General features: G+C 67.5%; 48 protein-coding genes and 2 pseudogenes (1 of these 50 running past the window's edge). 29 read left to right on the top strand and 21 right to left on the bottom strand.

The window, feature by feature from the left end; all coding sequences use genetic code 11:
* Both B8W69_RS17605 and B8W69_RS17610 read right to left on the bottom strand, forming a co-directional pair.
* Positions 1–1,093, bottom strand: a 1,093-nt coding sequence (locus B8W69_RS17605; RefSeq protein ID WP_085291095.1) for a PPE family protein, incomplete at its 3' end; no start/stop codon positions are given.
* 94 nt (positions 1,094–1,187) lie between these two features.
* Positions 1,188–2,096, bottom strand: a complete 909-nt coding sequence (locus B8W69_RS17610) for an oxygenase MpaB family protein (protein ID WP_085291096.1) — start codon at positions 2,094–2,096, stop codon at positions 1,188–1,190.
* Between the two features lie 83 nt (positions 2,097–2,179).
* On the opposite strand from B8W69_RS17610, the gene B8W69_RS17615 reads away from it, so the two are divergent.
* Positions 2,180–2,842, top strand: a complete 663-nt coding sequence (locus B8W69_RS17615; RefSeq protein ID WP_085291097.1) for a TetR/AcrR family transcriptional regulator — start codon at positions 2,180–2,182, stop codon at positions 2,840–2,842.
* A gap of 15 nt (positions 2,843–2,857) precedes the next feature.
* Here the strand turns inward: B8W69_RS17615 and B8W69_RS17620 are convergent, their stop codons facing one another.
* From B8W69_RS17620 to B8W69_RS17645, 6 genes and pseudogenes are all read right to left on the bottom strand, one after another.
* The gene (locus B8W69_RS17620; protein WP_085291098.1) at positions 2,858–4,210 is read right to left on the bottom strand and encodes a WS/DGAT/MGAT family O-acyltransferase; all 1,353 of its coding nucleotides are present in this window, start codon (positions 4,208–4,210) and stop codon (positions 2,858–2,860) included.
* 2 nt (positions 4,211–4,212) lie between these two features.
* Positions 4,213–5,688, bottom strand: coding sequence for a condensation domain-containing protein (locus tag B8W69_RS17625; RefSeq protein WP_085291099.1), 1,476 nt, complete (start codon positions 5,686–5,688; stop codon positions 4,213–4,215).
* Positions 5,689–6,072: 384 nt separating this feature from the next.
* Positions 6,073–7,422, bottom strand: coding sequence for a hypothetical protein (locus B8W69_RS17630; RefSeq protein WP_085291100.1), 1,350 nt, complete (start codon positions 7,420–7,422; stop codon positions 6,073–6,075).
* 2 nt (positions 7,423–7,424) lie between these two features.
* A complete protein-coding gene (locus B8W69_RS17635) occupies positions 7,425–8,900 on the bottom strand; it encodes a condensation domain-containing protein (protein WP_085291101.1) in 1,476 nt (491 codons plus the stop codon).
* A gap of 454 nt (positions 8,901–9,354) precedes the next feature.
* Positions 9,355–9,579, bottom strand: a pseudogene (locus B8W69_RS17640) (hypothetical protein); the annotation flags it as partial.
* Positions 9,580–9,669: 90 nt separating this feature from the next.
* Entirely contained in the window at positions 9,670–10,251 is a 582-nt protein-coding gene (locus B8W69_RS17645) for a VOC family protein (protein ID WP_085291103.1), read from the bottom strand.
* A gap of 96 nt (positions 10,252–10,347) precedes the next feature.
* On the opposite strand from B8W69_RS17645, the gene B8W69_RS17650 reads away from it, so the two are divergent.
* The 4 genes from B8W69_RS17650 (at position 10,348) to B8W69_RS17665 (ending at position 15,815) form a co-directional block, all read left to right on the top strand.
* Positions 10,348–10,983 carry a TetR/AcrR family transcriptional regulator gene (locus B8W69_RS17650; RefSeq protein WP_085291104.1) on the top strand — a complete coding sequence of 212 codons (636 nt, stop codon included), beginning with the start codon at positions 10,348–10,350 and terminating at the stop codon, positions 10,981–10,983.
* Between the two features lie 14 nt (positions 10,984–10,997).
* Entirely contained in the window at positions 10,998–12,128 is a 1,131-nt protein-coding gene (locus tag B8W69_RS17655) for an alpha/beta hydrolase (protein WP_110881978.1), read from the top strand.
* A 125-nt stretch (positions 12,129–12,253) separates the two neighbouring features.
* Positions 12,254–14,455 (top strand): acyl-CoA dehydrogenase family protein, encoded by a 2,202-nt coding sequence (locus B8W69_RS17660; protein WP_085291106.1) that lies wholly within the window; start codon positions 12,254–12,256, stop codon positions 14,453–14,455.
* A 997-nt stretch (positions 14,456–15,452) separates the two neighbouring features.
* Positions 15,453–15,815, top strand: a complete 363-nt coding sequence (locus B8W69_RS17665) for an ATPase (RefSeq protein WP_085291107.1) — start codon at positions 15,453–15,455, stop codon at positions 15,813–15,815.
* Between the two features lie 37 nt (positions 15,816–15,852).
* Here the strand turns inward: B8W69_RS17665 and fadD2 are convergent, their stop codons facing one another.
* Entirely contained in the window at positions 15,853–17,532 is a 1,680-nt protein-coding gene (gene fadD2, locus B8W69_RS17670) for a long-chain-fatty-acid--CoA ligase FadD2 (protein WP_085291189.1), read from the bottom strand.
* Between the two features lie 57 nt (positions 17,533–17,589).
* Here fadD2 and B8W69_RS17675 point away from each other — a divergent pair, with 57 nt between their 5' ends.
* From B8W69_RS17675 to B8W69_RS17715, 9 genes are all read left to right on the top strand, one after another.
* Positions 17,590–18,867 (top strand): DNA polymerase domain-containing protein, encoded by a 1,278-nt coding sequence (locus tag B8W69_RS17675; RefSeq protein WP_085291108.1) that lies wholly within the window; start codon positions 17,590–17,592, stop codon positions 18,865–18,867.
* A 267-nt stretch (positions 18,868–19,134) separates the two neighbouring features.
* Entirely contained in the window at positions 19,135–19,719 is a 585-nt protein-coding gene (locus B8W69_RS17680; RefSeq protein ID WP_085291109.1) for an acyl-CoA-like ligand-binding transcription factor, read from the top strand.
* A 57-nt stretch (positions 19,720–19,776) separates the two neighbouring features.
* Positions 19,777–20,781: an ABC transporter substrate-binding protein gene (locus tag B8W69_RS17685; RefSeq protein WP_085291110.1), complete on the top strand. Its 1,005-nt coding sequence runs from the start codon at positions 19,777–19,779 to the stop codon at positions 20,779–20,781.
* A 112-nt stretch (positions 20,782–20,893) separates the two neighbouring features.
* A complete protein-coding gene (locus tag B8W69_RS17690) occupies positions 20,894–21,568 on the top strand; it encodes a 5-oxoprolinase subunit B family protein (RefSeq protein WP_085291111.1) in 675 nt (224 codons plus the stop codon).
* A gap of 31 nt (positions 21,569–21,599) precedes the next feature.
* Positions 21,600–22,511, top strand: a complete 912-nt coding sequence (locus B8W69_RS17695; RefSeq protein ID WP_085291112.1) for a 5-oxoprolinase/urea amidolyase family protein — start codon at positions 21,600–21,602, stop codon at positions 22,509–22,511.
* A 468-nt stretch (positions 22,512–22,979) separates the two neighbouring features.
* Entirely contained in the window at positions 22,980–24,377 is a 1,398-nt protein-coding gene (locus tag B8W69_RS17700; RefSeq protein ID WP_085291113.1) for an MFS transporter, read from the top strand.
* Positions 24,378–24,454: 77 nt separating this feature from the next.
* Positions 24,455–25,618: a uroporphyrinogen-III synthase gene (locus B8W69_RS17705; RefSeq protein ID WP_085291114.1), complete on the top strand. Its 1,164-nt coding sequence runs from the start codon at positions 24,455–24,457 to the stop codon at positions 25,616–25,618.
* Entirely contained in the window at positions 25,609–26,376 is a 768-nt protein-coding gene (locus B8W69_RS17710) for a sirohydrochlorin chelatase (RefSeq protein ID WP_085291115.1), read from the top strand. Before B8W69_RS17705 ends, B8W69_RS17710 begins: the two co-directional genes overlap by 10 nt.
* Positions 26,377–26,454: 78 nt before the next feature.
* The gene (locus B8W69_RS17715) at positions 26,455–26,907 is read left to right on the top strand and encodes a TetR/AcrR family transcriptional regulator (protein ID WP_085291116.1); all 453 of its coding nucleotides are present in this window, start codon (positions 26,455–26,457) and stop codon (positions 26,905–26,907) included.
* 15 nt (positions 26,908–26,922) lie between these two features.
* Here B8W69_RS17715 and nirD read toward each other — a convergent pair whose 3' ends face one another.
* A complete protein-coding gene (gene nirD, locus B8W69_RS17720) occupies positions 26,923–27,291 on the bottom strand; it encodes a nitrite reductase small subunit NirD (protein ID WP_085291117.1) in 369 nt (122 codons plus the stop codon).
* Positions 27,292–27,301: 10 nt separating this feature from the next.
* Positions 27,302–29,884 (bottom strand): nitrite reductase large subunit NirB, encoded by a 2,583-nt coding sequence (gene nirB, locus B8W69_RS17725; protein WP_085291118.1) that lies wholly within the window; start codon positions 29,882–29,884, stop codon positions 27,302–27,304.
* Positions 29,885–30,156: 272 nt separating this feature from the next.
* Between nirB and B8W69_RS17730 the strand changes: the two are divergent.
* Positions 30,157–30,270 (top strand): annotated as a pseudogene (locus B8W69_RS17730) (Hsp20/alpha crystallin family protein); the annotation flags it as partial.
* Between the two features lie 69 nt (positions 30,271–30,339).
* Here the strand turns inward: B8W69_RS17730 and B8W69_RS17735 are convergent.
* Positions 30,340–31,101, bottom strand: a complete 762-nt coding sequence (locus tag B8W69_RS17735; protein WP_085291119.1) for an isocitrate lyase/PEP mutase family protein — start codon at positions 31,099–31,101, stop codon at positions 30,340–30,342.
* A gap of 106 nt (positions 31,102–31,207) precedes the next feature.
* Here B8W69_RS17735 and B8W69_RS17740 point away from each other — a divergent pair, with 106 nt between their 5' ends.
* From B8W69_RS17740 to B8W69_RS30680, 5 genes are all read left to right on the top strand, one after another.
* Positions 31,208–31,513, top strand: a complete 306-nt coding sequence (locus tag B8W69_RS17740) for an Rv0250c family protein (RefSeq protein ID WP_085291120.1) — start codon at positions 31,208–31,210, stop codon at positions 31,511–31,513.
* Between the two features lie 81 nt (positions 31,514–31,594).
* A complete protein-coding gene (gene sdhC, locus B8W69_RS17745) occupies positions 31,595–32,422 on the top strand; it encodes a succinate dehydrogenase subunit SdhC (protein ID WP_085291121.1) in 828 nt (275 codons plus the stop codon).
* Positions 32,423–32,465: 43 nt separating this feature from the next.
* Positions 32,466–34,385, top strand: a complete 1,920-nt coding sequence (locus B8W69_RS17750) for a fumarate reductase/succinate dehydrogenase flavoprotein subunit (RefSeq protein ID WP_085291122.1) — start codon at positions 32,466–32,468, stop codon at positions 34,383–34,385.
* Complete coding sequence (locus B8W69_RS17755; protein ID WP_085291123.1) at positions 34,382–35,128, top strand: succinate dehydrogenase/fumarate reductase iron-sulfur subunit; 747 nt, start codon at positions 34,382–34,384, stop codon at positions 35,126–35,128. Before B8W69_RS17750 ends, B8W69_RS17755 begins: the two co-directional genes overlap by 4 nt.
* A gap of 131 nt (positions 35,129–35,259) precedes the next feature.
* A complete protein-coding gene (locus B8W69_RS30680) occupies positions 35,260–35,424 on the top strand; it encodes a hypothetical protein (protein WP_165762636.1) in 165 nt (54 codons plus the stop codon).
* A 24-nt stretch (positions 35,425–35,448) separates the two neighbouring features.
* Here the strand turns inward: B8W69_RS30680 and B8W69_RS17760 are convergent, their stop codons facing one another.
* Complete coding sequence (locus B8W69_RS17760) at positions 35,449–35,937, bottom strand: flavin reductase family protein (RefSeq protein WP_085291124.1); 489 nt, start codon at positions 35,935–35,937, stop codon at positions 35,449–35,451.
* A gap of 83 nt (positions 35,938–36,020) precedes the next feature.
* On the bottom strand, positions 36,021–37,034 hold the full coding sequence (locus B8W69_RS17765) for an isopenicillin N synthase family dioxygenase (protein ID WP_085291125.1): 1,014 nt from the start codon (positions 37,032–37,034) through the stop codon (positions 36,021–36,023).
* Between the two features lie 200 nt (positions 37,035–37,234).
* On the opposite strand from B8W69_RS17765, the gene B8W69_RS17770 reads away from it, so the two are divergent.
* Complete coding sequence (locus B8W69_RS17770) at positions 37,235–39,070, top strand: acyl-CoA dehydrogenase (protein WP_085291126.1); 1,836 nt, start codon at positions 37,235–37,237, stop codon at positions 39,068–39,070.
* A gap of 323 nt (positions 39,071–39,393) precedes the next feature.
* Here B8W69_RS17770 and B8W69_RS17775 read toward each other — a convergent pair whose 3' ends face one another.
* Entirely contained in the window at positions 39,394–40,728 is a 1,335-nt protein-coding gene (locus tag B8W69_RS17775; protein WP_085291127.1) for an acetyl-CoA C-acetyltransferase, read from the bottom strand.
* A gap of 152 nt (positions 40,729–40,880) precedes the next feature.
* Between B8W69_RS17775 and B8W69_RS17780 the strand changes: the two genes are divergently transcribed.
* Both B8W69_RS17780 and B8W69_RS17785 read left to right on the top strand, forming a co-directional pair.
* Positions 40,881–42,245, top strand: coding sequence for a 3-oxoacyl-ACP reductase (locus B8W69_RS17780; protein WP_085291128.1), 1,365 nt, complete (start codon positions 40,881–40,883; stop codon positions 42,243–42,245).
* A gap of 9 nt (positions 42,246–42,254) precedes the next feature.
* Positions 42,255–43,097, top strand: coding sequence for a MaoC/PaaZ C-terminal domain-containing protein (locus tag B8W69_RS17785; protein WP_085291129.1), 843 nt, complete (start codon positions 42,255–42,257; stop codon positions 43,095–43,097).
* Between the two features lie 17 nt (positions 43,098–43,114).
* Here the strand turns inward: B8W69_RS17785 and B8W69_RS17790 are convergent, their stop codons facing one another.
* From B8W69_RS17790 to B8W69_RS17800, 3 genes are all read right to left on the bottom strand, one after another.
* The gene (locus tag B8W69_RS17790; RefSeq protein ID WP_085291130.1) at positions 43,115–44,368 is read right to left on the bottom strand and encodes a chloride channel protein; all 1,254 of its coding nucleotides are present in this window, start codon (positions 44,366–44,368) and stop codon (positions 43,115–43,117) included.
* Positions 44,369–44,392: 24 nt separating this feature from the next.
* Positions 44,393–45,043, bottom strand: coding sequence for a TetR/AcrR family transcriptional regulator (locus B8W69_RS17795; RefSeq protein ID WP_085291131.1), 651 nt, complete (start codon positions 45,041–45,043; stop codon positions 44,393–44,395).
* Positions 45,044–45,131: 88 nt separating this feature from the next.
* Complete coding sequence (locus tag B8W69_RS17800; protein ID WP_085291132.1) at positions 45,132–46,289, bottom strand: glycoside hydrolase family 3 N-terminal domain-containing protein; 1,158 nt, start codon at positions 46,287–46,289, stop codon at positions 45,132–45,134.
* Positions 46,290–46,423: 134 nt separating this feature from the next.
* Between B8W69_RS17800 and B8W69_RS17805 the strand changes: the two genes are divergently transcribed.
* The 4 genes from B8W69_RS17805 (at position 46,424) to B8W69_RS17820 (ending at position 52,707) form a co-directional block, all read left to right on the top strand.
* Positions 46,424–46,612 (top strand): DUF2613 family protein, encoded by a 189-nt coding sequence (locus B8W69_RS17805; RefSeq protein ID WP_245843288.1) that lies wholly within the window; start codon positions 46,424–46,426, stop codon positions 46,610–46,612.
* 86 nt (positions 46,613–46,698) lie between these two features.
* A complete protein-coding gene (locus tag B8W69_RS17810) occupies positions 46,699–46,872 on the top strand; it encodes a DUF2613 domain-containing protein (protein ID WP_085291133.1) in 174 nt (57 codons plus the stop codon).
* A 106-nt stretch (positions 46,873–46,978) separates the two neighbouring features.
* The gene (locus tag B8W69_RS17815; protein WP_085291134.1) at positions 46,979–51,169 is read left to right on the top strand and encodes a DUF3367 domain-containing protein; all 4,191 of its coding nucleotides are present in this window, start codon (positions 46,979–46,981) and stop codon (positions 51,167–51,169) included.
* Between the two features lie 86 nt (positions 51,170–51,255).
* The gene (locus B8W69_RS17820) at positions 51,256–52,707 is read left to right on the top strand and encodes a lipase maturation factor family protein (protein WP_085291135.1); all 1,452 of its coding nucleotides are present in this window, start codon (positions 51,256–51,258) and stop codon (positions 52,705–52,707) included.
* Between the two features lie 15 nt (positions 52,708–52,722).
* Here B8W69_RS17820 and B8W69_RS17825 read toward each other — a convergent pair whose 3' ends face one another.
* Both B8W69_RS17825 and B8W69_RS17830 read right to left on the bottom strand, forming a co-directional pair.
* Positions 52,723–53,877, bottom strand: a complete 1,155-nt coding sequence (locus tag B8W69_RS17825) for an NAD-dependent formate dehydrogenase (RefSeq protein ID WP_085291136.1) — start codon at positions 53,875–53,877, stop codon at positions 52,723–52,725.
* A 105-nt stretch (positions 53,878–53,982) separates the two neighbouring features.
* Positions 53,983–54,894 carry a LysR family transcriptional regulator gene (locus tag B8W69_RS17830; RefSeq protein ID WP_085291137.1) on the bottom strand — a complete coding sequence of 304 codons (912 nt, stop codon included), beginning with the start codon at positions 54,892–54,894 and terminating at the stop codon, positions 53,983–53,985.
* A 135-nt stretch (positions 54,895–55,029) separates the two neighbouring features.
* Between B8W69_RS17830 and B8W69_RS17835 the strand changes: the two genes are divergently transcribed.
* Positions 55,030–55,560, top strand: a complete 531-nt coding sequence (locus B8W69_RS17835; protein WP_245843289.1) for a DUF4189 domain-containing protein — start codon at positions 55,030–55,032, stop codon at positions 55,558–55,560.
* Between the two features lie 21 nt (positions 55,561–55,581).
* On the opposite strand, the gene B8W69_RS17840 is transcribed toward B8W69_RS17835, so the two are convergent.
* Positions 55,582–57,228, bottom strand: coding sequence for an acetolactate synthase large subunit (locus tag B8W69_RS17840; RefSeq protein WP_085291139.1), 1,647 nt, complete (start codon positions 57,226–57,228; stop codon positions 55,582–55,584).
* A 90-nt stretch (positions 57,229–57,318) separates the two neighbouring features.
* Here B8W69_RS17840 and B8W69_RS17845 point away from each other — a divergent pair, with 90 nt between their 5' ends.
* Positions 57,319–57,671, top strand: partial view of an NADP-dependent succinic semialdehyde dehydrogenase gene (locus tag B8W69_RS17845; RefSeq protein WP_085291140.1) — the start only. The gene runs 1,066 nt beyond the window's last position; 353 of the gene's 1,419 nt are visible here — the first part of the coding sequence; its start codon is at positions 57,319–57,321; its stop codon lies off the right edge, out of view.

Genomic DNA, 57,671 nt, shown 5'->3' on the forward strand with positions numbered 1-57,671 from the left:
CGGGCGCCGGGGCCGAGGCCGGAACCGCGGCTGCGGGTGCGACAGGGGCCGGGGCCGTGGCAACAACCGGCAGGCTCTGGGGCGGAGGTGCAATGGGCGCCGGCACCACTGGAGGCTGCGGCATGCCGGCCAGCCCGGCCAGCCCCGCTAATCCGCCGACAGCTCCGAGAGGGGCCATTGCCACGAGGGCAGGGATGAGCAGCAATTGCGGCGAACTCGACAGCCAGCTTGCGATTTCGGCGATATGGGAGGGCCAGTCCGACGTCTCGAGAGCGACTAGATACTGAAAAGCCAAGGCCGGATTTTGCTGCAGGTACACGCCGTACTGTTCGAAATCCTCGAGAAGTTCCAGTGCTCGAACGACCCAGAACATCAGCTGGCCCGGGTTCGAATAGGCGTCGTAGGGCAGTCCATTGACCGTCCCTTGTCCGGGATTCCAATTGATGCCGAAGAGCCGCAGGATCTGCGCGATGAAATCGTTCAGCGGGTTGTCGACCGTGGGGTCGGGGAAGCCGTTTGTGTTGTCGACCCCAGGGTCAGCGGGCGAGGCATTTGCTTTCATGATCGGCGGCGCCGGATCGGCTTGCGGTGTCGACGCGACCGCCGCGGTGGAGACCGCCTGATAGGTCGTCATCGTCGTTGCGGCCTGGGTCCACATCCGCGCGTAGTCGGCCTCATTGACCGCAATCGGAATCGTGTTGACGCCAAAGAAATTGGTCCCCACCAATGCCCCATGGACGACATGGTTGGTGGTCAGCTCCGGCAACGTCGGCATGGCTGCCAACGCGGCGGTGTATGAAGCGGCGGCAACCTCATGTTGAGCGGCCACTGCCGCGCTGTCGGCGCTGGCCTTCATCAGCCACGCCAGGTACGGAACATGGCCGGCCACATACGATTCCGAACTCGGCCCTTCCCACGCTCCCGCCTGCGCACCTGACAGCAATGCGCTCAATTCTTCTGCGGCAGAAGCGTATTCGGCACTAAGCTGCGACCATACACCGGCCGCCGTCAGCAGCGACGCCGGTCCCGGGCCACTGCTGAGCTGCCCGGAATGCAATTCGGGCGGCGAGGCCATCCAAATGGGCGCCGTCATAGGTACTCCTCAGGCTGGAAGGCTTACCAGACGAAGGAGAGCTTAATGACTATGATTGTCGTTTTCAAATGGACGCGGGTTTCCGCCCCGCGCGCTACACCAGTGGACGGCCCTTCTTGATCCTGCGGTCCAGGTCGTGCAGCAAGACGTTGAAGGGGAACTGACGGATGAACCGCGGCAGATACCGGTTCACCGTGGCCAACGCGGCAATCAGCCGGTCGAAGCGGCGCTGCTTGGTCGCGTCCCAGGGCAGCCGCATCTCGTCGCGGAACCGCTGCGGCAGGAAGCCCGTGGTGATCAGCAGCGCGAAGTTGTCGGAGAGGCGCTGCAGCGGGCGCGGCAGCGTCACGCCCCGGATCCGGTTGGCCGCGATGGGAAACAGGTACTCGCGCACGGCGTCGTCGATGTGCACCTTGGCCAGCGATTCTTCCCAGTAGCGGTCGAACGCCGCGCGGTCGGCGGGCCACATCTTGGGCGGCACCTGCAGGGTGGTGGCCAGCGTCATGCCCTCGCGGTAGTGACGGTCGGCGTCCTCACCGTCAAGTTCACCGATAAACATGCGGTAGATGTCGAGTCCACCCTTGTACAGACAGGCCCCCACCCACAGCTGCAGCGCCGGATCGAAAGCGTTGTAGGACACCGGACTTTCCGGGGTCGAATAGACCTGTGCGTGAGCGCGGTTCACCGCGCGGCGGAAGGCATCCTTCTGGGCGTCGCTGCCGTTGGTCGCGACGGCCAGGTAGGTGAAGGTGGTGCGGGCACGCTTGATCGGGTGCAGGTCGACCCGGCCGCTTTCGACGCGGCTCTCCATCACGCCGTATCCGACGCCGGGCCGGGCCAGTTGCATGATCACGTTCGCCGGACCCGCCAGCAATGCGACGCCCATCAAACCCTCGTCGATGCCCAGCGCCCGTCGTCGCCGGCGCCGCTGCGGGCGGGCCGGATCGCTGGCTCGGCGCTCGACGTGCCCGATGGGCTGGTGCACCGGCTCGTGAATTGCCATTGTCAGGTCCTCCCGCAGCGCTTGTCCGCTAATGTGCGAACGCTTGTTTCCTGATATTGTCGCGGCGGGGCGTTAGTGTCAAGATGGTTGCCATGAGCGAGACGTCCAGCGCGCGGCCGTACCGCGGGGTCGAGGCCGCGGAGCGCCTGGCCACCCGCCGGAACCGGTTGCTTGCCACGGGCCTGGACCTGCTCGGGGCGGAGCAGCAGAACATCTCGGCGGTCACCGTCCGCGGGGTGTGCCGCGGCGCCGGCCTGGCCGCCCGGTACTTCTACGAGAGCTTCGCCGACAAGGACGAGTTCGTCGCGTGCGTATTCGACTGGGTGGTCGCCGAGCTGGCTGCCACAACCCAGGCGGCGGTGGCCGCGGTGCCGGCCGGCGAGCAAACCCGCGCGGGCATGGCCAACATTGTGCGTACCATCACCGAGAACCCCCGCGTGGGGCGCCTGCTGTTCAGCACTCAGCTCGCCGATCCGGTGATCGTGCGCAAACGCGCCGAGTCCAGCGCGCTGTTCGCCATGCTGTCCGGTCAGCACGTCGGAAACGCGCTACAGGTACCGGCGAACGAGCGCATCAAGGCCGCGGCGCATTTCGTGGTCGGCGGCGTCGGGCAGACCATCAGCGCCTGGCTGGCCGGTGACGTCCAACTCGAACCGGACCAGCTCGTCGATCAGCTGGCGGCGCTGCTCGACGAGCTCGCCGAACCGAACCTGTACCGCCTCAGCGAAACACGCGCGGATGCCTAACGCACCAGCACGAGCTCACACCCGGCTGACCGTGCGCCAGCCCGTCGTGGCGGTGAGCGAGAAGTCACTCAAGGTATTCGAAATATGTTGGCTCAACCCGTCATCCGAGTTGTCCCCGCCCGGCTCGTAGGCGAGAACCGAGATGAAGACTTGTCCGTGCGCCCGTCCCGACAACAGCGCCAGCACCCCGTTGGTGCGCTGCATCGTCGCGCTGGTCACACCCGGGTACAGCGACTTCATGGCGAAGTAGTCGGCGTCGCTGCCGTCCGGCCGGTTGGCGGCCGGGTCGAGTGCACCGAGGTTGGACGACACGACGGCGGTTGCGCTGCCGGTGGCCACGCTGATCAGCCGCCGGAAGATCCGCTTGGGTATCAACGGAATCAGCGGCAGCAACGCCCAACGCTCGTCGGGCACGTCCTGATGTCGGACCAGCGCTCGCTTGATTGCGGCGCGGATCTCGCGCAGGTCGATCGCACGCTCGGGCTCGATCGTGATGTCGACATTCGTGACGGCGTTCGCGCGAGTGTCGCCCGGGGTGCGCTCGCTGACCGGCATCCCCACGTTGACCGAACCGTCGGCGGCGACCCGCCCGATCCGTTGGGCGAGACGGGCCGCCATGCCCGCGAGCAGCGCGTTGCTGCTCCCCCCGAGCGCGTGGGCCCGCGCGTCCCATTCGTCGGCGTCGATGAAGAGCGTCGCGGCGGGAAGCGTGATGCTCCGGTCGGGTCCGGCCAACTGCGCGGGCCGCTTTGCCGACGACGGGGCGACGGCTCCGCCACCCGGGCGGCCGGCCCGCGCCAGGCGCGCGGCCGCGACGACCGCGCAACCGATATCGGGTGTGTCACGGGCGGTTTGGCGTGCGTCCTCGCGCAGTGCCCGCCACCGTCGCCGTGACGCGGCGGCGGGCCAGCGCTGCGCCGCGTCGCGTCCGGATGCCGCATCCGCCACCGCCTCGCAGAGCCCCACGCCGTCGCTGACGCAATGGGTGATAACCAAGCTGACCGCCGCGCCGCCGTCGGTGAACGGCAGCACCGCGAGGCGCCATCCGGGTCCGTGCTCGGCGTCCGGCCGCGTACCGGCCTGCTCATTGCACCAGTCGTCGAATTCCTCACGCGGGCGGGGCGTCGCGACGATCTCGAGGCCGGGCTGATCGCCGGGTGACACCCAGCGGTGCCGACCGAACGGCAAGGGCGACCGCTCGATCCGGCGGGCCAACCTCCCCCTGCCCAGGTGGGCATGAAACCTCTTCAGGCCGTCGATGTCGACGGGTCTGTCGTACACCCAGACGCATTGCACCAGGCTGGTGGTGCCCGTCGCGCGCTCCCCCAGAAAGAGGGCCTGGTCGGCCAGATCCAGCACGTTGCTCATGCCTAGGCCGCCTCGGTGTCGTCTTCGTCGGCTACGTCCCGCTGCTCACTCGAATCGCCTTGGGATGCAGCGACATCCGGTGCCGCCGACGCCGTTTTGGCGACATGAGCGCAGGCTTCGGTCAAGGCCGCGATGTAGCGATGCACCGACTCGCGGGCTACCTCGTTGTCCGGGAACGAGATTGTCACCGTGGTCTTTTCGGCGTGTCGGTTGATCCACATGTTGATGCCACCGGCGGACAGGTTGTCACCGTAGGTACCGAAATTCGTCTCGGCCCACAGTCCGGCGAGGGGTATCTTGCGAAAGTCCAAGAAGGACAGCATCATCGGCAGCTGAGTGGGCAGCTTGATCCCCAAGTCATCCGGGGTCGCAAGCTCCAAGAGCCGCTCGAACGGCACATCGGCAAGACCCTTCGCGGCGTCGAAGGACTTCTGCGCCGCACGGGCCGCCTCACCGAACGAGACACCGCCGGTCGGCACGGTGACGGGGATCAGGCTGGCGAACCAGCCGACGGTCATCGTGTCGACGCCCGGCATCCGGGTGTCCCTGGCCGTGAACCCGTGATAGGTGTCGCCGCCGGTCAATTCGTGGTCGGCCAGGGCCGCGGACGCCAGGACTCCCCCGATGAACCGGGCGCCGGCCGCGCGGCAGGCAGCGTCGAAAGATTCGGTCTCAGCCCCGTCCAGCAAGTCCATCGTGACCAAGTCGCCCTTGCTGCTCGTCCAGATATCCCCCAACGGCAGTGGGAAATTCGGCCAGTTGCCGTCGGTGTCGCGGCCGAATGCGATCCAGTCCTTGATCTCGGGCGACGACAGATCCAGGGTCGCAGCCTTCTCGCGCTGTCGCGCGGCGTAGTCGCAATAGCTCCTGACCTCGGGGAGCTGGGGCTGACTCTGATGTGCGCCCTGCGACAGTTCCTGATACGTCAGGTGGATGTCGACAAAGATCAGCCCGGCGGACAATCCGTCGATGTGCAGATGGTCGACACTGGCATAGAAGGTGAAATAGTCGGCGTGTTCGACGACACCGAATGTGAAGCAACCCCATTCGAGCGTGTCCGGAGTGGTCGTCAGTACGTGGGTGCGCACCTGGTCGGCGCTCATCTGCCCGAACGGCACCGGAACCATATCGATGTCGGCGGGGTCGTCGATCGTGCGGCGCACGATTTGCCCGTCCTCGAATTCGAACCAATTGTGGTATGTGTCCTGGCAGCGGACGTGTGCATTGATGGTTGCTGTCATCGCCGGAATGTCACAGGCGCCGGGGATATCCCAGGCCACGACCATCAGGCGGGGTAGCTGCCTGCTCATCGCGTTGCCGATGTGGGCGGCCCAAAGATGTTGATTCTGTTGGTAACTCGGAGCCAGCTCAGCGCGGCGTGTGGTGCGACCCGCGTCGTGCGACGCGGGCGCGAGCGTCCACATCGTGAGCGGACCGTTCGGTGGTTGCCATTCGGTGATGTTGCCGAGTGCGACCATTTGCTTAAGTCGTCCCTCCCCTAGTGCCGACATTTGTTGCGCACCAAGGGAACAGCGAATAGGTCATCAAGCGTTGGTCGATGACCCTTCGCGCAGCATCAATTCCTTGCCAGGAACCTTGACGACATGTCGCGGCAAGTTGGACTGAGTTGCCGCGTTGCTATGTGCCCCCTGTGTCGCGGAAGTTGACGGTAGTCGAATAGGCCACAAACGTGCCCTTCTTGTGATTAGGGTCACAATGCCGGTGGAGCGCTCACAGTGGGCGCTTCACCGCGGAACAGCTCGTCTACCTGCGCAATTCGCCCCGCTCCCGCTCGCTCGCCGAATCAAGGCTTAATGACGTCACCGAAATTATGTGCGGACGCTGGTTTCCCCGCACGGGACTCACACTCGGCTGAACGTGCGCCAGCCTGTGGAGGCGGTCAGCGAAAAATCGCCGAGCGCGCCGGAGATGGCCTGCCGCAAATCCTCATTCGAGTTTCGGCGACCCAACTGATAACCGAGCACCGACACGAAGACCTGGCCGTGCACCCGCCCCGACAACAACGCCAGCGCTCCGTTGGTGCGGTGCATCGTCGCGCTGGTCACGCCCGGGTACACCGACTTCATCGCGAAATAGTCGGCGTCGGTGCCGTCCGGCCGATTCACCGCCGGGTCGATGACACCGAGGTTGGACGACACGACGGTGGTGGCGCCCCCGGTGACCACGCTGATCAGTCGCCGGAAGAGCCGCTTGGGGATCCACGGAACCAGCGGCAGCAACGCCCACCGCTCGTCGGGCGCGTCCTGATGGCGGATCAGCGCGTTTTTGATCACGGCGCGGATCTCGCGCAGGTCCCTGCCGATCGCCGAGGGCTTGAGCGTGACGTCGACGTTCGTGACCGCGTTGGCGCGAGTGTCGCCGGGGATGCGCTCGTTGAGCGGCATCCCGACGTTGACCGAGCCGTCCGCCGCGACCCGTCCCACCCGCTGGGCGAGCCGTGCCGCCAGTCCCGCGAGCAGCGCGTTGCTGGTCCCGCCGAGGGCGCCGGCGCGGCCGTCCCACTCGTCGGCGTCGACGAAGAACGTCGTCATCGGCAGGGTGATGGGGTTGTCCCCCGCGGTGGGCGGCGCGGTTGGCTTCTCGGCCGACGCCGATTGCACGGCGTCGCGGCCCTGCCAGAGCATTCTGACCGCCGCCCCGATGGCCCGGCCGACATCGCCCGTGTCGTGCGCGGTTTGGCGGGCGTCCTCACGCACCGCCCGCCATCGCCGGCGTGCCGCCGCGGCCGGCCAGCGGATCGCGTCGTCGCGCCCGCACGCCGCGTCCGCCAACGCCTCGCACAGCCCGACCCCGTCGGTGAGGCAATGCGTGGTGACCAGGCTGACGGCCGCGCCGCCGTCGGTGAGCGGGAGCACCGCCAGGTGCCAGCCGGGGCCATGCTCGGCGTCCGGCCGTTTGGTGCCTTGCTCAGCCAGCCACGCGTCGATCTCGTCGCGCCGCCGCGGCGTGCCGACGATCTCGAGGGCGCATCGGTCCTTCGGCGCTACCCAGCGATGGCGGCCGAACGGCAAGGGAGACCGTTCGATCCGGCGCGACAGCCGCCCCTTCCCCAGATGGCGATGGAACTCGCGCAGCCCGCCGATGTCGACGGCGTGGCCGTAGACCCACACGCACTGCAGCAGGCTGGTGGCTCCCGTCGCCCGCTCGCCGAGAAAGAGGGTCTGGTCGGCCAGGTCCAGCACGTTGCTCATCTTTAGGCCGCTTCGTTGTCGTCCGCGTCCGGCGCGATCGGGTAGTGTTCTTCCGAGTTCACTTGTGGCGCAACCACAACTGGCTCGTCCGCGGTGGGTTTGGCGACGCGCACGAACGCCTGGGCCAGCGTCGCGATGTAGCACAGCACCGACTCGCGTGCGATTGCGTTGTCCGGGAAGGACATCGTCACCGTGGTGTTCTCGGCCTGGCGGTTGATCCACATATTGACCCCGCCGTGGGAAAGGCTGTCGCCGTATGTGCCGAACTTCGTCTCCGCCCACAACCCGTTGAGGGGAATCTTGCGGAAGTCGAGGAAGGACAGCATCATCGGCAGCTGCGTGGGCAGCTTGATGCCCAATTCGTCCGGTGTGGCCAATTCCAGGACCCGCTCGACCGGGATGTCGGCGAGGCGCTGGGCGTCGTCGAACGACTTCTGCGCGGCCCTGGCCGCCTGGGCGAAAGTCTCGCCGGCGGTCGGCACGGTGATCGGGATCAGGCTGGCGAACCACCCCACGGTCATCGTGTCGACACCGGCGGTCCGGGTGTCCTTGGCCGTGAACCCGTGATAGGTGGCCTTGCCGGTCAATTCGTGCTCGGCGAAACCGGCGCACGCCAGGACTCCCCCGATGAACCGGGCACCGGCCGCGACGCACGCGGCATCGAAGGCCTCGGTGTCGGCGGCGTCCATCAGTTCGACGGTCAGCAGGTCGCCCTTTGTGCTCGCCCAGATATCGCCCAGTGGCAGTGGGAAACTCGGCCAGTCGCCGTCAGTGTCACGCGCGAATGCGATCCAGTCCTTGATCTCGGGCGACGCCAGGTCCAGCGTCGCCGCCTTCTCGCGCTGCCGCGCAACGTAGGCGCGGTAGCTCCGCACCCCGGGGAGCGCGGTGGCCCGGTGCCCACTCTGCGCCAGTTCCTGATACATCAGGTGGATGTCGAGGAAGATGAGGGCGGCGGACAGGCCGTCGATGTGCAGGTGGTCGACACTGGCATAGAACGTGAAGTAGTCGGCGTGCTGAATGATTCCGTAAGTGAAGCAGCCCCATTCCAGGGTCTCCGGAGTCGTGGTCAGGACGTGGGTGCGCACCTGGTCCGGGGTCATCTCGCCGAGCGCCACCGGGACGAAGTCGATGGCTTCGGGATTCTCGATTTCGCGGCGCACGAAGATTCCGTTGTCGAATTCGAACCAGCAGTGATACGTGTCCTGGCGGCGCACATGGGCATTGATCGTCGCGGTCATCGCCTCGATGTCGCAGGCGCCGGGAATGTTCCATGCCACGATCATCAGCCGGGGCAGTTGCCGGTTCAGGTTCTTGCCGTGGTAGGCGGCCCAGAGGTGTTGGTTCTGTTGATAACTCGGAGCTAGATCACTCCGCCGCGCGGCGCGCGCCGCTTCCAGCGCCGTAGGCGCGGCCATCCACATGGTAACCGGGCCGTGGGGCGGTTGCCATTCGTTGATGTTTCCGAGTGCGACCATTCGTCGAGTCCTTGTGCTGTGAGATACCGACATCTGTTGTGCGGACTGGGAGGTGTGAAAGTGCAATTAGCGCTTGGCTTTTGACGCATCTCATGTTGGTTTCACGCTTGGAATTTCGCGACGTACTTTTCGCCTATGTCGGGCCGAACTACCGCGTCGCTTACACCCCCTATGTCGCTGCTGTGGACGCTAGCTGACGGAGGTGAAGATTTGGCGGTTTTGAGAAGACTCGCATTCCCCCGCGCGATCGTCTCCGCGGCGGTAATCTTTTTCGCTTACCGGGCGCACGGCCGGCCCGATGGATGGAGCATGCGTACCAAAAAGTATCCAGCGACGGACGGTTTGCCGCCGATTCGCCTGTCCGCGTCTAGAACTCGGGATAGCATTGCTTGGCCCGTTTGCGGTGCCGGCATGCCCTCGAACCCGAACGGCCTGAGCCAGACCTGCCCCCGCATCACGGGAACAACGGCAGATGCCGCAGCCGCATGCCGGGATGCAGCAGCCACAACCGCAGCATGGTCAGCCGCAAGATGCGGACCGCACTGGTGATCATGAAGATCGCCAGCGGCACCTCGATCAGCAGCGCCGTGATCACCGACAGCCAGATGTCTTTGGGTCCGGCGGTCATCAGGTCGAACCACGCGTCGCAGATCAGCAGGACCCCGGTGGTGAAGGCGGCCCGCCGTTGCTCGGGCGGCAGCGCCGCGATCTGCGCGTCGGTCAGAATGCCGTCGGCCATGGAACCATCCTCCGGCTCGGCCCGGTCGAATCAGTGGGCGGCACCCACCGGGGGCCGCCGGTCCGCCGCTGTCCTGGGCACCGCCTGGACGTCGCCGCTTTCGAATTCCTTCACCCAGCATGCGAATTCAAGGGTGATGCCGTCCGGATCCTGGAAATAGAACGAGCGCACGTAGACGCCGGGATGCACGGTCGCGGACACCTGCATGGGGCTTTCGTCGTGGTTGAGCACCGGCCCGACCCGCACCCCCTTGTTCTTGAGGAGCTGACGGTAGGCGTCGAACTTCTCGGCCGGCACGTGGAAGGCGAGATGGTTCATCGTGCTGACGGCGCTGGTGATGTCGCCGATGCCCGGGATGGCGCCCGGCGACGAGATCCCCGGCACCCGGTCGGGGGCGTCGGCGAACCAGAAAAAGGCGACGCAGTCGCCGTTGCCGGCGTCGAAGAAGAAGTGCTGGCCGGCGCCGCCAGGTAGGTCCAGCGATTTGATCAGCGGCATGCCGAGGATGTTGCTGTAGAAGTCCACTGTTTTTGCCATGTCTGAACACACCAGGGCGACATGGTTGATCCCGCCGAGTTCGAATTCCGTGTTGGTGTTGTGCGGCTTGATCATCTAATGGCTCCCCTCGGTCCCCGGCTTGACGATCCTGGCCAAGATGCAAATCTGAATCTAACATCAGTTTCAGTTTTGGCCCAGGGAGGTGCGCAGATGTCGACCGCGGCGTCCCCTGCCGGCCGGGCCGGCGAGCCCGCCGAACTTCCCACCGTTCGCGGCAGGCGCACGCAGGCCGCCATCGACAGGGCCGCCCGGACCGTCATAGCGCGCAAGGGCGTCCTCGCCACGACCATCGCCGACATCGCCACGGAGGCCGGACGTTCGGCGGCATCGTTCTACAACTACTACGACTCCAAGGAGGCGATGGTGCGCCAGTGGGCGCTGCGCTTCCGCGACGAGGCCAACGAGCGCGCGCTGTCGGTGACCGAACACGGTTTGTCGGATCGGGAGCGGGCTCACGCCGCCGCCGCCGCGCACTGGCATACCTACCGCCACCGGCTCGCCGAGGTGATCAGCGTGTCGCAGCTGGCGATGGTCAACGACGACTTCGCCCAATACTGGGCCGAGATCTGCGAGATACCAATCTCTTTCATCGCAGAATCGGTCCGGCGGGCCCAGGACGAGGGCCATTGCCGCGACGACGATCCCCGGCTGATCGCCGAGGCCATCGTGGCGATGTTCAATCAGTTCTGCTACATCCAGCTCGGTTTGCCGCGTGCGGCGGAACCCGACGATCAAGCCTGCATCCAGACTCTGGCCAACATCTACTACCGGGCCATCTATGCGTAAGGGGGAACGCTGAATTGACTCGTCGTATCGGTGCCGGAGTGATCCGCGAATTCATCGGGGTGCCGTCGCCCACCGCGGGGCGCGCGGGCGCGGGCGGGCACCCGTGCCAGGGGCTGTATCACCGGGGGGTGGGGCGCAAACCCAAAGTGGCGATGATCGCCACGCACTATCAGATCGACTTCTCCGAGCACTATCTCGCCGACTACATGGCCACGCGCGGCGTCGGTTTCTTGGGCTGGAACACCAGGTTTCGCGGCTTCGAAAGCAGCTTCCTGCTCGACCACGCGCTGGTCGACATCGGCGTCGGGGTGCGCTGGCTGCGCGAGGTCCAGGGCGTGGATACCGTGGTGCTGCTGGGCAATTCGGGTGGCGGCTCGTTGATGGCCGCCTACCAGTCGCAGGCGGTCGAACCGAACCTGACTCCCCTGAACGGGATGCGCCCGGCGTCCGGGCTGACCGAATTGCCACCGGCCGACGGCTACGTGGCCACCGCCGCCCATCCCGGGCGCCCGGAGGTGCTCACCGCCTGGATGGATGCCGCCGTCGTCGACGAGAACGATCCGGTGGCCACCGACGCCGACCTCGACCTGTTCAACGAGCGCAACGGCCCGCCGTACCCGCCGGAGTTCCTCGCCCGGTACAGGGGCGCGCAGACCGCGCGCAACCACGCGATCACTGACTGGGCCGAAACCGAGCTCAAACGCGTTCGCGCGGCGGGGTTTTCCGATCGCCCGTTTTCCGTGATGCGGACCTGGGCCGATCCCCGCATGGTCGACCCCGGCATCGAGCCCACCAAGCGGCAACCCAATATGTGCTATGCGGGCGTCCCGGCCAAGGCGAACCGCTCGGCGCACGGGATCGCGGCGGCCTGCACGCTGCGCAACTGGCTGAGCATGTGGAGCCTGCGGGTGGCCCAAACCCGCGCCGAACCGCACCTGGCCCGGATCAGCTGCCCCGCCCTGGTGATCAACGCCGAGGCCGACACCGGGGTGTTTCCCTCTGATGCCCAACGCATTTTCGACGCACTCGCAGGCACCGACAAGACGCAGGCCACCGTCGACACCGACCACTACTTCACCACCCCGGGGGCGCGTGGCGAGCAAGCCGACATCATCACCCAATGGATCGGCAAACGGTGGCGCTGAGAGTGCGCGCCCATCCGGGTATCTGCGACGGACAGCCGCCAGCCCGTGTCGTCAACCAACCGACTGGTTGTTAGCTTGGAAGGCACTGGGCCGAAACGGCCTCCTGCAGCAACGGAAGGCGACCAATGCCGATCGCGATAAATCCCGAGCATCAAGACCTGGCCGATTCCGTGCGATCACTGGTGGCGCGCATCGCGCCGTCCGAGACGCTGCACGCGGCCATGGAGACGCCCGTAGACAACCCTCCGCCCTACTGGCAGGCCGCAGCCGACCAGGGACTGCACGGTGTCCATCTCGCCGAATCCGTCGGCGGGCAGGGCTTCGGCATCCTCGAGTTGGCCATCGTGCTGGCCGAATTCGGTTACGGGGCGGTGCCGGGGCCGTTCGTGCCGTCGGCAATCGCCAGTGCCCTGATCTCCGCGCACGACCCGGACGCGAAGGTGCTCTTCGAGCTGGCGTCGGGCGCCGAAATCGCCTCCTACGGCCTGAATTGCTGTGCGCTGACCGCCACCCGGCAGGGCAATTCGCTGGTGATCCGCGGCGAGGTCCGTGCGGTCCCCGCCGCGGCGCAGGCCACGCTGCTGGTGTTGCCGGTCGCGATCGACAGCGGTGAGGCATGGGTGGTGCTGCGCGCCGACCAGCTCGAGATCGAGCCGGTGAAGAGCCTGGACCCGCTGCGCCCCATCGCCGATGTGCGGGCCAACGCCGTCGAGGTCGGCGAGGACGTCGTGCTGACGAACCTGAGCATGGCGACGGCGCACGCGGTGATGACCACGCTGCTGTCCGCCGAAGCCATCGGTGTCGCGCGCTGGGCGACCGACACGGCCTCGCACTACGCCAAGATCCGTGAGCAGTTCGGCCGCCCGATCGGCCAGTTCCAGGCCATCAAGCACAAGTGCGCCGAGATGATCGCCGACACCGAGCGCGCCACCGCGGCGGTGTGGGATGCCGCCCGCGCGATCGACGAGGCGCGCGAAAACGGTTGGGACACAGCCGGTTCACACGTCGACTTCGCAGCCGCCGTGGCGGCGACGCTGGCGCCGGCGGCCGCCCAGCGCTGCGCCCAGGACTGCATCCAGGTGCACGGCGGGATCGGATTCACCTGGGAGCACGACGCAGGCGTGTACTACCGCCGGGCACTGATGCTGGCCGCCTCCTTCGGCCGCAGTTCGGACTACCCGCAGAAGGTCGTCGACACCGCCACCACCACCGGCATGCGCGCGGTGGACATCGACCTCGACCCCGAAACCGAGCAGCTGCGGGCCGAGATCCGGGGCGAAGTCTCCGCGCTCAAGGAGATGGAGCGTGATCCGCGCAGGGTCGCCATCGCCGAGGGCGGTTGGGTACTGCCGTACCTCCCGAAGCCATGGGGCCGGGCCGCCAGTCCGGTGGAGCAGATCATCATCGCCCAGGAGTTCGCCTCCGGGCGGGTCAAGCGGCCGCAGGTCGGCATCGCCGCGTGGATCATTCCGTCGATCGTCGCGTTCGGGACCGAGGAGCAAAAGCAACGGTTCCTGCCGCCGACCTTCCGCGGCGAGATGATCTGGTGCCAGCTGTTTTCCGAACCCGGCGCCGGATCGGACCTGGCCGGCTTGTCCACCAAGGCCACCCGGACCGACGGTGGCTGGCGCATCACCGGCCAGAAGATCTGGACCACCGCAGCGCAGTACTCGCAGTGGGGTGCACTGCTGGCCAGGACGGATCCCAGCGCCCCGAAACACAATGGCATCACTTACTTCCTGCTGGACATGCGCAGTGAAGGCGTGACGGTCACGCCGCTGCGCGAGCTGACCGGCAACGCGATGTTCAATACCGTCTACATCGACGACGTATTCGTGCCCGAGGACTGCGTGCTCGGTGAGGTCAACCGGGGCTGGGAGGTCAGCCGCAACACGCTGACCGCGGAGCGGGTGTCGATCGGCAGCAGCGACGCGAACTTCCTGGCGACCCTGCCCCAGTTCGTCGAGTTCGTTCGCGACGGCCACTTCGACCAGATCGCCCAGCATCGGGCGGGCCAGTTGATCGCCGAGGGCCATGCGGCCAAGGTGCTCAACCTGCGTTCGACGCTGTTGACGCTGGCCGGCGGCGACGCCATGCCGTCGGCGGCGATCTCCAAGTTGTTGTCCATGCGTACCGGCCAGGGTTACGCCGAATTCGCCGTCTCTTCGTTCGGCACCGATGCCGCGATCGGCGACCCCGACCAATTACCCGGCAAATGGGGCGAATACCTGTTGGCCAGCCGTGCCACCACCATTTACGGCGGCACCTCCGAGGTGCAGCTGAACATCATCGCCGAACGGCTGCTGGGCCTGCCCCGCGACCCGTAAAGCGCCGCGAAAAGGCCCGCAAACAGGGCCATGCCGACCTGACTACGTCAGGCCGGCATGGTTCCCCCCATACGCGGTCGGCCATCGGCGAGGGTTGGCGTGTCGGCGATGGCCCCTACCGCGCGGAGATGGTGATCACCACCACCAGTTCCACCAGTGCTGGGGGCCCCAGTAGCCACCGCCACGGCCCCAGTTGCCGTGCCCCCAATTGCCATTTCCCCGACCATCATGGCCGCCCCATCCGCGACCGCCGGGGCGATCGGAGATGAAGCCCGGTCCGCTATGCGGCCCAGCATTGGCGAAGCTCGTGGTGGCTGCGGGCGCAGGAGCGGCCTGAGCCGTGGGGGCGCCGCCGAAAAGCAGCGCGCCGGCCACAGCCCCGGCACCTAGGACACCTGCGGCCCCGCCGCGTAATGATCGCCCGAGGATCATCAAGTTTTCCTTCCAACCACTTGCCACCGATAACAAAAACGTTAGTTGGACATTTCTGAGCAAACAAGGGAATTCGCTATTTGGCTATTGTGAATTGGATAACAACGGCCCTGAACCCCCGCCAATAGGGGGTGTCATTGATGGTCCGTATTTACGTAAGTCATTTATTTTCAGATACTGACGCTTCGGCCTTCGATAGCTATTATCTCAGCTCAGCCGCCACTTACTGATGTACTGGGCTACGGATCGCGTACCTACTGAAGTCAGACTTTCCGTACTGACAGATATTCTGACTTCCAGACTTTTCGAGCGGAACCAGCCACCCCATTTGCGTGCTCTCAAAAGAAGTATTACGGGCAAACAGCTACTTTTACCTATTTGCGACACGATCTGCGGGGCGAGCCGCCGCGGCGACGCGCATCTGCGTTCCCACCGGTGGGGACAGCCGACCGGCAGTGGGCGGCCCGGCGACGCGACTTACGCTGGCGTCGATGACAGAATCAGTATTGACACCACGGCACCGAGCGCTGATTTACTGATTGGCACTCACGGAGGAAGAACCGAAGTGAACTTCAACAGCAGCCACAGCGGACCCAGCGCCGGAGCCTTTCGCGCCCCCAACTCGGCTGGGCCCTCCGGAGACGCCGCCCCTACCGAACGGCTCACCAGTCTCGGGCAGCAGGGTGGCCCGCGGATAGCCAGCCAGCCGGCGGCCGGCCAGCAGGGACGCACGCAGCGGACACGTCGAACCGTCGACCTGCCGGCGGCCACTCACCGAGCCCTCGACATCTGGCAGCGTGAGGCGGCCGACCGGCTGGGAGTCGCCCGGGTGACCGGGCAGGAGGTCCTCACCGCGCTCATCGACCAGCTTCTGGTCGACCCCAAGCTGACGGCGCAGATCACCCGCGCCATCAAAGACCGCCGCTGACCCCACCCATCAGGCGACGCGCAACGGCCCGTTCGGGCTAGTCGACGTCCATTTCGCGCAGCTCGCGCTTGAGGATCTTGCCCGTGGGGTTGCGCGGCAGCTCGTCGAGGAAGACCACCTCACGCGGCACCTTGTAGCGGGCCAGGTGGTCGCGCACGTAGTGCTTGACCGTGTCCTCGTCGAGGTCGGCGCCGTCCTTCTTCACCACGAAGGCGCGCAGGCGGTGGCCCCATTCCTTGTCTTCGACGCCGATCGCGGTCGCCTCCACGACGTCGGGATGTCCGGTGATCAGGTCTTCGACCTCGGCCGGGAAGACGTTTTCGCCGCCGGAGACGATCATCTCGTCGTCGCGCCCGCTGATGAACAGCAGGCCGTCCTCATCGAAGTAGCCCACGTCGCCCGAGGACAACAGCCCGTCGATGATCTGCTTCTTACCGCCGCCGGTGTAACCCTCGAACGGGAAGGCGTTGCCGACGAAGATGCGTCCGACCTCGCCCTGCGGCAGCTCCTTGCCGTTGTCGTCGTAGATTTTGACCTTCACGCCCTTGACGACCGGCCCGACCGTCGACGAGTTGTGCTCCAGATGCTTGGGCTCGGCGATGGTGGCGAAGGCGATCTCCGTCGAGCCGTACATGTTGTAAATGACCGGGCCCAGGTCCTTCAGGCCCCGTTCCGCCAGGTCGGCGCCCAGCGCCGACCCGGATACGAACACGATTTTCAGGCTGGACAGGTCGGGCTTCTTGTCCATCTTTTCGACCGCGTCGAGGATCCGCGACAACATCACCGGGACGACGACCATCGCGGTCACCTTGTGCTTCTCGATGTCTTCCAGCACCAACGGCGGCTTGAACTTCCGCCGCAGCACCAGAGTCGAGCCCAAAAACATCGCGATCGTGCCGTGCAGGAAACCCAGCGCGTGGAACATCGGTGCGGGCAGCGACGTCACCTCGCCGGCCTTGAACGGCACGTGCGACAGGATGCCGCCGATCGGCGCCAGCGTCGGCGGGGTGCTCCGGTTCGCGCCCTTGGGGGTGCCGGTGGTTCCGCTGGTCAGGATGATGATCGACGAGTGCTTGTTTGCCTTGGGGGCGGGCTTCTTGTCGCTGCGCTCGATCAGGTCGGCCAGCGTGTCGTCCTTGCTGCCCGACTTCTCGTCACTGTCGGGATTGGTCCCCAGCGCGCGTAGTTTGCCCAGCTCCGGCGAGGCTTTGCTGACGGCCTCGGTGTACTCGTCGTCGTAAATGATCAGCTTGGCGCCCTCGCGCTCCGACACCTCCTTGATCTGCGGGCCGGAGAACTCGCTGTTGAGCAGGATGATGCGGGCGCCCGCTCGCGCGGCGCCGAAGTAGGCGATCAGGAACCAGCGCGTGTTGCGGGCCAGGATGGCGATGCCGTCGCCGCCCTTGACGCCCTTCTCGATCAGCCCGTTGGCCACCGCGTGCGCGGCCTCGTCGAGCTCTCGGTAGGAGAATTCGCCATCCTCGTCGATGCACGCCGCGCGGTCGGGATGGCGCCGGGCGTTGAGAGCCGGCAGCATGCCGAACTCGCCCCACTTGTAGATGTCGGCGACCATCGCGGCGTAGTTCTGCGGCGGCTCGATCCGGAACGCGCCCGACTCGAAGATCTTCCGCACGTAGTGCAGTTCAGCGGAGCCGCGTTCGACGTATTGCTGAACTTTCGCGGCGGCCTGACCGGGCAGGCCGAGGAGGTTAGGCATGAAATCCACCTTATGTGACGTCCGTCTCAGTACGGCCAGAATTTCTGGCGAATTAGCATGAACCGCATGACCCGTCCGGTTTCGCTGGAGGTGGCCGGGCGCGAGGTCACCATCACTCATCCGGACAAAGTGGTGTTCCCCCGCGCGGGCGCCCGCGAAACCACCAGCTCTTTTTCGGGCCCCTACACCAAGCTCGACCTGGTCCGCTATTACCTGTCCGTGGCGGACGGCGCGCTGCGCGGTGTGGCGGGACGCCCGATGATCCTGAAGCGCTTCGTCAAAGGCATCACCGAGGAAGCGGTGTTCCAGAAGCGCGCGCCGGCCAAGCGGCCGACCTGGGTGGACGTTGCCGAACTGCATTACGCGCGAGGCACTTCCGCCGCCGAGGCGGTGATCCACGACGCCGCCGGCCTGGCCTGGGCGGTCAACCTGGGCTGCGTCGACCTCAACCCGCATCCGGTGCTGGCCGACGACCTCGATCACCCCGACGAGTTGCGGGTCGACCTGGATCCGATGCCCGGGGTCTCCTGGCGGCGCATCGTGGACGTCGCGCTGGTGGCGCGCGAGGTGCTCGAGGACTACGGCCTGACCGCGTGGCCGAAGACGTCGGGATCGCGCGGCTTTCACATCTACGCCCGCATCGCCCCGCGCTGGGATTTTCGCCAGGTGCGGCTGGCCGCGCAGACGGTGGCCCGCGAGGTCGAGCGGCGGCTGCCCGAGGCGGCGACGAGCCGCTGGTGGAAGGAAGAGCGCGAGGGGGTGTTCGTCGACTTCAACCAGAACGCGAAGGACCGCACCGTCGCATCGGCGTACTCGGTGCGGGCGACCCCGGATGCCCGGGTCTCCACGCCGCTGCAGTGGGACGAGGTCGCCGGCTGCGACCCCGAGGCGTTCACCATCGACACCGTGCCCGCCCGGTTCGCCGAGATCGGTGACCCTTGGGCGGGAATGGACGACGCCGTCGGCGAGCTCGACCGGCTGCTGGTGCTGGCCGAGGAGATGGGGCCGCCGGAACGCGCGCCGAAAGGATCGGGCAAGCGCCCCGACGGCAGACGGCAGTCCTCGATGCCGCTGATCGAGATCGCCCGGACCAAGACCAAGGACGAGGCGATGGCCGCGCTGGACGTCTGGCGCGACCGCTATCCCGCGGTGGCCCGCCGGCTGGAGCCGGTCGACGTCCTGGTCGACGGGATGCGCGGGCCCAGTTCGATCTGGTACCGGATCCGGATCAACCTGCAGCACGTTCCCGAAGACCAGCGGCCGCCCCAGGAAGAGCTGATCGCCGACTACAGCCCCTGGGAGGGTTACGGCGGAAAGCAGAAGCCGTCGAGCTGACCCCCTGGCGCGACTAGATCCCCACCCGCGTTATCGCGTTGTGCTTGCGCAGGCTGAGGGTCTTGGTCATCTGGGTGGGACTCCTGAGTTGAATGAGGCGCGGGCAGTGACCGCTCGACGCTAAAGACGCACTGTTACCGGACCGGGTGTGCACAGTTACGCGGGCATACGCAGAAATCGCAACGGCCCGGTCACGTTTGTCAGAACTCTGCAATGCAACGACGCAGCGAGCCCACGGCGAGCGGTGGATGCGCGACAATCGGCGCCATGCAGGTGACTGAGGCTCCCCTGGGCCTGCGGGAGCGCAAAAAGATCAAGACCCGCCGCGCGATCAGGCGCGAGGCGTTTCGCCTCATCGAGGAGAACGGCTACGCCGCGACCACGGTCGAACAGATCGCCGAGGCGGCCGACGTGTCGCCGAGCACCTTTTTCCGCTATTTCCCGTCCAAGGAATCGCTGCTGCTCGCCGACGACCTGGACCCGCTGATCCTGGACGCGTTGAAGGCCCAGCCGCGCAACCTGTCTCCGGCGCAGGCTTTCCGCGGAGCCTATCAGGCCGTCATCGACCAACTGCCCGACGACCAGCTGGAGTTCGAGAGCACCCGACAGCGCCTGATGTTCTCAATACCCGAGCTCAAGGCGGCGATGTACGACGAGTACTACCGCACCGTGACCGTGGCCGCCGCGGCGATCGCGCACCGGATCGGCCGTGCCGCAGACGATTTCGAAGTCCGGGTGTGTGCGGGGGCGTTGACGGGTGCCATGATGGCCGCCTTCGACAGCGCACCGAAGACCACCGACACGATCTTTCGCGCCCTGGACTTCATGGACGCCGGGATGCCGCTGGGCTGACCGGCCTCCACAGCGCGGCGATGCAGCTGAGCGGGCGGAACGCGATACTCTCACGCGATGCGACAGGGATGGAATCGACGGGGATTCTTGCAGCTCGCGGGGGCTGTCGGGGTTACCGCGATCGGCGGCGCGACCGCGTTCTCTTCGGGTTGCTCGTCACGCAAACCGGCTCCGGGAGCAACCCCGGGTTCGGTGACGGTCACCCACCTGTTCGGTGAGACCGTCATCAAGGAACCACCCAAGCGCGTCGTCAGCGCCGGCTACACCGAGCAGGACGACCTGCTCGCGGTCGGCGTGGTGCCGATCGCCGTGACCAATTGGTTCGGTGACCAGCCCTCCGCCGTCTGGCCATGGGCCGCACCCAAACTCGGCGGCGCGCAGCCGACGGTGTTGAACCTGGACAACGGCATTCCCGTCGACCAGATCGGCGGTCTCAAGCCGGACCTGATCGTGGCCGTCAACGCCGGCCTGGACGCCGACACGTATCAGAAACTGTCCGCGATCGCCCCGACCGTCGCGCAATCGGACGGCGATGCTTTCTTCGAGCCGTGGAAGGAGCAGGCCACCACCGTCGGCCAGGCAGTCTTCCAGGGCGACCAGATGAAGTCCCTGATCGACGGCGTCGACCAGAAGTTCACCGACATCGGCAAAAAGAATCAGCAGTGGACCGGCAAGAAGGCGCTGCTGATGCACGGCGCGCTGTGGCAGGGCACGGTTGTCGCCACCATGGCGGGCTGGCGGACGGACTTCCTGAATCAGATGGGACTAGTCATCTCCGACGCCATCAAGCCGTTCGGCACCGATCAGCGGGCCGTCATCCCCCGCGATCACATCAAATCGGTGCTCGAGTCCGCCGACGTGGTGATCTGGACGACGCAGAACCCCGACGATCAGAAGGCGATACTGGCCGACCCCGAGGTGGCCGGGTCGCTGACCACCGCGCAGAACCGCAACATCTTCACCACGAAGGACCAGGCCGGGGCGATCGCGTTCGCGTCGCCGCTGAGTTACCCCGTCCTCGCCGATCAACTGCCGCCGCTGATCACCAAGATCCTGGGTTAGCCGCGCGGGCATGCCGGGGCTGTTTGAGCGTTTGCTAAGGCAGCTCTGGCAGAGCTCGAAAATCCGTCGGCGACCCTCGCACATGCCCCGATCCCGGGGTTACCGTCGAGTAATGAGCGTGACGGACCTTAGCGGCGACCTGGCCCACCACCTGCCGACCGAGCTGGTCGGCAACACCGTCGTGGACTACGGCGACCGCGCGCTGATGGTGCAATGCGGAAGTACCGCTGAGGTATTGGCGTGGGCGGACGCGCTGCACGCCGCGGCGATACCGGGCGTGGTCGACGTCGTCCCGGCGGCCCGCACGGTGCTGGTGAAGCTGGACGGCCCGCGCCACCAAGGCGTCATCCGCCGGCGGCTGCGCAAGATGGCCGTCGCCGCCACCCCGGACACCGCCTCGGAGCGTCGCGCCGACGTGGTCATCGACGTCGTCTACGACGGTCCGGATCTGGCCGAGGTCGCAGCCCACACCGGACTGACCATCGCGGCGGTGATCGACGCCCACACTTCAACGCTGTGGCGGGTCGGATTCAGTGGATTCGCACCCGGTTTCGCGTATCTGGTCGACGGCGACCCGCGGCTCCGGGTGCCACGCCGCCCCGAGCCGAGGACCTCGGTGCCGGCCGGCTCCGTGGCCCTCGCCGGTGACTTCAGCGCGGTGTACCCGCGTCAGTCCCCCGGTGGCTGGCAACTCATCGGCCGCACCGACGCGGTGCTGTGGGACCTGCAGCGGTCGAACCCCGCCTTGCTGACGCAGGGCATGTGGGTTCAGTTCCGGGCCGTTTAGTCAGCGGCGATCGCGAGCTAAGGAGACAACCGTGGCAATCCTGGATATCCTCCGCACCGGACCGCTCGCCGTCGTCCAAGACCTCGGCCGCCCGGGACTGGCGCATCTGGGGGTGAGCCGGTCCGGGGCCGCCGACCGGTGCGCGCACCGGCTGGCCAACCGGCTGGTGGCAAACCCCGACGACCGCGCCACCGTGGAGGTGACGTTCGGCGGTTTCGCGGCCCGGGTGTCGGGGGGCGACGTCGACATCGCGGTGACGGGCGCCGACGCCGACCCGACCGTCAACGGAATCAAGTTCGGCACCAACAGCATTCATCATGTGCGCGACGGCGAGGTGATCGCGTTGGGCGCCCCACGCGCCGGCCTGCGCAGCTACCTCGCGATCCGCGGTGGCATCTGCGTGGCGCCGGTGCTGGGTTCGCGCAGCTACGACGTGATGTCGGGCATCGGCCCGTCGCCGCTGCAGGCCGGCGACCGGCTGCCGATCGGCGAGCACACCGACGCCTACCCCGAACTGGACCAGGCGCCGGTTGCGGCCATCACCGGAGGCGTCGTCGAGCTGTTCGCGGTGCCCGGGCCGCGCGACGATTGGTTCGTCGAGCCAGACCGCCTGGTGCATACGTATTGGATGGCATCCGATCGCAGCGACCGGGTGGGGACGCGGTTGACCGGCCGGCCCCTGCAGCACCGCTACCCGGACCGGCAGCTACCCAGCGAAGGTGCGACCCGCGGCGCAATCCAGGTGCCGCCCAACGGTTTGCCGGTGATCCTTGGACCCGACCATCCGGTCACCGGTGGCTATCCGGTGATCGGCGTGGTGGTCGATGAGGACGTCGACAAGATCGCCCAGGTGCGGCCCGGCCAGGCAGTGCGGCTGCACTGGGCGCGGCCCAGGGCTTTGGTGGGCGCCCACTCCGGCGCCGCGAGTTGGCCGTTCTCCTAACGCAATCCGTTCGACATGTGTCGGCGCCGGAAGCACGCTGCATGCCAGCTCACACAAGCCGAGGGGTATGTGTGAAATCACTTGATGGCGGCTCTCATTCGGGCTCGATGAACTGCGCGGTCGCGAACTGATTGCCGCTCAGGGATTTACCAGATAACTGGTAATCAACTAACAGGCGATATCGGCCCGTTCCGGTTGACCCGCTCGCGTCGTAAATGTGAGCATCGGACCGTGCGACGGGGCACGCCCCTTCATTCGGGGCGCCCAAAGCGTCGAAAGCCAGCCTCCGAACAGCTTCCCGATACCGGGCTAGCGCGGTGACCCCTGGCGTGGCGGCGGCCGGATGCGGCGGTCCGTGGGCCTGACGAGAGGGAGCTGTATGCACGTCAACCGGTGCGATGTCGTTGGGAAGCAAGGTGTTTCCGCGAAGAGTGGGCGCGCATGAGCGCCACGCCTAAGACGGGCCGGATGCGCCGCGATCACCGCATCGCGGACTGGAACCCGGAAGACACGGCGGCATGGGAGGCCGGCAACAAGTTGGTCGCCCGGCGCAACCTGCTGTGCACCATTGCCGGTGACCACGTGGCGTTTTCGATCTGGACCCTGTGGCCCGTCACGGCACTGTTCATGCCGGGGTCCGTCTACGGCTTCTCCGCCGGCGACAAGCTGCTGCTGGGCGCGGTCGCCACCCTGGTCGGCGGGTGCGCCCGGATTCCGTACACCCTGGGTATCGCCGCCTTCGGCGGCCGCAACTGGACGACGTTCTCGGCCTTCGTGCTGCTGATCCCGACGGCCGGTGTGATCGTGTTGCTGGCCAATCCCGGTCTGCCGCTGTGGCCGTTCATGTTGTGCGCGGCCCTCACCGGGCTGGGCGGCGGCAATTACGCTGCCTCGCTGGCCAACGTCAACGCCTTCTACCCGCCGCGGATCAAGGGCGGCGCGCTGGCCCTCAACGCCGGCGTTGCCAACCTGGGGGTCGCGGTGATCCAGCTGGTCGGCCTGCTGGTGCTGGCCACTGCCGGGCACGAGGCGCCCTACTGGGTGTGCGCGGTGTACCTGGTTTTCCTGGTTGCCGTCGGCATCGCGGCCGCGCTGTGCATGGACAACATCAACCACGGCACCCAGCTGAGCACCATGCGCAAGATCCTGTTCGAGCGCGACACCCATGTGATCTCGCTGCTCTACATCGCCACCTTCGGCTCCTGGATCGGCTTCGCCTTCGCCTTCGGGCAGGTGATGCAGATCAACTTCCTGGACAGCGGGGAAAGTCCGAAACATGCGGCGCTGCATGCCGCGCAGCTGGCCTTCATCGGACCATTGTTGGGCTCGCTGGCGCGCATCTACGGCGGCCGGCTGGCCGACCGCCTCGGCGGCAGCCGCGTCACCCTGGGCGTGCTGGCCGGCATGACGCTCGGCGCCGGGCTCCTGGTCAACGTCAGCACCCTCGACGATCACCACGCCGCGACGCACACCGCCCGCATGATCGGCTACATCATCGGTTTCATGGTGCTGTTCATCCTGTCCGGCATGGGCAACGGCTCGGTATTCAAGCTGATCCCCTCGGTCTACGAGGCGCGCAGCCGCTCGCTGGACACGAGCGAGGACGAGCGGCGTCGTTGGGCCCGCGCGATGTCGGGATCGCTGATCGGCATCTGTTCGGCCGTCGGCGCGTTGGGCGGCGTGGGGATCAACCTGGCGCTGCGCCAGTCCTATCTGAGTACCGGCACGGAAACGTCGGCCTACTGGGCGTTTCTGGCCTCCTACGTCGTGGCTGCGATCATGACATGGATGGTCTACGTGCGCCGTCCCGCGTCGGTCCCGGCCCTGTCCGGGACGGCGCGGGAAACCGAGGCCGCCCGTGTGTGAGTGGACTCGCAACACGGTCAATGCCACAGCAATTGACCGGTAACGCAACCGACACGTCGTAGGCATACACAATTCATATGGCCCCGCAACTAGCCCCATTAGACTCCGCGCCGCTCACCGGCTACCGGATCGCCGTCACGTCAGCGAACCGCGCCGAGGAGCTGTGCGCGTTGCTGCGCCGTAACGGCGCGGAGGTTTCCAGCGCCGCGGCCATCAACATCATCGCGTTGCCCGAAGACGATGAATTGCAGAACCACACCGAAGCGGTGATCGCCCAACCGCCCGATATCTTGGTGGCGCACACCGGCATCGGCTTTCGCGGCTGGGTCGCCGCGGCCGACGGCTGGGGGCTGGCCACCCAACTGCTGGCGTCGCTTGCCAAGTCGCGGATCGTGGCCCGCGGGCCGAAGGCGACCGGCGCGCTGCGCGCCGCCGGGCTGCACGAGGAGTGGTCCCCCAAATCCGAATCGTCGCGCGAAGTCCTGCGCCACCTCCTCGAATCGGACGTCGCCGGTAAGCGGATCGCTGTCCAGCTGCACGGCGCGGCCGACGGGTGGGACCCGTTCCCGGAGTTCATCAACGGATTGCGGGCGGCGGGCGCGCAGGTGGTCCCCATCCACGTATACCGCTGGAAGCCAACGCCGGCCGGCGGCGACTTCGACCAACTCGTCGCCTCGGTCGCGCGGCGGCAATTCGACGCGGTGACCTTCACCTCCGCACCCGCCGGCGCGGCGCTGCTGGAGCGCAGCCGCGAGCTGGGCATCGAAGATCAACTGCTGCAAGCGCTTCGCAGCGACGTGCACGCGATGTGCGTCGGTCCGGTCACCGCACAGCCGTTGGTCCGTGCGGGGATACCGACGTCGTCGCCCGAGCGAATGCGGTTGGGGGCGTTGGCCCGTCACATCGCACAAGAGCTTCCGCCGCTGCGGTCGTGCGCCATCCGCGCGGCCGGTCACGACATCGAGATCCGTGGAACCTGCGTGCTGGTCGACGGTTCGGTGAAGTCGCTGTCCGGATCGGGTATGGCCACCCTGCGCGCGCTGGCCCAGCGCCCCGGCGATGTCGTCGCGCGCAACGACTTGTTACGAGTGCTTCCCGGCAATAGCAATGACCCACACGCCGTCGATACCGCGGTGCTGCGGCTGCGAACGGCGCTGGGCGACAAGAACATCATCGCGACGGTGGTCAAGCGCGGCTACCGGCTCGCGATCGACCATTTGGAAGATTCCCCATGGCACTGATTCTGGTGGCGCACGGCACCCGCAGGCCGGGTGGCGTGACGACGGTCGAAGACCTTGCGGCACAGGTGAGTACGCTGGTGCGCAGCACGGTGGACGTTGCTTTCGTCGACGTGGTGGGCCCCACCCCGAGCGAAGTCCTTGTGCGCGCGAAGGTCTCCGACCGTCCCGCCATCGTAGTGCCCGCGTTCCTGTCGCGCGGATACCACGTCCGAGCCGATCTGCCCGCGCACGTCGAGATCAGCGGGCACCCGAACGTCATCGTCACCCCGGCATTGGGCCCGAGCCGTCACATCGCCCGGATCGTCGGCGATCAGTTGGTGAAATGCGGTTGGCGAAATGGTGATTCGGTGATCCTGGCGGCCGCCGGAACCTCGGACGTCAGGGCGCGCACCGACCTGCACACCACCGCGACGCTGGTGTCGGCGCTGACAGGATCGCGGCCGAGCCTGGCGTTCGCGGCCACCGGTGAGCCGCAGCTGCCCGAGGCGGTGGACCGGGCCCGGGCGCGCCGCGCCGGCGGACGCGTCGTCGTCGCCTCATACCTACTGGCCGATGGCCTGTTCCAGCAACGGCTGCACGCCTGCGGCGCCGACCTGGTCAGTGAGCCGCTGGGCACCCATCCCGGGTTGGCGCGCCTGGTCGCTAACCGGTTCCGGCGGGCGCTGCTGCCCGTCCTCGCGCCCACCGCCCGGCAGTCGTCGCGCCGCTCGAGCCCGCACCAGCTGGCCCACGGCCGCACCGTGCGGTCCGCGCCCTAGCGCAAAACGCCTGCTGGTGAGGCGCGCCGGTGTCCGGCGTTCCTTGATCTTTGACCGCACACGGGTGATCCTGGCATCATGCCCCGCCGCGAAGAGCCATCGCCTGGGATCCTCGACCCGGTCGCAAAGATGCTGCGGTTGCCCTTCGGCACACCGGAATTCATCGACCGGATCGTCACCGGCGGGGTCAACCAGGTGGGCCGGCGGACCTTGCGCACGTTGATCACGACGTGGGACGCCGCGGGCGGCGGCCCTTTCGCGGCCAGCGCCGTCGCGTCGACGGGGATGGCCAAGACCGCCGAAATCGTGCAGGGCATGTTCATCGGTCCGGTCTTCGGCCCGCTGCTGAAAATTCTGGGCGCCGACAAGGTGGCTCAGCGGGCCTCGTTGTGCGCCTCGCAGTTGGTGGGGCTGGGCATCATGCGCTACGGCATCCGCTCCGAGCCGCTGCACTCGATGTCGGTGGACGCGCTCGTCGACGCGATCGGGCCGACGATGCAGCGCTACCTGGTCGGCGACATCACCCGGTGAACCGGGCGGTCGGGCTCAGGCAGCCCGCGGCTGGTAGTCGCGCGCGACCTGAACGTAACCGTCGTCGGTGATCCGCACCGGGTACACGGGCACCGAAACGGCCGGATCGTCCAGACAGGAACCGTCTTCGAGCGAAAACGCCTGCTTCAAGATGGGCGACTGAACCGCGATGCGGCCGTCGCGGTCGCCCACGATTCCGCGGGAGAGCACAGCGGCACCGGAGAACGGGTCGACGTTGCCCACCGCGTACACCGATCCGTCATCGAGCCGGAACAACGCCGCCTGGGAACCGTCGTCCAGCAGCACGCCGACGCCGCGACCCGGAATGAGGTGGTCGTAAGCGCACGCGCTGGTCCACACCTGGATGTCGTTGCGACGTGTCATGATCCCTTCCTCATTCCTCCGGAGTTGTCGCTTCGCGAACCCGCGGCATGCCAATGGACACAGGGATTTTGCGGCCGGCATGCTCGGTGAACGTGACCGTCGAGTCGACGGCGTCCGGGGCGTTGACGAACGACACGAATCGCGACAGCTTGTCCGGGTCGTCCAGCACGCCCTTCCATTCACACTTGTAGTTCTCGACATGCCGCTCCATTGCGGCCTCGAATTCCTCGGCTAGGCCGAGCGAGTCCTCGCACACCACCTCGCGCACGTGGTCGAGCCCGCCGTCCAGCGAGTCGACCCACGGCGCCGTGCGTTGCAGCCGGTCGGCCGTCCGGATGTAGTACATGACGAACCGGTCGACATAGCGGACCAGCGTTTCGGTGTCCAGGTCGCTGGCCAGCAGCTGCGCGTGCTTGGGCGTCATGCCGCCGTTGCCGCCGACGTAGAGGTTCCAGCCCTTTTCGGTGGCGATGACGCCGACGTCCTTGGACCGGGCCTCGGCGCACTCGCGCGCGCAACCCGAGACGCCCATCTTGATCTTGTGCGGCGCCCGCAGTCCGCGGTAGCGCAGTTCCAGATCGATGGCCAGCTGCACCGAATCCTGCTGCCCGTACCGGCACCAGTCGGTGCCCACGCAGCTCTTCACCGTGCGCAGCGCCTTGCCGTACGCGTGGCCGGATTCCATGCCGCCGTCGACCAGGCGCTTCCAGATCTCGGGGAGTTGGTCCACCCGGGCGCCGAACATGTCGATCCGCTGCCCGCCAGTGATCTTGGTGTAAAGCCCGAAGTCCTGGGCGATCTGGCCGATCAGGATCAGATGCTCGGGCTTGATGTCACCACCCGGAACCCGCGGCACCACCGAGTAGCTGCCGTTCTTCTGGATGTTGGCCAGGAAGTGGTCGTTGGAATCCTGCAGCGAGGCCTGCTCGCCTTCGAGGATGTGGTCCGACCCGGTGGACGCCAGGATGGAGGCCACCACCGGTTTGCAGATGTCGCAACCCTTTCCGCGGCCGAAACGCTCCAGCAGGCCCGAGAAGGTCCGGATGTCGGTGGCCGAGATGATCTCGAACAGCTCCGCACGCGACTGGCTGAAGTGCTCGCACAGGGCTTTGGACTGTTCCACGCCCTCGGCTTCCAGCAGCTGCTTGAGCAGCGGGACGCACGACCCGCACGAGGTGCCGGCTGAGGTGCACGCCTTGAGGGCGGGAACGTCGGCGCAGCCGTCGGCGATCGCACACTTCAGATCGCCCTTGGTGACGTTGTTGCACGAGCAGACCTGTGCCGAATCCGGCAGCGCCCCAACGCCCAACGCCGTACCGCCGCCGGACTGCGCCGGCGCGATCAGCGCCAGCGGGTCGCCGGGCAGCTCGCTGCCGACCATGGGCCGCAGCACCCCGTACGACGAGGCGTCGCCGACCAACACGCCGCCGAGCAGCGTCTTTGCGTCGTCGGAGAGCACCAGCTTGGCGTAGGTCCGATTGACCGCATCGTTGATGGCGACCTCGAGGCAGTTCTCGGTCGTCCCCATCGCGTCGCCGAAGCTGGCCACGTCGACGCCGAGCAGTTTCAGCTTCGTCGACAGGTCCGCCTCGCCGAATTCCGCCACGCCGTCCAGCAGCCGGTCGGCCACCACCTCCGCCGAGGTGTAGCCCGGACCCACCAGGCCGTAGCAGCGGCCGCCGATCGCGGCGACCTCACCGATCGCGTAGATGTCGGGATCGCTTGTCTGGCAGGCCAGGTCGGTGAGAACCCCGCCGCGCTCGGCGCGCGTCAGCCCGGCGGTGGTGGCCAGCTCGTCGCGCGGCCGGACGCCGGCCGCGAAGATCACCAGGCCGGCGTCGATGACCTGGCCGTCGGTCAGGCTCACCCGCACCGAGGTGGTGCCGTCCGAATGGTCAACGGCCTCGATCGATTCGGTGCCCATGCCGACGTGCACCGAGATGCCGAGCTCACCGATCATCCTGGCCAGCAGCCCGCCGCCGGCCTCGTCGATCTGCTGGGCCATCAGCCGCGGCATCATCTCGATGACGTGGGTCTGCAATCCGAACTGGCGCAGCGCATTAGCGGCTTCCAGCCCGAGCAGGCCGCCGCCGATCACCACACCCGCTGTGGCGTGCGAGGTTTCGACCGTGCGCTGGGCGTCGGCGCGGATGGCGTCGAGGTCGTCCAGCGTGCGGTACACGTGGCAGGCGGGCAGGTCGTGGCCCGGCACCGGCGGCACGAAGGCGTACGACCCGGTCGCCAGGACCAAGGTGTCGTAGCCGTGCCGCTGGCCGTCGGCGGTGACCACCGTCTTTGCGGCGCGGTCTATTTCGGCAACCCGCTGGTTGAGCACCAGCCGGACCAGCTCATCACCCTCGTATTCGTTGCCGGGCAATGCCAGTAGCTTGCGATCCCAGCTTTCGGTGTAGGAGGTCAGTCCCACGCGGTCATAGGCCGCGTCGGTCTCCTCGGCGAAAACCGTGATGCGCCACGATCCCTCGGTGTCACGGGCCCGCAGCGCCTCGACGAACCGGTGCCCCACCATGCCATGTCCGACTACGATGATGTGACGAGGCGCACAGCTGGCGCGCGAAATCCCGTCTGCAGACATGGCTTTGAGAGTAACGGCCAGAAATTACGTTCTTCTCGCGCAATGTGACGGCCCTATGACGAGGATCTCACAAACTCACAGGAAGGTCTGTGAGTGATCCTTCGCTGGGGGTGAACGACGAGGTGGAACGTCAGCGGGGTCGGGTCATGTTTGTACTATTAGCCGGTCGCACGGAGGCCGGTCACAGGAACCTCACAATGAAGCTCAAGAATGAGAAGGGGAAGCGCCATGAGTACCTCGCATTGTGGTCGCGACCGGCCTGGGACATCGACACCGGCGACGCCATCACGGCGACCTACGACGCCGGCGTGCTGACGGTGCGGGTCGCCGGTGCCTTGAAAGATCCAGCCGGGAACCAGGCGCAGCGCATCGAGCTCACCAGATAGTCTCCGGCCAGTTCGGAGAGAAGTAGCCGAATCCGGCGGAGCCGCAACGACTCCGCCGGATTCAGTGCGTCAGCCCCAGCGGGCCAGCAGCTCCTTGGCCCGGGCCGCCAGCGCGGCCTGCAGGAACGGCCCGAAGCTGATGCGCGCCACGCCCAGCGGCCCGAAAGAGGACGGGTCGTCCTGGTCGGGCAGGGCGATGGCGTTAACGGGCAACTCCAACTCGGCGGTCAAGCGCCGCAACGTGTCGGGGTCGTGGCGACCCACCGGATACAGCACATCGGCGCCGGCGGCCGCCGCCCGATTCAGGCGCGCCACCGCGCGGTCGACGCGATCGGACGCCTCGCCGTCCTGGCGCAGGAACAGATCGGTCCGGGCGTTGATGACGACATGCACCCCGGCCGCGTCGGCGGCCGACCGCAGCGCCCCGACCAACTCCGCGTGTTCGTCGGCGGACCGCAACCGCTTGCCTTCCGAGTGCACGGTGTCCTCGATGTTCAGCCCGACGGCCCCGACGCTCAGCAGGCCCTCGATCAGCCGACCTGCCGGCTGCCCGTAGCCGGATTCGATGTCCACCGACACCGGGACGTCGACCGCGGCGGTGATCTGTGCGACCCGGGTGAGGACATCGTCGAACGACATGCCCTCGTTGTCGGGTTTGCCGATCGAGTCGGCCATCGGGTGACTGCCCACGGTGAGGGCGGCGAATCCGGCGCCGGTGGCCAGCCGCGCCGACCAGGCATCCCACACGGTCGGCAGGATGACCGGGTCGCCCGGCCGGTGCAGTTCCAGCAGCGTGGCGGCGCGCTCGGCGGGTGTGGTGGGTCGCGTCATCGGTGTTTGCTCCCTCGGCATCCGCGCTCAACGGCCTGACGTCTGGCGTGTGCCGTGGATAGTATCGAGGGCGTACTGTGATCCGAAACACTGCCGAGGAGATCCGTTGACGAGCACGACTGGCACGACCGAATTCGCCGAACTGCACGACCTCATCGGCGGGCTGCGGCGATGCGTGAGCTCCCTGCGGGCCCGATACGGTGACAGCCCGGCCATGCGGCGCATCGTCATCGACGCCGACCGCATCATCTCCGACGTCGACCTGCTCGACACCGATGTGTCCGAATTGGACCTGGCGGGCGCCACCGTGCAGCAGTCCGGCGAGAAGATCGTCATCCCAGACACCCAGTACGACAGCGAATTCTGGCGCGACGTCGACGACGAGGGTGTCGGCGGTCACAGCAGGACCTGAACAACCCAAGCCCCCCAGCAGAGGGGGCCTTCTCTCTGTGTACCCTTCGACCTACAGCCCGTTCGAAGAGGAACACACTAAATGAGCGCACCTACGGCGAACCGTCCTGCGTCCGGTGTCTTTTCACCCACGCGCGCCCGTATTCAGCAACGCACCCTACGCACCGACCGGTGGTGGATGTCACCGCTGCGAATCGATCTCGGCTTCGCCGCATTCATTATTTATGCGACAGCGCGGGCTTTCCAGCGGGGTGACTTCTTCGTCCCGCAATACCACTACCTGACGCCGTTCTACTCACCATGTCTTAGCACCGCGTGCGGCGGCGCCAGCGACTTCTGGCCGCAAATCCTGCCGAACGTCTGGTGGCTGCCGTTCGCGGCGCTGACACTGCCGTTCCTGCTGCTGTTCAGGCTGACCTGCTACTACTACCGCGGCGCCTATTACCGCACGGTGTGGCAGTCGCCCACCGCATGCGCGGTGGCCGAGCCCCGCGTGCACTACAGCGGCGAGACCAAATTCCCGCTGATCATTCAGAACTCCCACCGGTACTTCTTCTACATCGCCGGCATCATCTCTGTGATCAACACCTACGACGCGATCGTGGCGTTCCATTCCGATCACGGCCCGGGCGGATTCGGGTTTGGCCTGGGCAACGTGATCATGGTCGGCAACGTCATCATGCTCTGGATCTACACGCTGTCCTGCCATTCGTGCCGGCACATCACCGGCGGGCGGCTCAAGCACTTCTCCAAACACCCTGTGCGGTACTGGATCTGGACCCAGGTCAGCAAGATCAACACCCGGCACAAGCAGTACGCGTGGATAACCCTGGGCACGCTGATGCTCACCGACTTCTACATCGCGCTGGTGGCCAGCGGCGCCATCTCTGACCTGAGATTTGTTGGCTGACAAGCCATTCCGGAATAAACCAGATTTAGCTAGCGAGGGTTTCATGGTTGAAATCGAGCGGCACACCTACGACGTGGTCGTGATCGGTGCCGGCGGCGCCGGGCTGCGTGCGGTTATCGAAGCGCGCGAACGGGGTTTGCGGGTTGCGGTGGTGTGCAAGTCCCTGTTCGGCAAGGCACACACGGTGATGGCCGAGGGTGGCTGCGCGGCGTCCATGGGCAACACCAACCCGAAGGACAACTGGAAGACCCACTTCGCCGACACGATGCGCGGCGGGAAATTCCTCAACAACTGGCGCATGGCCGAACTGCACGCCAAGGAAGCACCGGACCGCGTCTGGGAGCTGGAAACCTATGGCGCGCTGTTCGATCGCCTCAAGGACGGCAAGATCAGCCAGCGCAACTTCGGTGGGCACACCTACCCGCGGCTGGCCCACGTCGGTGACCGCACCGGCCTGGAATTGATCCGCACCATGCAGCAGAAGATCGTCTCGCTGCAGCAGGAGGATTTCGCCGAGCTCGGCGACTACGAGGCCCGGATCCGGGTGTTCGCCGAAACCACGATCACCGAGCTGATCAAGGACGGCGACGCGATCGCCGGGGCGTTCGGCTACATCCGCGAAAGCGGGAACTTCATCTTGTTCGAGGCGCCCGCGGTGATTCTGGCCACCGGCGGGATCGGCAAGTCGTTCAAGGTCACCTCGAACTCGTGGGAGTACACCGGCGACGGCCACGCACTGGCACTGCGGGCGGGCGCGTCGCTGATCAACATGGAGTTCGTCCAGTTCCACCCGACGGGCATGGTGTGGCCGCCCAGCGTGAAGGGGATCCTGGTCACCGAGGGTGTCCGCGGTGACGGCGGCGTGCTGAAGAACTCCGACGACAAGCGGTTCATGTTCGACTACATCCCGTCGGTCTTCAAGGGGCAGTACGCCGAGTCTGAACAAGAAGCCGACCAGTGGCTCAAGGACAACGACTCGGCCCGCCGCACTCCGGACCTGCTGCCGCGCGACGAGGTTGCGCGCGCGATCAACTCGGAGGTCAAGGCCGGCCGGGGCAGCCCACACGGTGGCGTCTTCCTGGACATCGCGTCGCGGCTCACGCCCGCGGAGATCAACCGCCGCCTGCCGTCGATGTACCACCAGTTCAAGGAGCTGGCCGGGGTCGACATCACCAAGGAGCCGATGGAAGTCGGGCCTACCTGCCACTACGTGATGGGCGGCGTCGAGGTGGACGCCGACACCGGAGCGGCCACCGTCCCCGGCCTGTTCGCCGCGGGCGAATGTTCCGGCGGTATGCACGGCTCGAACCGGCTCGGCGGCAACTCGCTGTCGGACCTGCTTGTGTTCGGCCGCCGGGCCGGGCTGGGCGCGGCCGACTACGTGCGGGCCCTGAGCAGCCGCCCGACGATCAGCGACGGCGCCGTCGAGACCGCTGCGAAGCGGGCGCTGTCCCCCTTCGAGGCACCGGCCAGCGGCACACCGGAGAACCCGTACACCCTGCAGCTGGAATTGCAGCAGTCGATGAACGACCTGGTCGGCATCATCCGCAATGCCGACGAAGTCGGGGAGGCCCTGGCGCGGCTCGACAAGCTGCGTGAGCGGTTCAAGAACCTCCACGTGGAGGGCCAGCGCCGGTACAACCCGGGCTGGAACCTGGCCATCGACTTGCGCAACATGCTGCTGGTCAGCGAGTGCGTCGCCAAGGCCGCGCTGCAGCGCACCGAGAGCCGCGGCGGGCACACGCGCGACGACCACCCGGCGATGGACTCGTCGTGGCGCAAGGTGCTGCTGGTGTGCGAGGCGGCCGGCGGCAGCGACGAGGTGATTCCCGACATCACCATCACCAAGAAAGATCAGACCCCGATGCGGCCCGATCTGCTGGAACTGTTTGAAATCGGTGAGCTGGAGAAGTACTACACCGACGAAGAACTCGCCGGGCATCCAGGACGGAGTGGCAAATGACCTACAACGCGACGATGCGGGTGTGGCGCGGCGACGACGCCAACGGTGCGCTGCAGGACTTCACGGTGGAGGTCAACGAGGGCGAGGTCGTCCTCGACATCATCCATCGCCTGCAGCAGACCCAGACGCCAGACCTGGCGGTCCGGTGGAACTGCAAGGCGGGCAAGTGTGGCTCCTGCTCGGCGGAGATCAACGGCAAGCCGCGTCTGCTCTGCATGACCCGGATGTCCACGTTCGCCGAGGACGAGGTCGTCACCGTCACGCCGTTGCGGACGTTCCCGGTGATCCGCGACCTGGTCACCGATGTCTCGTTCAACTACGAAAAGGCCCGCGAAATACCGTCTTTCGCGCCGCCCAAGGACCTGCAACCGGGCGAGTACCGGATGGCGCAGGAGGACGTGCAGCGTTCCCAGGAATTCCGCAAGTGCATCGAGTGCTTCCTGTGCCAGAACGTGTGCCACGTGATCCGCGACCACGAGGAGAACAAGAAGGCGTTCGCCGGCCCCCGCTTCCTGATGCGGATCGCCGAGCTGGAGATGCACCCGCTGGACACCCGCGACCGGCGCAACGACGCTCAGGACGAGCACGGCCTGGGCTACTGCAACATCACCAAGTGCTGCACCGAGGTCTGCCCGGAGAACATCAAGATCACCGACAACGCGCTGATCCCGATGAAAGAGCGGGTCGCCGACCGCAAGTACGACCCGGTGGTGTGGCTCGGTAACAAGCTGTTCCGTCGCTGAGCTCCACGCCGCGCGGTAATCCGGAGCGAGCCCGTCATGGCACGTTAGGCCGTCGCGGGACCCGGGTAACCAAACTGCATCCTGTCGGGCCGCCCCGTGCGGCCAGCTATCCACGACCGGAAAGGCAGTTCATGGAACCCCTGCGAGAAACCGCCAGCATCAACAACATTCGCACCGCGATTCGGCAGTTGTCGGTGCGCGCCCAGCTCGCGAACAAAGAAGGCCGGTACACCGACGCCGCCGAACTCGAGAGCCGCATCCAGGGCTTTCGGGACGAGCTGAGTCACCGCCCCTAGCCGGTCGGCCGCCGGGCGAGGCGATTACGCGCCGAGCCGGCGAAAAACGCTCCGATGGAACACGATGGGCGCCACCTCGGCGTCCACCGTGACCTCGTTGACCCGCAGCACCACGATGGTGTGATCGCCGGCCGGGATGAGCTGCTCGATCGCGCTCTCGAGCCAGAGGCCGGTGCCCTTGATGAACACCGCACCCGTGGACCGGGAAACCGTCTCCAACCCCGCGAACCTGTCGCCGGTCTTGGCGGCCAGGGTGCGCGCGGCCTCGTCGTGCTCCTCGCCCAGCACGCTGATGCCCAGCATCGGCCGATCCTTGAGCTTGGGCCATGTCGTCGAGGTGTTCTGCACGCAGAACGACACCAGCGGCGGGTCCAGCGAGACGGGGACAAAGGTGCTGGCCGCCAAGCCTTCCCGGGTTCCGTTCACCTCGGCGGCGATCGCCACCACTCCGGATGGGAAATGACCGAAGGCCTCACGAAGTGACGACGCTGTCAGCTTGCTGTTCGAGTTCACCGGACTTATTCGCCCCTAGAGCCGGAGACGGGATTTATCGGAAACGACCCTACCTGGCGTCGGTCACCCCGGCGCGGTCACCCTTACCCTTCTTCTAAGCGTTCTGCCGAATATCCGTGCGCCGCGGCCACATCCGGATGGGCCCGCAGCCTGCTCTTCCAGGCGTTGCGACCATAGACCGCGAAGATCGGATCCGAGGGATCATCCACGCGCTGCGCGCGTGCCTCGAGCTCGTCGGGCAGCGACAGCACCGGGATCCGCGCGTCCAGGCGCGGGTTGAAGAAGAACGGCACCGAGATGCGCTCGCCCGCGGGTCCCGGCAGGTTGACCCGGTGCTCGGTGGCCCGCAGGTAGCCGCGGGTGGCCACCTCCAACAATTCGCCGATGTTGACGATGAACGCCCCCTCGCGCGGCGGGACGTCGATCCAGTCTTCATCGGAGTTTCTGGCCGGCCGCACCTGCAGGCCCGTGCTTCCCGGCTCGGCCAGCAACAGGGTCAGCACCCCGGCGTCGCGGTGCGCGCCCACGCCCTGCGCGCTGGCGGCGCTGCCCGGGTAGCGGATGATCTTGATCAGCGTGGCTGGTGCCTCGACGAAGGCCGCGTCGAACACGTCGGGCGGGCTGCCCAGCGCGGCCGCCCAGTGCCGCAGCAGGGTGCGGGCCACCGCGGACAGCGCGGCGTCCCACTCCGCGACGATCCCGGGCAGGTCCGGCAGCGCGCGCGGCCACTGGTTCGGGCCCTGCAGCCACCGATAGTCGGACTTGTCCAGCCCGCCGATCGGCGGTCGCTGCGGCCCGACGTCGATCTGCTCGCGCCAATCGACCTCCCCGCGGGTCAGCTCGCCGCCGAGCCGGGTGTAACCGCGGAAATGGGGGCTGCGCACCATCGCGACGGCGTCCTTATCGGGTTGCGGCAGCGCGAACAGCCGGCGCGCGGCGTCCAGGACCCGCGCCACCAAGTCCGGCGGCACGCCGTGCCCGGTCAGATAGAAGAAGCCCACCTCGTGGCCGGCCTCGCGCAGCCCGTCGCGCAGGCGGCCGGGGTCGGCCCGCAGGTCCACTGTGGGCAGCGCAGTGACGCCACGCACACCGGTCATATGCGCGGCATCGACGCAGGTAAATCGCATTCCGACGGCATGACCTGCAGCTTCCCAACCGGTTGGTTAATTAGGCAATGAAATCTAGCTCACATTGGCTTGCATACTGCTGACGCTAGCGATATTTTAGCGGTGTTACTGGTGGGTAACTTAGACCTAGTACCCAACCACAAGTGGCATTCTCAACGAGGAGGACCGTAGTGAGCCACTACAAGAGCAACGTCCGCGACCAAGCGTTCAACCTGTTCGAAGTTCTGGGCGTGGACAAGGCATTGGGCCAAGGCGATTACAGCGATCTGGACGCCGACACGGCCCGGGAAATGTTGAACGAGATCAGCCGGCTGGCCGAAGGGCCGATCGCCGACTCGTTCGTCGAGGGCGACCGCAATCCGCCCGTCTTCGACCCGAAGACGCACTCGGTGACCCTGCCCGAATCTTTCAAGAAGTCGGTCCACGCCGTCATCGAGGCCGGATGGGACAAGGTCGGCATCGACGAGGCCCTTGGCGGTGTCGCGATGCCCAAGTCGCTGCTGTGGGCGCTGCACGAGCACATCCTGGGTGCCAACCCGGCCGTGTGGATGTACGGCGGTGGCGCGGGCTTCGCCAACATCCTGTACCACCTCGGTACCGAAGAGCAGAAGAAGTGGGCCGTGCTGGCCGCCGAGCGCGGCTGGGGTTCGACCATGGTGCTCACCGAGCCGGACGCCGGCTCCGACGTGGGCGCCGGCCGCACCAAGGCGGTCCAGCAGGAGGACGGTTCCTGGCACATCGACGGTGTGAAGCGGTTCATCACCTCCGCCGACTCCGGCGACCTGTTCGAGAACATCTTCCACCTGGTGCTGGCGCGCCCCGAGGGTGCCGGACCGGGCACCAAGGGCCTGTCGTTGTTCTTCGTGCCCAAGTTCCTGTTCGACTTCGAGACCGGTGAGCTGGGCGAGCGCAACGGTGTCTACGTCACCAACGTCGAGCACAAGATGGGCCTGAAGGTATCGGCGACGTGCGAGCTGAGCTTCGGCCAGCACGACGTCCCCGCCAAGGGCTGGCTGGTCGGCGAGGTGCACAACGGCATCGCGCAGATGTTCGAGGTCATCGAGCAGGCCCGCATGATGGTCGGCACCAAGGCCATCGCGACCCTGTCGACGGGTTACCTGAACGCGCTGGAGTACGCGAAGTCTCGCGTGCAGGGCGCCGACATGACCCAGATGACCGACAAGACCGCGCCGCGGGTGACCATTACGCACCACCCCGACGTGCGCCGCTCGCTGATGACCCAGAAGGCCTACGCCGAGGGTCTGCGCGCGCTGTACCTGTTCACGGCGACCTACCAGGACTCGGCGGTCGCCGAGGCCCTGCACGGCGTCGACGCCGAACTGGCGGTCAAGGTCAACGACCTGATGCTGCCGGTCGTCAAGGGTGTGGGCTCGGAGCAGGCGTACGCCAAGCTCACCGAGAGCCTGCAGACCTTCGGTGGGTCCGGCTTCCTGCAGGACTACCCGATCGAGCAGTACATCCGTGACGCCAAGATCGACTCGCTCTACGAGGGCACCACCGCCATCCAGGCCCAGGACTTCTTCTTCCGCAAGATCGTCCGCGACAAGGGTGTGGCGCTGGCCCACGTGTCCGAGCAGATCCAGAAGTTCGTCGACAGCGAGTCCGGCAACGGCCGCCTGAAGACCGAGCGGGAGCTGCTGTCCAAGGCGCTGACCGACGTGCAGGCGATGGCGGCGACGCTGACCGGCTACCTGATGGCGGCGCAGGAGGACGTGACCAGCCTGTACAAGGTGGGTCTGGGTTCGGTGCGCTTCCTGATGAGCGTCGGTGACCTGGTCATCGGCTGGCTGTTGCAGCGTCAGGCGGCGGTCGCCGTTGCGGCGCTCGACGCCGGCGCCAGCGGCGAGGAGCGGTCCTTCTATGAGGGCAAGATCGCGGTGGCATCGTTCTTCGCGAAGAACTTCCTGCCGCTGCTGACCAGCACTCGTGAGGTCATCGACACGCTGGACAACGACATCATGGAGCTCGACGAGGCCGCCTTCTAGGCCGACGCGAACGACACGCGCAAATCCCCCGCTTCGCGCGCGAAGCGGGGGATTTGCCGCTTGACCAGACCGCAGAAAAGCGCTGGTAGACAGCAAAAAGGCCGCCGCTGGATCCCCTCACTCCAGCGGCGGCCCTTTTCGTACGCCAGTCCGTCGAAACGGTCCAACGCTCGCATTCGGGGGATGCCCCGTGTTGCCGTCGGGGTCGGGGGGTCAGACCACAACACGGGGCCATCCGGTGGGTCGGATACCCGCACCCCCATCTGACTAACCAGATGTGACTCAACTAATCGAGCCACCAGGGGCGACGTGCGGACGACCCGTCAGGCCTCCAGGATCGCGGCGACGCCCTGGCCGCCGGCCGCGCAGATCGAGACCAGGGCACGCACGGTGCCGCCGCCCTTCTGCTCGGCCTTGCGCTGGGCGAGCTGCTTGGCCGCCTGGGCCAGGATCCGCCCGCCGGTGGCCGCGAACGGATGGCCGGCGGCCAGCGAGGACCCGTTGACGTTGAGCTTCGACCGGTCGATCGAGCCCAGCGCGGCGTCCAGGCCGAGCCGCTCCTTGCAGTACTCCTCGGACTCCCACGCCTGCAGGTGACACAGCACCACCGACGCGAAGGCCTCGTGGATCTCGTAGAAGTCGAAGTCCTGCAGGCTCAGGCCATTGCGGGCGAGCAGCCGCGGCACCGCGTAGGTCGGGGCCATCAGCAGGCCGTCGCGCCCGTTCACGTAGTCGACCGCCGCGGTCTCCGAATCCACCAGGTAGGCCAGCGGCGTCAACGAATGAGCGGCCGCCCACTCGTCGGTGGCCAGCAGCGCCACCGACGCGCCGTCCGTCAGCGGAGTCGAGTTGCCTGCGGTCATCGTCGCGTCGCCGGCCTTCACGCCGAACACCGGACGCAGCTTCGCCAGCTTCTCCGCCGACGAGTCCGCGCGCAGGTTGTCGTCGCGGTACAGCCCCAAGAACGGGGTGACCAGGTCGTCGAAGAAGCCGCGGTCGTAGGCGGCGGCCATGTTGCGGTGGCTGGCCGCAGCCAGCTCGTCCTGGGCCACCCGGGTGATGCCCATCTTCTTGGCGGTGAGCGCCTGGTGCTCCCCCATGGACAGCCCGGTGCGGGGTTCGCTGTTGACCGGGATCTCGACGCCCAGGGTCGCGGGCAGCGTGCCGACCAGCTTCAGCCGCTGCACGTTGGACTTGGCCCGGCGCAGCTTGAGCAGCGTGCGGCGCAGGTTGTCGCCCAGACCGATCGGGGCGTCGGAGGTGGTGTCCACGCCGCCGGCGGCGGCCACCTCGTAGCGTCCGGCCGCGATGCCCTCGGCGGCGGCGACGGCCGCCTGCAGCCCGGTCCCGCAGGCCTGCTGCAGGTCGAATGCGGGCGTGTAGGAGGACAGCTGCGAACCGAGCACGCACTCGCGCGTCAGGTTGAAGTCGCGGCTGTGCTTGAGCACGGCGCCGCCGACCACCACGCCCAGCCGTTCGCCGGCCAGCCCGAAGCGATCCACCATCCCGCCCAGGGCGGCGGTGAACATGTCCTGGTTGGACGCCTCCGCGTAGGCCCCGTCCGACCGGGCGAATGGGATGCGGTTGCCGCCCAGGACGGCCACGCGCCGACGCTCGGAACTGCGCTGTTTACTTGCCTCAGAGCTTGCAGGGGCCACTGTTCTTCTCCGTGTTTCTGCGGTCTATCGGTTTGGGAATCACCCGTCTGGGGCCATAATACCCACTGTTCTTACTCTGCAGTAAGTTCGTCCCCGATACGGTTGTGCTGTAGGCATACCCTGACTTCGCAAGAACATGAAAGGTAGCTCCGGTGGCTCCCAAGGCTTCGTCCGATCTGTTCTCTCAGATCGTCAATTCCGGTCCTGGATCGTTTCTCGCCAAGCAGCTCGGCGTTCCCCAGCCCGAGACGCTGCGCCGCTACCGGGCCGGTGAACCGCCGCTGGCCGGCGCGCTGCTGATCGGCGGGGAGGGCAGGGTCGTCGAACCGCTGCGCGCGGCGCTGGACGCCGACTACGACCTGGTGGGCAACAACCTGGGCGGTCGGTGGGCCGACAAGTTCGGCGGCCTGGTGTTCGATGCCACCGGCATCACCACGCCCGAGGGGCTCAAGGGGCTGTACGAGTTCTTCACCCCTCTGCTGCGCAACCTGGGCCACTCCGCGCGCGTGGCCGTGGTCGGCACCACGCCCGACGCTGCCGCCAGCCCACACGAGCGGATCGCGCAGCGCGCGCTGGAGGGCTTCACCCGCTCGCTGGGCAAGGAGCTGCGCAACGGCACTACGGTGGCCCTGGTCTACCTGTCGCCGGACGCCAAACCCGCCGCGACGGGCCTGGAATCGACGATGCGGTTCATCCTGTCGGCCAAGTCCGCGTACGTCGACGGCCAGGTCTTCTACGTCGGGGACGCGGACTCCACGCCCCCGGCCGACTGGGACCGCCCGCTGGACGGCAAGGTCGCCATCGTCACGGGCGCGGCCCGCGGAATCGGTGCCACGATCGCCGAGGTGTTCGCCCGCGACGGCGCGCGCGTGGTCGCGATCGACGTGGAATCGGCGGCCGAGACGCTGGCCGAGACGGCCAGCCGGGTCGGCGGCACCGCGCTGTGGCTCGATGTCACCGCCCCCGACGCGGTCGACAAGATCACCGAGCACCTGCGCGAACACCACGGCGGCCGCGCCGACGTGCTGGTCAACAACGCCGGCATCACCCGTGACAAGCTGTTGGCCAACATGGACGACGCCCGCTGGGACGCCGTCCTGGCCGTCAATCTGCTTGCCCCGCTGCGTCTTACCGAAGGGCTGGTGTCCAACGGCGCCCTCGGCGAGGGTGGCCGGGTGATCGGTCTTTCGTCGATGGCCGGCATCGCCGGCAACCGCGGCCAGACCAACTACGCGACAACGAAGGCCGGAATGATCGGCCTCACCCAGTCGCTGGCCCCGGAGCTCTACGACAAGGGCATCACGATCAACGCGGTCGCACCGGGATTCATCGAAACCCAGATGACGGCCGCCATCCCGCTGGCCACCCGCGAGGTCGGGCGCCGGATGAACTCGCTGCTGCAGGGCGGACAGCCGGTAGACGTCGCGGAAACCATCGCCTACTTCGCCAGCCCGGCTTCGAATGCGGTGACGGGCAACGTCATTCGCGTTTGCGGCCAGGCCATGCTGGGCGCATAGGAGAACGTCATGAATCAGCCAAGCGGCCTGAAGAACATGCTGCGCGCGGCGGCCGGGGCGCTGCCCGTGGTGTCGCGCGGAAGTGAGCTGCCCACCCGCACGGTGACCATCGAGGAATTGCCGATCGACCGCGCGAACGTGGCCGAGTACGCGGGGGTGACCGGTCTGCGCTACGGCAATCACGTGCCGCTGACCTACCCGTTCGCGCTGACCTTTCCGGCGTTGATGTCGCTGGTGACCGGTTTCGACTTCCCTTTCGCCGCAATGGGATCGGTGCACACCGAGAACCACATCACGCAGTACCGCCCGATCGCGGTCACCGACACCGTCGGCGTGCGGGTGCACGCCGAGAACCTGCGCGAGCACCGCAAGGGCCTGCTGGTCGATCTGGTGACCGACGTCAGCGTTGGCAACGACACCGCGTGGCACCAGGTGACGACCTTCCTGCACCAGCAGCGGACCAGCCTGTCCGACGAACCCAAGCCGCCCCCGAAGAAGCAGCCCAAGCAGCCGCCGCCGTCCGCCGTGTTGCGCATCAGCCCGGGGCTGATTCGGCGCTATGCCGACGTCGGGGGCGATCACAACCCGATCCACACCAACTCGGTCGCGGCGAAGCTGTTCGGGTTCCCGACCGTGATCGCGCACGGAATGTTCAGCGCGGCAGCCGTATTGGCCAATGTCGAGGCGCAGATTCCCGATGCGGCCCGGTATTCGGTGCGGTTCGGCAAGCCGGTGGTGCTGCCCGCGACGACGGGGCTCTACATCGACGAGCACGACGGTGGCTGGGACATTTCGCTGCGCAACATCGCCAAGGGCTACCCACACCTGACCGGCACGGTCCGGGCGCTCTAGCGCCGACGGTGGCGTGGCTAGCCGGCCTGCGTCGTACTGCGGCCCTGAGCAAGCACTTTCAAGCCGTGGGCGCCGGTAGCGGTCAGCAGGAAAAGCAGGAACAGCCACAGCGGGGGCCGGGCGAGTTCCCACACGAAGATCGCCGCCCAGATCGGTGAGCCCTGGGTGACGGCGAGCACGCCGGCGGCGCCGGCCAGCGACACCGCTGGCAGGTGCAGGTGCGTCCCGGCCGCCCAGTTGATCAGCAAGACCAGCGCGGCCCCGGCGGCGGCGCCGGTCGCCAGCGAGGGAGTGAGCAACCCGCCGGCCCCGCCGGCGCGCAGAAACAGCGCGGTCAGTAAGGGTTTCAGCGCCAGGATCGCCAGCGCCGACAGCAGCGTCATGCCACTGGCCAGGCTGACCGTCAGGATGCTGCGGCCGTTGCCGGGTAACTCCGGCCACCAATGCGAACAGATGCCCATCACCAGGCCGGCCCCGGCGAGCGCGGGGATCAGCAGCGGAGTCCGCATCTGGCGGGCCGGGCGTGCCACGGCCATCAACCGGTTGAAGGTCAGCCCCACCGCAAGAGCCACCGGCGCCAGCAACAGTCCGTGCGCGGTCAGCAGATACGTCGACTCCTCGACCGGCCACGGCAGGTTGGGCTGATCGCGGGTGATGGCCGAACCGACGGCGACCGCCAGGCCGGACGACAGAAACGCAGCGCCCACCGCACGCGGCTGCCAGGTGGCGAGCAGGATCCGGATCGAGAACAGCGCCCCGGCCAGCGGAACCGCATACACCGCCCCCAGCCCGGCACCCGCCGCGCAGGCCAGCAGGACCTCACGGTCGCGCGCTGCGAGCCGCTTGAGCCATCCGGTTCCGAGATCGCCCAGCGCAGCGGCGAATTGACGTGGGGCCCCTTCGCGTCCCAGCGATGCTCCCGATCCGACGAGCAGCACCTGCAGCAGGGCGTCGATGCTCCAGGAAACCCGCGGGACGGGTTCGCGGCGGGCGATGGTCTGCGCCAGCGGCGGCACCTCGGCCCGGCGCCGCAGCAGCCACCAGCCCAGGCCCGCCACGGCGGCGCCGATCATCGGGCCGACGACGCGGCGGATGGGGCTGCTGGCGGCCACCCCGGCCAGCAGCGCGCCGAAACTGTAGTGGTAGGTGGCGTGCTGGACGACGCGCAGCACGAACGTCGTCGCCAATCCGGCAACTCCGGCGAGCAACCCGACGATGATTACCGCGCAGAAGAAGTCGAGGTTGCCGCGGTCCGTGCTGGGGGCTGGCATTCGGGCCACCCCACGAATGTAGGGCTAGTCGCCGGCGGCGTTCGAGCCGCCCGCGTCGGGCTGGGCCACGGCCGCTTCCCGCTCTTCCGGTGAGCCCTTGAGGCCGTACCAGAACAGGTCGATCATCAGCTGCGCCGCTTCATCGACGTCGATGTCACCGGTGCTGAGCCGATTGGCGACCGCCTCACCCGCGCCCACCAGGGCCACGGCCATCATCTCGTGCTCGCGCTCGGAGCGCGGGTTGCGGCTACCCGCCCGCATCAGCCCGGCCACCAGGTCGATGATCTGCTCGCGCCCCTCGCGGACCATGTGGGCGAACGCCTGCGAGCTGGTGGCCTGGGTGTACATCACGATCCACGACGCCCGGTTGGCGTCGATGTAGCGCATGAACGACGCGATGGTGTTGCGCAGCATGTCGTTCGGGCTCTGCTCGAAATCGATGTCGGCGCGCACCACGTCGATGAACCGGCCCATCTCCCGGTTCAGGCAGGCGCCGAACAGGTCCTCCTTGGATCCGTAGTACAGGTACAGCATCGGCTTGGAGATCTGCGCCTCGGCGGCGATGGCGTCCATCGAGGTCTCGTGGTAGCCGTTGACCGAGAACATCTGCACGGCGGCGTCGAGCATCTGCTGCTCGCGGACGGCACGCGGTAACCGCTTGGTACCACCCGCCATCGCTCGCCTCTCCAGCCCGTCTATCTGACTCAAGAGTAAGCAATGCGGCGGGCTGTCACACGCACCGCCGGCCCACGGCGGCGATCCGCTAGTGGCCGCAGTTGGGGCTGGGACCCTTCATGGCCGCCACCCGCACCAGCGATTCGTCGACCTGCTTGGCCGGCAGGTCGCCGGACGCCACCGCCTGTTGCAACCGGTCCAGGACCGCCGGCACCTCGTCGGTGGTGACCCACAGCGCGACGTCGACGCCGGCCCGCAGGCTGCGTAGCACGGCCTCGGACACCCCGTACCGGTCGGAGATGGCGGCCATGCTGGACAGGTCGTCACTGAACACCGGGCCGGTGAACGGCGGGCCCTTGTAGCCGACCCCGTTGCGCAGCAGCTGCACCGCCTCCGGGCTCAGGCTGGCCGGGGCGTCGCCGGTGAGACCGGGGACCTGCAAGTGGCCCACCATGACCCCGACCGGAGGCGAGGCCACCAGGGTCCGGTACGGCACCAGATCGTTGTTCTGCAGATCGTCCAGCGGCGGCGTGACGACACCCCCGGTGTGCGAATCACCCGAGCCGTGCCCGTGGCCGGGGAAGTGCTTGAGCACCGGCAGCAGCCCGGCGTCGCGCAGTCCCTGCGCATAGGCACCGGCGTACTCGGTGACCTTGGCCGGATCCGCGCTGAACGAACGGTTGCCGATCACGGCGTCGTCGGGCTCGTCGCTGACGTCGACGACGGGCGCGAAGTCGACCGTGATGCCCAGGCCGCGCATCTTCTTGCCACGGTCGGCCGCCAGGTCGTGCACTTGCTGGACGGTTTGCGTCTGCGCCAGCTCGCGGGGCGAGGGCGACGTCCCGATCAGCGACTTGAGCCGCGAGACCCGGCCACCCTCTTCGTCGACGCTGACCGCCAGCGGCAGCGGGCCCGCCTTGGCCGCGATGTCGGCCAGCGGCCCCTTGAAGATCGACAGGTCCGTCCAACTGCCGATGAAGATGCCGCCCACGTGGTAGCCGTTGACGACGGCGCGGGCGTCGTCGGCGTTCTTCACGCCCACCATCAGCAGTTGCGCGAGTTTGTCGCGGATGCCCAACGTCGCCGGAACCGCCGACGGGTCGGCACACACCGGCGGCGCCGGAGCGGCCACCGGCTTGCTCGACGTCTTCGTCGACGTGCCGGGTGGGTGCGCGGCGTGGTGGCCGCAACCGGCGACCAGCGCCGACGCAGCTGCAAGCACGGCCAAGGTGCGCGAAAATGCCATCGGGCCATGCTTTCACGGCGGGCGTTTCGTGCCCGGCTCCAGGGGGCATCAACGGTACGTTGCTGATCAGGGGGCTGGGGCTTGTCGGGCGCCCATTGACTGGCAGGGAGGAGCCAGCGATTAAGGGTTTCTCGTTGGCGGCCGCGATCAGCGTCGCGGTGGGGGTGTGCGTCGGGGTGGCGACGACCGTCGGGATCACGCTCGCCGTGGCCGACCGCAGCCTGGTGCAGGTGCCGAGCCTGCAGCGTCCTGCGCTTACGACCGGTCCCTACCAGGTGGAATACGGCGACCGCTGTTTTCACGGGCACTGTCTGCACTGGTGACCAGCGCTCCCGTTGGCCGGGCGCCCTTCTGCTAGGTTGGCGTAGGTCGAAAGTCACGACCGCAAGCCGACACTCAGGAGCCTTCGATGAACCGGATCGTTGCGCCCGCCGCAGCGAGCGTTGTGGTTGGCCTGTTGCTCGGCGCGGCCGCGATCTTCGGGATCACGCTGATGATCCAGCAAGACACGAAGCCGCCACTCCCCGGGGGCGATCCGCAGTCGTCAGTGCTCAACCGGGTCGAGTACGGCAACCGTAGCTAGCGGCGATCGCAAGCGCGGCGAAGCCGGGCGCAGCGGGTCGCCGCAGTCTGATCCAGCGGCTCCGACAGGGACCGAAGCGCCGGTCTCATGCTCGACGGCCGGGCCGGTGTCGCGCCGGTGGTTGTGGTTGGTCGGCGCGATCGCCCTGGCCCTGACGTTCACCCAGTCCCCCGGACAAATCTCCCCCGACACCAAGCTCGACCTGACCGCGAACCCGCTGCGCTTTCTGGCCCGGGCGACCAATCTGTGGAACAGCGAGCTGCCGTTCGGGCAGGCGCAGAACCAGGCCTACGGATACCTGTTTCCGCACGGCACCTTCTTTCTCGTCGGCCACGCGCTGGGCGTGCCCGGCTGGATCACCCAGCGGCTGTGGTGGGCGCTGCTGCTCACCGTCGGCTTCTGGGGCCTGCTGCGGGTCGCCGAGGCGTTGCGGATCGGCAGCCCGGCGTCGCGGGTGATCGCCGCGGCCGCGTTCGCGCTGTCGCCGCGGGTGCTGACCACGCTCGGCTCGATCTCGTCGGAGACATTGCCGATGATGTTGGCGCCGTGGGTGTTGCTGCCCACGATCCTCGCCCTGCGGGCCGGCGGCGACCGGTCCGTGCGAGCGCTGGCCGGGCAGGCGGGCCTGGCCATCGCGCTGATGGGCGCGGTGAACGCGATCGCGACCGCGGCCGGCTGCCTGCCGGCGGTGATCTGGTGGGCGTGCCACCGGCCGAACCGATTGTGGTGGCGCTACACAGGGTGGTGGCTGGTGGCGCTTGTGCTGGCCACGCTGTGGTGGGTGGTGGCGCTGGTGATGCTGCGCGCGATCAGTCCTCCCTTCCTGGATTTCATCGAATCGTCCGGCGTGACGACGCAATGGTCGTCACTGGTCGAGATGTTGCGCGGCACCGAAAGTTGGACCCCGTACGTGGCCCCGACCGCCACCGCGGGCGCTCCGCTGGTGACCGGGTCGGCGGCCGTGCTGGGTACCTGCCTGGTCGCGGCGGCCGGACTCGCTGGGCTGGCCGGCCGGGCCATGCCGGCGCGCGGGCGGCTGGTGACGATGCTGTTGGTCGGGGTGGTGCTGATGGCAGCCGGATACAGCGGCGGGCTGGGCTCGCCGGTGGCGCACGCGGTGCAGGCCTTCCTGGACGCCGGCGGCGCCCCGCTGCGCAACGTGCACAAGCTGGGATCGGTGATCAGGATCCCGGTGGTGCTGGGCCTCGCGCAGCTGCTGGGCCGGATACCGCTGCCGGGCAGCGCGCCAATGTCGGTGTGGCTGCGCGCCTTTGCGCACCCCGAGCGCGACAAACGGCTCGCCACCGCGATCGTGGTGGTGACGGCGCTGATGGTCAGCACGTCACTGGCGTGGACCGGTCGGCTGGCGCCGCCGGGAACCTTCACCGCGATTCCGCAGTACTGGCACGAGGCCGCCGACTGGCTCACCGAGCACAACACCGGGGCACCGACACCCGGGCGGGTGCTCGTGGTCCCGGGGGCGCCGTTCGCCACCCAGGTGTGGGGCACCAGCCACGACGAACCGCTACAGGTGCTGGGCGCCAGCCCATGGGGGGTGCGCGATTCCATCCCGCTGACCCCGCCGCAGACCATCCGGGCGCTCGATTCGGTGCAGCGCTTGTTCGCCGCGGGCCGGCCCTCGGCCGGCTTGGCAGATACCCTTGCTCGCCAAGGTATTTCCTATGTGGCGCTGCGCAACGACCTGGACCCCGACACGTCGAGGTCGGCGCGCCCGATCCTGGTGCACCGGACCGTCGACGGGTCGCCCGGACTGCGCAAGGTCGCGCAGTTCGGCGCGCCGGTGGGGCCCGGCACGCTCGCGGGTTTCGTCGCCGACAGCGGGCTGCGGCCGCGATATCCGGCGGTCGAGATTTACCGGGTGGGCGACGACAGTGCCCCCGCCACACCGTATTTCGTCGACACCGACCGACTGGCCCGGGTCGACGGCGGGCCCGAGGCGCTGCTGCGCCTTGACGAGCGGCGACGGCTGCAGGGACAGCCGCCGCTGGGCCCGGCACTGCTGACCGCTGACGCGCGTGGTGCCGGGCTGCCGGTGGACGCCGGGGTGACCATCACCGACACCCCGGTGGCCCGCGAGACGGATTACGGCCGGGTGGATCAACATTCGTCGGCGATCCGGGCCCCCGGCGATGCGCGGCACACCTACAACCGGGTGCCCGACTACCCCGTGCCGGGCGCCGACCCGGTGACCGGCGCCTGGACCGGCGGCCGGATCACGGTATCGAGCTCGTCGTCGGATTCGACCGCGATGCCCGACGTCGCACCGGCGAACTCGCCGGCCGCCGCGATCGACGGCGACTCCGCGACCGCCTGGGTGTCCAACTCGCTGCAGGCCGCCGTCGGTCAGTGGATGCGGATCGATTTCGACCATCCGGTGACCAACGCGGCGATCACGTTGACGCCCAGCGCCACCGCCGTCGGCGCCCAGGTGCGCCGCATCCTGATCGAAACCGCTACCGGCAGCACCACTTTGCGTTTCGACGAGCCGGGCAAGCCGCTTACCGCCGCGCTCCCCTACGGCGAGACCCCGTGGGTGCGGATCACCGCCGCGGGCACCGACGACGGATCCGCCGGCGTGCAGTTCGGCATTACCGACCTGTCGATCACCCAGTACGACGCCTCGGGATTCGCCCACCAGGTCGACGTGCGGCACACCGTGCGGGTGCCCGGGCCGCCGCCGGGCGCGCCGATCGCGGGGTGGGACCTGGGATCCGAGTTGCTGGGCAGGCCGGGTTGCGCCGCGGCGCCCGACGGTGTGCGCTGCGCGCCGTCGATGGCCCTGGCCCCGGAGGAACCGGTCAATTTCAGCCGGACGCTGACCGTGCCGGCGCCGATGTCGGTGACCCCGACGGTGTGGGTGCGCCCGCGCCAGGGGCCCAAGCTGGCCGACCTGATCGCCGAGCCGAATACCGCTGTCGCCCACGGCGATTCCGACACTGTCGATATCCTGGGCTCGGCGTACGCGGCCGCCGACGGCGACCCGGCCACGGCGTGGACGGCGCCGCAGCGGGTGGTGCAGCACAAGACCCCGCCGACCCTGACGCTCACGCTGCCCCGCCCCACCGAGGTCACCGGGGTGCGGCTGGCTCCGAGCCGGCCGACGTTGCCCGCGCGCCCGACGATGGTGGCCGTCAACCTGGGCGATGGCCCGCAAGCCGCCGCGGTGAAACCCGACGGCGCGCAGACGGTGCGGCTGAAACCCCGGGTGACCGACACCGTGACCATCAGCCTGCTGAATTGGCAGGATGTCATTGACCGCAACGCTTTAGGTTTCGACCAGCTCAAGCCGCCCGGGCTGGCCGACGTCGCGGCGCTGGGCACCGACGGCAACCCGATCGCGCCCGCCGACGCGGCCCGCAACCGCACCCGGGAGATCAGCGTCGGCTGCGATCGCGGACCCGTCGTCGCGGTCGCGGGCCGGTTCGTACACACCGCGATCCGCACCACCGTGGGGGCGATCCTCGATGACGTGCCCGTCGCAGCGGTGCCCTGCGAACGCGACCCGATCGCGCTGCCCGCCGGCCAACAGGAGCTGCTGATCAGCCCCGGCGCCCAGTTCGTCGTGGACGGAGCCGAACTGACCGCGGCGGCCGCCACCGAAGTCGCACGGCCGCTGCGTGTTTCATCCTGGCGGGCCTGGGGTCCGGATCGCCGCGACGTGCAGGCACCCGCCTCGTCGACCTCCCGGGTGCTGGTCATCCCGGAAAGCATCAACCCGGGCTGGGTGGCGCGCACCGGCGCCGGCGCCCGCTTGACGCCGATCGCCGTCAACGGGTGGCAGCAGGGCTGGTTGGTTCCCGCGGGCGACCCCGGCACCATCACGCTGACGTTCGCCTCCAACTCGCTCTACCGCGCCGGCCTGGCGGTGGGCCTGGCGCTGCTGCCGCTGCTGGCGATGCTCGCGCTCTGGCGCACCCGAAGGAAGGACGACGGCGACGCGCCCGCGCGGCCGTGGCGGCCCGGGCCATGGGCGGCCGTCCCGGCGCTGGCCGCCGCGGGGGTGATCGCCGGCCTGGGCGGTGTCGCGGTGATGGGGGCCGCGCTGGGTCTGCGGTATGCGCTGCGCCAGGGGCGCTGGGAACGCCTCAGCGTGCTGGGCAGCGCCGGCGGTCTGATACTGGCCGGCGCGGTCTTGTCACGACAGCCGTGGCGGTCGGCCGACGGCTACGCCGGCCATTCCGCCGGTGTCCAGCTGCTGGCGCTGATTTCGCTTGCGGTGCTTGCTTCTTCGGTGGTTGCGCTCCCCGAACGTGCGCCGGGACCGCGCGACGAATAGTTGGCGGGCTATTGGCTACCCGTTTACCGGCTGATTGACTAGATATGCGGGTTGGCGTAACCGTCACCAACCGAGGAGTTAGCGCCATGGACTGGTTTTCCGCGCCCCAATATTGGGTGGGCCGACTGGTGCTCGAGCGCGGCACCGCGGCGATTTTTCTGATCGGCTTCGTTGCCGCCGCGGTCCAGTTCCGTGCACTCATCGGCGAGCGCGGCATCCTGCCCATCCCGCAGTTCTTGGCGAGGCAATCCTTTTGGCGCACACCGAGCCTGTTTCACATGCGCTATTCGGATCGGCTGTTTGCGGCCGTCTCCTGGTTCGGTGCGGCGCTGTCGGTGGGGATCGTCGCCGGGGCCGCCGACGCGGTGCCGTTATGGGCCGCGATGGCGATGTGGCTGGTGCTGTGGGTGCTCTACCTGTCGATCGTCAACGTCGGGCAGACCTGGTACTCGTTCGGCTGGGAGTCGTTGCTGCTCGAAACCGGGTTCCTGATGATCTTCCTGGGAAATCACGACGTGGCGCCGCCGGTGCTGACGCTCTGGCTGGTTCGCCTGCTGTTGTTCCGGGTCGAGTTCGGCGCGGGATTGATCAAGATGCGCGGCGACCCGTGCTGGCGCGATCTGACGTGTTTGTACTACCACCACGAGACGCAACCCATGCCGGGACCGTTGAGCTGGTTCTTCCACCATCTGCCCAAACCCCTGCACCGGATAGAGGTGGCGGGCAACCACTTCGCGCAGCTGATCGTGCCGTTCGGATTGTTTGCGCCGCAGCCGGTGGCCAGTGTGGCCGCCGCGATCATCGTGATCACCCAGTTGTGGCTGGTCGCCTCGGGCAATTTCGCGTGGCTCAATTGGGTGACAATCATGTTGGCGTTCAGCGCCATCGACGACGCGTCGCTCGCGCTGCTTCTGCCCAAGGGCCTCGTCCCGGCGCATCCGGGCCTGGCGGCCACACCGCTGTGGTTCGTCGGGCTGGTGGCCGCCGTCACCGCCGCGGTGCTGTTCATGAGCTACTGGCCGCTGGCAAACATGTTGTCTTCTCGGCAGCGAATGAACATGTCGTTCAACTCATTTCATTTGGTGAACACCTACGGTGCGTTCGGTAGCATCGGGAGGATCCGGCGAGAGGTGGTGATCGAAGGTACCGACGAGGCCGTGATCACCAGCCAAACCGTCTGGAAGGAATACGAATTCAAGGGCAAGCCGGGGACGCCGCGCCGGCTACCGCGACAGTGGGCGCCGTATCATCTGCGCCTGGACTGGCTGATGTGGTTCGCCGCGATCTCACCGGGGTACGCACAGCCGTGGCTGAGGCCATTCTTGCAGCGGCTGCTGGCAAACGATCGACCGACCCTGCGGTTGTTGCGCCACAACCCGTTTCCCGATTCACCGCCCCGGTACGTGCGGGCACAGCTCTACCAGTACCGCTTCACCACGCCGGCCGAGCTGCGCCACGGCCGGGCGTGGTGGCATCGCGCCCTGATCGGCGGTTACGTGCCACCGATGGCCCGGTCGACGACGAGCAGCGCCAACTGAGTGTCGGGCCAGCGGCTACTTCTGGTAGGACAGCGCCCCGGTGCCCGCGAGCTTGCCGCCCTCGACGATCAGATACTCGGGGCGGATGGGCTTGCCGGCGAACCAGCTCTCCAGGATTTCCCTGGTACCGGCGGCGTACCGCGCCTGGGCAGACAGCGTGGTGCCCGAAACATGCGGCGTCATAGCGTTATTCGGCATCGTCCGCCACGGGTGGTCGGACGGCGGTGGCTGCGGGTACCACACGTCGCCGGCGTAGCCCGCCAGCTGCCCGGACCTCAGGGCGGCCGCGATCGCCTCCGGGACGGTCTCCTCGGCGCGGGCGGTGTTGACGATGTAGGAGCCACGCCGCATCGTCGAGATCAGCCTCTCGTCGAACATCCTGCGGGTATCGTCGTACAGCGGCGAGTGGATGGACACCACGTCGACGGCCTTCACCAGCGACTCGACGTCGGGGTGGAACGTCACGTTCAATTTCTTTTCCACTTCGGGCGAAAGCCGGCGTGTGTCTGTGTAGTGCAGGTTGACGTCGAACGGCGCCAGCCGGCGCAGCACGGCGCGCCCGATCCGGCCGGCGGCGATCAGCCCGACGTCCATCCCCTCGAGGTCGTAGGCACGCTCGACGCAATCGGCGATGTTCCAGCCGCCCTCGGCCGCCCACCGATGCGACGGGACGAAATTGCGCACCAGCGCCAGGATCTGCATCACGGTGTGCTCGGCGACGCTGATGCTGTTGCTGTACGTCACCTCGGCCACCGTGATCCCGCGCGCTTGCGCCGCGTCCAGATCCACGTGATCCGAGCCGATGCCGGCCGTCAACGCGAGCTTGAGTTCCGGCGCCTTCGCGATGCGTTCCTTGGTCAGGTAGGCGGGCCAAAATGGCTGCGAGATAACGATTTCGGCGTCGGCCAGCTCACGCTCGAATTCGGAGTCGGGGCCGTCCTTGTCCGACGTGACCACCAATTCGTGACCGGTGGCTCCGAAGAACTCGCGCAGTCCCAGGGCACCCGAAACGCAGCCGAGCAGCTCACCGGGGCTGAAGTCGACCTTCGACGGGGTCGGCACGGTGCTGCCGTCGGGGTATCCGTGGATCGTCGGGATGCTGTCGCGCGCATAGGTCGGCGGGTACCCGTCGACGGGGTCTGGGTAGAGCACCATCACACACTTGGCCATCGAATTCTCCTTTAACCGGCAACTGAGTCCAGTCTCGGAGCTCTCCCCCCGCGGTGTCCAAGATACGATTCCGACCGGCTGATAGGCGGCGCCGATCAGCCGCGGCTAGGACAGCTCGCTGAGCGTCGCACCGATGCGGGCCTCGCGTGCGGTTCGTCGCAGCGCGCGCGCCAACAGCGAGCCCGGCTCCGCACGGTTGGTCACCAGCGCTATCAACGCGGTGACCGACGGGCGCCGAAGCCGGAGCACGCTCACCCCGGCGGGGACGCCCAGCGTGTGGATCCACGGTTGCGGCACGATGCTCGCCCACCGGCCGGTGCGGACGTGTGCGAATAGCGCGGCCACGGAATCGGTTTCCAGCTGCGCGGTCACTTGCAGCCCGTGGGTGGCCAAGGCGTCGTCGATGACCCGGCGACCCCGCATGCCCTGCGTCAGCAAGCACAGCGGTAGCTGCACGGCGTCCGACCAGGCCATGGTTTTCTCCTCGCGGTCAAGCAGTTCGGCGGCGGCGATGAGCACCGGCTGCTCGTGGTACAGCGGGGTGACCAAGAGATCGGCCGTGTCCTGTTGGTCGGGGTACAGGATGCCCGCGTCCAATTCGAACTTACGGACCCGTTCCACGATCCCCGCGGAGCGCAGGTTGGCCTCGAGCCGAACCCGCACCAACGGATGTGCCGCACAGAACGGATCCGTGAGCAGCGCCACGGTGGTGGAGGCGGCCGGCACCACGCCGAGTCGCAGTTCGCCGGTCAGGCCGGCCCGCAGCGCGGTGACTTCCTGTCTGAGGGCGTCGCGGTCGGCCAGAATGCGGCGCGCCCACGGCACCAGCCGCTCGCCTTCCGGGGTGAGACCCTCGAACTTCTGTCCGCGCCGCACCAACGGGACGTTGAGTTCGGATTCGAGCTTGCGGATCGCTTCCGAGAGCGCGGGCTGTGACACGTAGCAGGCGCTCGCGGCGCGCGCGAAGTGGCGCTCTTGGGCGAGCGCGACGAAGTACTCCAGCTGACGGAACAGCATCCATCCATTCGATCATGCGTCGCCCCCCGGTAAAGATTTGCTACGCGGCTGTCAACTATCCGTTAACCGGGTGGCACCTCCCGCGCCAACCACGGATGGTGAGAACACGACGCTGCAGAACGTGGTGTCCCGAGGTTGGCGTGGACGGTGATGTCGAAGTCTTGTCAGTGCGAGCCGGGGTCGATCAGCGAATTCGCCTCGCCCAGGTCCGTCAGACCACGAACCCTGCTGCGAGGGAAGCCCACGTCTGAACTCCTTGCCGCCGCGGCGATCTCTGGTGCCTGTGCGGTCGGATTGGCAGCACCGGCGCAGGCGGGGGACGGTTACATCGCGATCGCAGGATCCGACTCCAGTCATTCCGTCGAGATCACGGCGGGTGGCAGCCTTGCCAGTCTGGATTCCGTTGAAGACTATGCGGTGAACCACTGCGCCGAAAGGCATGGCGCAAGCGACTGCCGCATTCTCGCCGTGGGAGTGGGTGGCTGCGTAGCCCTCTCCGACGATGGTCACCGCTTCGTCGGGGCCTGGGGCGCCACCCGCAACGCCGCCGGTGCCGCGGCGGTGGCCAAGGTGGGGCTTGCGGGGGCGGCCGTGCACGTCGCTCGCTGCGTCGGCGATCCGGGTCTCAACACCGCGGTACAGCATCCGTTTTGGGTCACGCAGTGAACCTCGGTATGAAGGACATTGTCACAGCGTTTCGTCCAGTTCGCCGAGGCGGTCGGTCAACCGCAGATTCTCGGAGTAGTCGACCGGGCAACTGATCAGCGAGACGCCGTCGTCGTCCAGCGCGGTCCGCAGCGTCGGCAGCAGCTCGTCGGCGCTGTTGATCCGATATCCCTTGGCGCCGAAGCTTTCCGCGTACATGACCACGTCGGGGTTGTTGAACTTCACGTAGTAGTGTTCCCCGAGCTCGAGGTCCATCTTCCATTCGATGAGGCCGTAACCGCCGTCCTCCCAGATCAGCACCACCAGCGGGATGCGTTCGCGCACGGCGGTCTCGATCTCCTGCGAGTTCATCAGGAACGCGCCGTCGCCGACGACGGCCAGCACCTTGCAATCCGGCTGCGCCAGCTTGACGCCCAGCGCCCCCGGTAGGGCAAAACTCATGGTGGACAACCCGTTTGAGATCAGGCAGGTGTTCCGCTCGTACGTCGGGTAGAGCCGGGCCATCCACATCTTGGTGGCGCCGGTGTCGACCAGCACGATGTCACTGCGGCCCAGGGCCGCGCGGGTGTCGGCGACCACCCGCGCCGGCGCCAGCGGGTAGCGCGAGTCCTGTTGACCCCGTGCGAACTCTTCGGCCAACAGGCCCGAGCCGGGCACCTCGGCCGCGTGAGCGAAGGTGTGACCGGAGAGCGCATCGGTCAGGGCGTTCAGCGAATCGCTGATGTCGCCGATGATCCCCACGTCCACCGAGTAGTGGGCGTCGACCTCGGCCGGGAACCGGTGAATGTGGATGATCTTCTTGTCGGCCTGCGGGTTGATCCGCACCGGGTCGAACTCCTGCAACTCGTAGCCGACGGCGATGACGGCGTCGGCGTTGTCGAACCCGAAGTTGACGTAGTCGTGCCGCATGAAGCCCAGCGTGCCGATGCTGTTGGGGTGGTCGTCGGGCATGACGCCCTTGCCGTGGAAGGTGTTGGCCACCTGAATACCGAACTCTTCGGAGAAGCGCACCAGGGCCTCGGTGGCGTCGGCGCGGGCGGCGCCATGCCCGGCCAGCAGCACCGGGCGCTTCGCGCCGCGCAGGACGTCGACGGCGCGCGCCACCTGGCGCGGGGCCGGGGCGTCGGCGCGGACGACGTTGCGCGGCAACGGTCCCAGGTCGTAGTCGGTCTCGTCGGCGTCGATGTGCTCGGGTACCGCAAGGTAGACCGCGGCAGGGCGCTCGGACTCGGCGAGCTTGAACGCCTTGCGGACCATCTCGGGGATGGCGCGCGCGGTCGGGATGTCCGCCGCCCATCGGGTGATGGGGGCGAACATCGAGACCAGGTCGACGTACTGGTGTGACTCCTTGAACTCCCGGTCGTGACCCACCTGCGCGGAGATGGCGACCAGCGGGGTGCTGTTGGTGGTGGCGTCGGCCGTACCGAGCTGCATGTTGATCGCGCCCGGACCCAGCGTGGCCGACACCACCGCGGCCCGCCCGGTGACCCGGCCGTACATCTCGGCCATGAACGAGGCGGCCTGCTCGTGCCTGGTCAGCACGTAGCGGATGGACGAGGACGCCAGCGCCTGCACGAATCGGATGTTCTCCTCGCCGGGCACCCCGAATACGACGGAGACACCCTCGTTTTCCAGGCACTTGACGATCAGCTCAGCGGCTCTGCTCATCCGACACCTCCCTTAGGGGAACGATAGTGGCAGGCTAGGTGTTGGACTTTCCGCAACTGAGCAACACAAACCCGATGAAGGAGGGCCGACGTGCCCATCGCCACCATTAACCCGGCTACCGGCGAGACAGTGAAGACCTTCACCCCGGCCACCGACCAAGAAGTCGACGCCGCGATTGCCCGTGCCTACGAACGCTTCCTCGACTATCGCCACAACACCACGTTTGCCCAGCGCGCCCAGTGGGCAAACGCGACCGCCGACCTGCTGGAGGCGGAGGCCGACGACGTCGCCGCCATGATGACGCTGGAGATGGGCAAGACGCTGAAGTCGGCCAAGGCGGAAGCGCTCAAGTGCGCCAAGGGTTTTCGTTACTACGCCGAAAACGCCGAGCAGCTGCTGGCCGACGAGGCGGCCGACGCCGAGGCGGTGGGCGCGAAGCAGGC

The sequence above is a fragment of the Mycolicibacterium vulneris genome, assembly GCF_002104765.1.
GTDB classification, from domain to species: Bacteria; Actinomycetota; Actinomycetes; order Mycobacteriales; family Mycobacteriaceae; genus Mycobacterium; species Mycobacterium vulneris.

What these genes read in the sequence shown, in the direction of transcription:
- B8W69_RS17610 (WP_085291096.1), bottom strand. Translation starts at nt 2,096, where the DNA reads ATGGCAATTCACGAGCCGGTGCACCAGCCCATCGGGCACGTCGAGCGC.
- B8W69_RS17615 (WP_085291097.1), top strand. Translation starts at nt 2,180, where the DNA reads ATGGTTGCCATGAGCGAGACGTCCAGCGCGCGGCCGTACCGCGGGGTC.
- B8W69_RS17620 (WP_085291098.1), bottom strand. Translation starts at nt 4,210, where the DNA reads ATGAGCAACGTGCTGGATCTGGCCGACCAGGCCCTCTTTCTGGGGGAG.
- B8W69_RS17625 (WP_085291099.1), bottom strand. Translation starts at nt 5,688, where the DNA reads ATGGTCGCACTCGGCAACATCACCGAATGGCAACCACCGAACGGTCCG.
- B8W69_RS17630 (WP_085291100.1), bottom strand. Translation starts at nt 7,422, where the DNA reads ATGAGCAACGTGCTGGACCTGGCCGACCAGACCCTCTTTCTCGGCGAG.
- B8W69_RS17635 (WP_085291101.1), bottom strand. Translation starts at nt 8,900, where the DNA reads ATGGTCGCACTCGGAAACATCAACGAATGGCAACCGCCCCACGGCCCG.
- B8W69_RS17645 (WP_085291103.1), bottom strand. Translation starts at nt 10,251, where the DNA reads ATGATCAAGCCGCACAACACCAACACGGAATTCGAACTCGGCGGGATC.
- B8W69_RS17650 (WP_085291104.1), top strand. Translation starts at nt 10,348, where the DNA reads ATGTCGACCGCGGCGTCCCCTGCCGGCCGGGCCGGCGAGCCCGCCGAA.
- B8W69_RS17660 (WP_085291106.1), top strand. Translation starts at nt 12,254, where the DNA reads ATGCCGATCGCGATAAATCCCGAGCATCAAGACCTGGCCGATTCCGTG.
- fadD2 (WP_085291189.1), bottom strand. Translation starts at nt 17,532, where the DNA reads ATGCCTAACCTCCTCGGCCTGCCCGGTCAGGCCGCCGCGAAAGTTCAG.
- B8W69_RS17675 (WP_085291108.1), top strand. Translation starts at nt 17,590, where the DNA reads ATGAACCGCATGACCCGTCCGGTTTCGCTGGAGGTGGCCGGGCGCGAG.
- B8W69_RS17680 (WP_085291109.1), top strand. Translation starts at nt 19,135, where the DNA reads ATGCAGGTGACTGAGGCTCCCCTGGGCCTGCGGGAGCGCAAAAAGATC.
- B8W69_RS17685 (WP_085291110.1), top strand. Translation starts at nt 19,777, where the DNA reads ATGCGACAGGGATGGAATCGACGGGGATTCTTGCAGCTCGCGGGGGCT.
- B8W69_RS17690 (WP_085291111.1), top strand. Translation starts at nt 20,894, where the DNA reads ATGAGCGTGACGGACCTTAGCGGCGACCTGGCCCACCACCTGCCGACC.
- B8W69_RS17700 (WP_085291113.1), top strand. Translation starts at nt 22,980, where the DNA reads ATGCGCCGCGATCACCGCATCGCGGACTGGAACCCGGAAGACACGGCG.
- B8W69_RS17705 (WP_085291114.1), top strand. Translation starts at nt 24,455, where the DNA reads ATGGCCCCGCAACTAGCCCCATTAGACTCCGCGCCGCTCACCGGCTAC.
- B8W69_RS17710 (WP_085291115.1), top strand. Translation starts at nt 25,609, where the DNA reads ATGGCACTGATTCTGGTGGCGCACGGCACCCGCAGGCCGGGTGGCGTG.
- B8W69_RS17715 (WP_085291116.1), top strand. Translation starts at nt 26,455, where the DNA reads ATGCCCCGCCGCGAAGAGCCATCGCCTGGGATCCTCGACCCGGTCGCA.
- nirD (WP_085291117.1), bottom strand. Translation starts at nt 27,291, where the DNA reads ATGACACGTCGCAACGACATCCAGGTGTGGACCAGCGCGTGCGCTTAC.
- nirB (WP_085291118.1), bottom strand. Translation starts at nt 29,884, where the DNA reads ATGTCTGCAGACGGGATTTCGCGCGCCAGCTGTGCGCCTCGTCACATC.
- B8W69_RS17735 (WP_085291119.1), bottom strand. Translation starts at nt 31,101, where the DNA reads ATGACGCGACCCACCACACCCGCCGAGCGCGCCGCCACGCTGCTGGAA.
- sdhC (WP_085291121.1), top strand. Translation starts at nt 31,595, where the DNA reads ATGAGCGCACCTACGGCGAACCGTCCTGCGTCCGGTGTCTTTTCACCC.
- B8W69_RS17750 (WP_085291122.1), top strand. Translation starts at nt 32,466, where the DNA reads ATGGTTGAAATCGAGCGGCACACCTACGACGTGGTCGTGATCGGTGCC.
- B8W69_RS17755 (WP_085291123.1), top strand. Translation starts at nt 34,382, where the DNA reads ATGACCTACAACGCGACGATGCGGGTGTGGCGCGGCGACGACGCCAAC.
- B8W69_RS30680 (WP_165762636.1), top strand. Translation starts at nt 35,260, where the DNA reads ATGGAACCCCTGCGAGAAACCGCCAGCATCAACAACATTCGCACCGCG.
- B8W69_RS17765 (WP_085291125.1), bottom strand. Translation starts at nt 37,034, where the DNA reads ATGACCGGTGTGCGTGGCGTCACTGCGCTGCCCACAGTGGACCTGCGG.
- B8W69_RS17785 (WP_085291129.1), top strand. Translation starts at nt 42,255, where the DNA reads ATGAATCAGCCAAGCGGCCTGAAGAACATGCTGCGCGCGGCGGCCGGG.
- B8W69_RS17790 (WP_085291130.1), bottom strand. Translation starts at nt 44,368, where the DNA reads ATGCCAGCCCCCAGCACGGACCGCGGCAACCTCGACTTCTTCTGCGCG.
- B8W69_RS17795 (WP_085291131.1), bottom strand. Translation starts at nt 45,043, where the DNA reads ATGGCGGGTGGTACCAAGCGGTTACCGCGTGCCGTCCGCGAGCAGCAG.
- B8W69_RS17800 (WP_085291132.1), bottom strand. Translation starts at nt 46,289, where the DNA reads ATGGCATTTTCGCGCACCTTGGCCGTGCTTGCAGCTGCGTCGGCGCTG.
- B8W69_RS17810 (WP_085291133.1), top strand. Translation starts at nt 46,699, where the DNA reads ATGAACCGGATCGTTGCGCCCGCCGCAGCGAGCGTTGTGGTTGGCCTG.
- B8W69_RS17820 (WP_085291135.1), top strand. Translation starts at nt 51,256, where the DNA reads ATGGACTGGTTTTCCGCGCCCCAATATTGGGTGGGCCGACTGGTGCTC.
- B8W69_RS17825 (WP_085291136.1), bottom strand. Translation starts at nt 53,877, where the DNA reads ATGGCCAAGTGTGTGATGGTGCTCTACCCAGACCCCGTCGACGGGTAC.
- B8W69_RS17830 (WP_085291137.1), bottom strand. Translation starts at nt 54,894, where the DNA reads ATGCTGTTCCGTCAGCTGGAGTACTTCGTCGCGCTCGCCCAAGAGCGC.
- B8W69_RS17840 (WP_085291139.1), bottom strand. Translation starts at nt 57,228, where the DNA reads ATGAGCAGAGCCGCTGAGCTGATCGTCAAGTGCCTGGAAAACGAGGGT.